The organism is Rothia sp. HMSC064D08, assembly GCF_001809525.1.
Taxonomy (GTDB): Bacteria; Actinomycetota; Actinomycetes; order Actinomycetales; family Micrococcaceae; genus Rothia; species Rothia dentocariosa.
This window is the reverse complement of the sequence record NZ_KV797900.1, coordinates 541,119-598,789: the sequence shown is the minus strand read 5'-3', so window position 1 is coordinate 598,789 and position 57,671 is coordinate 541,119. Positions and strand designations below refer to the sequence as shown.

At 53.1% G+C, this 57,671-nt stretch carries 48 protein-coding genes, 2 tRNA genes and 1 pseudogene (1 of these 51 only partly in view); 39 read left to right on the top strand and 12 right to left on the bottom strand.

What is annotated here, in order from left to right; translation table 11 throughout:
• The 6 genes from HMPREF2625_RS09350 to trmD form a co-directional block, all read left to right on the top strand.
• Positions 1-2,197: the 3' portion of a hypothetical protein gene (locus HMPREF2625_RS09350; protein ID WP_070524122.1), read on the top strand. It extends 215 nt beyond the left edge of the window; the window shows 2,197 of its 2,412 coding nt (coding positions 216-2,412); its start codon lies beyond the left edge, outside the window; the stop codon is at positions 2,195-2,197.
• 52 nt (positions 2,198-2,249) lie between these two features.
• The gene (locus tag HMPREF2625_RS09345) at positions 2,250-2,735 is read left to right on the top strand and encodes an NUDIX domain-containing protein (RefSeq protein ID WP_048751484.1); all 486 of its coding nucleotides are present in this window, start codon (positions 2,250-2,252) and stop codon (positions 2,733-2,735) included.
• A 203-nt stretch (positions 2,736-2,938) separates the two neighbouring features.
• Complete coding sequence (rpsP, locus tag HMPREF2625_RS09340; protein WP_013399230.1) at positions 2,939-3,370, top strand: 30S ribosomal protein S16; 432 nt, start codon at positions 2,939-2,941, stop codon at positions 3,368-3,370.
• A gap of 2 nt (positions 3,371-3,372) precedes the next feature.
• Entirely contained in the window at positions 3,373-3,615 is a 243-nt protein-coding gene (locus tag HMPREF2625_RS09335) for an RNA-binding protein (protein ID WP_004004867.1), read from the top strand.
• 190 nt (positions 3,616-3,805) lie between these two features.
• Entirely contained in the window at positions 3,806-4,444 is a 639-nt protein-coding gene (gene rimM / locus HMPREF2625_RS09330; protein ID WP_070524120.1) for a ribosome maturation factor RimM, read from the top strand.
• A gap of 3 nt (positions 4,445-4,447) precedes the next feature.
• The gene (gene trmD / locus HMPREF2625_RS09325; protein ID WP_070524118.1) at positions 4,448-5,320 is read left to right on the top strand and encodes a tRNA (guanosine(37)-N1)-methyltransferase TrmD; all 873 of its coding nucleotides are present in this window, start codon (positions 4,448-4,450) and stop codon (positions 5,318-5,320) included.
• A gap of 62 nt (positions 5,321-5,382) precedes the next feature.
• Here trmD and HMPREF2625_RS09320 read toward each other — a convergent pair whose 3' ends face one another.
• The 3 genes from HMPREF2625_RS09320 to HMPREF2625_RS09310 all read right to left on the bottom strand — a co-directional run bounded on the left by HMPREF2625_RS09320 (position 5,383) and on the right by HMPREF2625_RS09310 (position 7,301).
• Positions 5,383-6,021: a hypothetical protein gene (locus HMPREF2625_RS09320; protein WP_070524115.1), complete on the bottom strand. Its 639-nt coding sequence runs from the start codon at positions 6,019-6,021 to the stop codon at positions 5,383-5,385.
• A 15-nt stretch (positions 6,022-6,036) separates the two neighbouring features.
• Positions 6,037-6,450 (bottom strand): MmcQ/YjbR family DNA-binding protein, encoded by a 414-nt coding sequence (locus tag HMPREF2625_RS09315; RefSeq protein ID WP_070524113.1) that lies wholly within the window; start codon positions 6,448-6,450, stop codon positions 6,037-6,039.
• Between the two features lie 98 nt (positions 6,451-6,548).
• Positions 6,549-7,301 carry an MBL fold metallo-hydrolase gene (locus HMPREF2625_RS09310; RefSeq protein ID WP_048779201.1) on the bottom strand — a complete coding sequence of 251 codons (753 nt, stop codon included), beginning with the start codon at positions 7,299-7,301 and terminating at the stop codon, positions 6,549-6,551.
• Between the two features lie 90 nt (positions 7,302-7,391).
• Here HMPREF2625_RS09310 and HMPREF2625_RS09305 point away from each other — a divergent pair, with 90 nt between their 5' ends.
• The 3 genes from HMPREF2625_RS09305 (at position 7,392) to HMPREF2625_RS09295 (ending at position 10,549) form a co-directional block, all read left to right on the top strand.
• Positions 7,392-7,997: a CGNR zinc finger domain-containing protein gene (locus HMPREF2625_RS09305; RefSeq protein WP_065425815.1), complete on the top strand. Its 606-nt coding sequence runs from the start codon at positions 7,392-7,394 to the stop codon at positions 7,995-7,997.
• 43 nt (positions 7,998-8,040) lie between these two features.
• On the top strand, positions 8,041-9,720 hold the full coding sequence (gene ettA, locus HMPREF2625_RS09300; RefSeq protein WP_070524111.1) for an energy-dependent translational throttle protein EttA: 1,680 nt from the start codon (positions 8,041-8,043) through the stop codon (positions 9,718-9,720).
• Positions 9,721-9,973: 253 nt separating this feature from the next.
• Entirely contained in the window at positions 9,974-10,549 is a 576-nt protein-coding gene (locus tag HMPREF2625_RS09295) for an HdeD family acid-resistance protein (protein WP_006887992.1), read from the top strand.
• Between the two features lie 116 nt (positions 10,550-10,665).
• Here the strand turns inward: HMPREF2625_RS09295 and HMPREF2625_RS09290 are convergent, their stop codons facing one another.
• The gene (locus tag HMPREF2625_RS09290; protein WP_070524109.1) at positions 10,666-11,562 is read right to left on the bottom strand and encodes an acyl-CoA thioesterase; all 897 of its coding nucleotides are present in this window, start codon (positions 11,560-11,562) and stop codon (positions 10,666-10,668) included.
• Between the two features lie 34 nt (positions 11,563-11,596).
• Between HMPREF2625_RS09290 and HMPREF2625_RS09285 the strand changes: the two genes are divergently transcribed.
• From HMPREF2625_RS09285 to HMPREF2625_RS09275, 3 genes are read left to right on the top strand one after another with little or no spacing between them, the layout of a single operon-like run.
• Complete coding sequence (locus HMPREF2625_RS09285) at positions 11,597-12,472, top strand: DUF8185 domain-containing protein (RefSeq protein ID WP_070524108.1); 876 nt, start codon at positions 11,597-11,599, stop codon at positions 12,470-12,472.
• Complete coding sequence (locus HMPREF2625_RS09280; protein ID WP_070524106.1) at positions 12,469-12,936, top strand: globin domain-containing protein; 468 nt, start codon at positions 12,469-12,471, stop codon at positions 12,934-12,936. The genes HMPREF2625_RS09285 and HMPREF2625_RS09280 overlap by 4 nt, the downstream gene beginning before the upstream one ends.
• A gap of 47 nt (positions 12,937-12,983) precedes the next feature.
• On the top strand, positions 12,984-13,469 hold the full coding sequence (locus HMPREF2625_RS09275) for a GNAT family N-acetyltransferase (protein WP_070524104.1): 486 nt from the start codon (positions 12,984-12,986) through the stop codon (positions 13,467-13,469).
• 164 nt (positions 13,470-13,633) lie between these two features.
• On the opposite strand, the gene pepN is transcribed toward HMPREF2625_RS09275, so the two are convergent.
• Together pepN and HMPREF2625_RS09265 are read right to left on the bottom strand one after the other, a co-directional pair.
• On the bottom strand, positions 13,634-16,183 hold the full coding sequence (pepN, locus tag HMPREF2625_RS09270) for an aminopeptidase N (RefSeq protein WP_070524102.1): 2,550 nt from the start codon (positions 16,181-16,183) through the stop codon (positions 13,634-13,636).
• Between the two features lie 155 nt (positions 16,184-16,338).
• The gene (locus HMPREF2625_RS09265; protein WP_141745431.1) at positions 16,339-16,596 is read right to left on the bottom strand and encodes a hypothetical protein; all 258 of its coding nucleotides are present in this window, start codon (positions 16,594-16,596) and stop codon (positions 16,339-16,341) included.
• Positions 16,597-16,632: 36 nt separating this feature from the next.
• Here HMPREF2625_RS09265 and HMPREF2625_RS09260 point away from each other — a divergent pair, with 36 nt between their 5' ends.
• The 9 genes and pseudogenes from HMPREF2625_RS09260 (at position 16,633) to HMPREF2625_RS09220 (ending at position 24,317) form a co-directional block, all read left to right on the top strand.
• Positions 16,633-17,121, top strand: coding sequence for a ribose-5-phosphate isomerase (locus tag HMPREF2625_RS09260; RefSeq protein WP_070524099.1), 489 nt, complete (start codon positions 16,633-16,635; stop codon positions 17,119-17,121).
• Between the two features lie 245 nt (positions 17,122-17,366).
• Positions 17,367-18,251, top strand: coding sequence for an Fpg/Nei family DNA glycosylase (locus HMPREF2625_RS09255; protein ID WP_048779210.1), 885 nt, complete (start codon positions 17,367-17,369; stop codon positions 18,249-18,251).
• Between the two features lie 81 nt (positions 18,252-18,332).
• A tRNA-Gly gene (locus tag HMPREF2625_RS09250) sits at positions 18,333-18,403 on the top strand.
• A gap of 491 nt (positions 18,404-18,894) precedes the next feature.
• Positions 18,895-18,969: transfer RNA gene (locus HMPREF2625_RS09245), tRNA-Pro, on the top strand.
• 96 nt (positions 18,970-19,065) lie between these two features.
• Positions 19,066-20,367 carry a trigger factor gene (gene tig, locus HMPREF2625_RS09240; protein ID WP_048779211.1) on the top strand — a complete coding sequence of 434 codons (1,302 nt, stop codon included), beginning with the start codon at positions 19,066-19,068 and terminating at the stop codon, positions 20,365-20,367.
• Positions 20,368-20,643: 276 nt separating this feature from the next.
• The gene (locus HMPREF2625_RS09235; protein ID WP_048779213.1) at positions 20,644-21,282 is read left to right on the top strand and encodes an ATP-dependent Clp protease proteolytic subunit; all 639 of its coding nucleotides are present in this window, start codon (positions 20,644-20,646) and stop codon (positions 21,280-21,282) included.
• A 17-nt stretch (positions 21,283-21,299) separates the two neighbouring features.
• Entirely contained in the window at positions 21,300-21,974 is a 675-nt protein-coding gene (locus tag HMPREF2625_RS09230) for an ATP-dependent Clp protease proteolytic subunit (protein WP_048779215.1), read from the top strand.
• 330 nt (positions 21,975-22,304) lie between these two features.
• Positions 22,305-23,602 (top strand): annotated as a pseudogene (gene clpX, locus HMPREF2625_RS09225) (ATP-dependent Clp protease ATP-binding subunit ClpX).
• Between the two features lie 64 nt (positions 23,603-23,666).
• Entirely contained in the window at positions 23,667-24,317 is a 651-nt protein-coding gene (locus HMPREF2625_RS09220; protein ID WP_048779216.1) for a mycothiol-dependent nitroreductase Rv2466c family protein, read from the top strand.
• Positions 24,318-24,391: 74 nt separating this feature from the next.
• Here HMPREF2625_RS09220 and HMPREF2625_RS09215 read toward each other — a convergent pair whose 3' ends face one another.
• The gene (locus HMPREF2625_RS09215; protein WP_070524466.1) at positions 24,392-25,849 is read right to left on the bottom strand and encodes an LssY C-terminal domain-containing protein; all 1,458 of its coding nucleotides are present in this window, start codon (positions 25,847-25,849) and stop codon (positions 24,392-24,394) included.
• A gap of 278 nt (positions 25,850-26,127) precedes the next feature.
• Positions 26,128-28,860, bottom strand: coding sequence for a valine--tRNA ligase (valS, locus tag HMPREF2625_RS09210; protein WP_070524097.1), 2,733 nt, complete (start codon positions 28,858-28,860; stop codon positions 26,128-26,130).
• A gap of 538 nt (positions 28,861-29,398) precedes the next feature.
• Here valS and HMPREF2625_RS09200 point away from each other — a divergent pair.
• From HMPREF2625_RS09200 to HMPREF2625_RS09185, 4 genes are all read left to right on the top strand, one after another.
• Positions 29,399-29,695 carry a hypothetical protein gene (locus HMPREF2625_RS09200; RefSeq protein ID WP_037230985.1) on the top strand — a complete coding sequence of 99 codons (297 nt, stop codon included), beginning with the start codon at positions 29,399-29,401 and terminating at the stop codon, positions 29,693-29,695.
• A 199-nt stretch (positions 29,696-29,894) separates the two neighbouring features.
• A complete protein-coding gene (locus HMPREF2625_RS09195) occupies positions 29,895-30,692 on the top strand; it encodes an SDR family oxidoreductase (protein WP_070524464.1) in 798 nt (265 codons plus the stop codon).
• Between the two features lie 349 nt (positions 30,693-31,041).
• Complete coding sequence (locus HMPREF2625_RS09190; RefSeq protein ID WP_070524093.1) at positions 31,042-32,826, top strand: LPXTG cell wall anchor domain-containing protein; 1,785 nt, start codon at positions 31,042-31,044, stop codon at positions 32,824-32,826.
• Between the two features lie 177 nt (positions 32,827-33,003).
• Positions 33,004-33,765, top strand: a complete 762-nt coding sequence (locus HMPREF2625_RS09185; RefSeq protein WP_070524090.1) for a sirohydrochlorin chelatase — start codon at positions 33,004-33,006, stop codon at positions 33,763-33,765.
• Positions 33,766-33,902: 137 nt separating this feature from the next.
• Here the strand turns inward: HMPREF2625_RS09185 and cobA are convergent, their stop codons facing one another.
• Together cobA and nirB are read right to left on the bottom strand one after the other, a co-directional pair.
• Complete coding sequence (cobA, locus tag HMPREF2625_RS09180; RefSeq protein WP_070524088.1) at positions 33,903-34,796, bottom strand: uroporphyrinogen-III C-methyltransferase; 894 nt, start codon at positions 34,794-34,796, stop codon at positions 33,903-33,905.
• Positions 34,797-34,806: 10 nt separating this feature from the next.
• Entirely contained in the window at positions 34,807-37,494 is a 2,688-nt protein-coding gene (gene nirB / locus HMPREF2625_RS09175) for a nitrite reductase large subunit NirB (RefSeq protein ID WP_070524086.1), read from the bottom strand.
• A gap of 515 nt (positions 37,495-38,009) precedes the next feature.
• Between nirB and nirD the strand changes: the two genes are divergently transcribed.
• Both nirD and HMPREF2625_RS09165 read left to right on the top strand, forming a co-directional pair.
• Complete coding sequence (gene nirD, locus HMPREF2625_RS09170) at positions 38,010-38,351, top strand: nitrite reductase small subunit NirD (RefSeq protein ID WP_070524084.1); 342 nt, start codon at positions 38,010-38,012, stop codon at positions 38,349-38,351.
• Between the two features lie 135 nt (positions 38,352-38,486).
• On the top strand, positions 38,487-39,290 hold the full coding sequence (locus HMPREF2625_RS09165; RefSeq protein WP_141745430.1) for a DUF6318 family protein: 804 nt from the start codon (positions 38,487-38,489) through the stop codon (positions 39,288-39,290).
• A 261-nt stretch (positions 39,291-39,551) separates the two neighbouring features.
• Here the strand turns inward: HMPREF2625_RS09165 and HMPREF2625_RS09160 are convergent, their stop codons facing one another.
• Positions 39,552-40,064: a DUF3995 domain-containing protein gene (locus HMPREF2625_RS09160; protein ID WP_246826769.1), complete on the bottom strand. Its 513-nt coding sequence runs from the start codon at positions 40,062-40,064 to the stop codon at positions 39,552-39,554.
• Between the two features lie 1,057 nt (positions 40,065-41,121).
• Between HMPREF2625_RS09160 and ileS the strand changes: the two genes are divergently transcribed.
• The 4 genes from ileS (at position 41,122) to HMPREF2625_RS09140 (ending at position 47,541) form a co-directional block, all read left to right on the top strand.
• A complete protein-coding gene (gene ileS / locus HMPREF2625_RS09155) occupies positions 41,122-44,469 on the top strand; it encodes an isoleucine--tRNA ligase (protein WP_070524080.1) in 3,348 nt (1,115 codons plus the stop codon).
• 163 nt (positions 44,470-44,632) lie between these two features.
• On the top strand, positions 44,633-46,201 hold the full coding sequence (locus HMPREF2625_RS09150) for a bifunctional folylpolyglutamate synthase/dihydrofolate synthase (RefSeq protein ID WP_070524078.1): 1,569 nt from the start codon (positions 44,633-44,635) through the stop codon (positions 46,199-46,201).
• Between the two features lie 24 nt (positions 46,202-46,225).
• Positions 46,226-46,666 carry a DUF4233 domain-containing protein gene (locus tag HMPREF2625_RS09145; protein ID WP_246826768.1) on the top strand — a complete coding sequence of 147 codons (441 nt, stop codon included), beginning with the start codon at positions 46,226-46,228 and terminating at the stop codon, positions 46,664-46,666.
• 200 nt (positions 46,667-46,866) lie between these two features.
• Complete coding sequence (locus HMPREF2625_RS09140) at positions 46,867-47,541, top strand: vitamin K epoxide reductase family protein (protein WP_070524073.1); 675 nt, start codon at positions 46,867-46,869, stop codon at positions 47,539-47,541.
• Between the two features lie 78 nt (positions 47,542-47,619).
• Here the strand turns inward: HMPREF2625_RS09140 and ndk are convergent, their stop codons facing one another.
• Positions 47,620-48,033: a nucleoside-diphosphate kinase gene (ndk, locus tag HMPREF2625_RS09135; RefSeq protein ID WP_048755287.1), complete on the bottom strand. Its 414-nt coding sequence runs from the start codon at positions 48,031-48,033 to the stop codon at positions 47,620-47,622.
• A gap of 159 nt (positions 48,034-48,192) precedes the next feature.
• On the opposite strand from ndk, the gene HMPREF2625_RS09130 reads away from it, so the two are divergent.
• The 8 genes from HMPREF2625_RS09130 to HMPREF2625_RS11120 all read left to right on the top strand — a co-directional run.
• Entirely contained in the window at positions 48,193-48,432 is a 240-nt protein-coding gene (locus tag HMPREF2625_RS09130; RefSeq protein WP_238382412.1) for a nucleoside-diphosphate sugar epimerase, read from the top strand.
• Positions 48,433-48,902: 470 nt separating this feature from the next.
• Entirely contained in the window at positions 48,903-52,517 is a 3,615-nt protein-coding gene (locus tag HMPREF2625_RS09125) for an Rne/Rng family ribonuclease (protein ID WP_070524071.1), read from the top strand.
• 404 nt (positions 52,518-52,921) lie between these two features.
• The gene (gene rplU / locus HMPREF2625_RS09120; RefSeq protein WP_006887214.1) at positions 52,922-53,233 is read left to right on the top strand and encodes a 50S ribosomal protein L21; all 312 of its coding nucleotides are present in this window, start codon (positions 52,922-52,924) and stop codon (positions 53,231-53,233) included.
• A 40-nt stretch (positions 53,234-53,273) separates the two neighbouring features.
• Positions 53,274-53,531 (top strand): 50S ribosomal protein L27, encoded by a 258-nt coding sequence (gene rpmA, locus HMPREF2625_RS09115; RefSeq protein WP_004004819.1) that lies wholly within the window; start codon positions 53,274-53,276, stop codon positions 53,529-53,531.
• Between the two features lie 158 nt (positions 53,532-53,689).
• On the top strand, positions 53,690-55,288 hold the full coding sequence (obgE, locus tag HMPREF2625_RS09110) for a GTPase ObgE (RefSeq protein ID WP_070524069.1): 1,599 nt from the start codon (positions 53,690-53,692) through the stop codon (positions 55,286-55,288).
• Between the two features lie 143 nt (positions 55,289-55,431).
• On the top strand, positions 55,432-55,662 hold the full coding sequence (locus HMPREF2625_RS09105; protein ID WP_004004816.1) for a hypothetical protein: 231 nt from the start codon (positions 55,432-55,434) through the stop codon (positions 55,660-55,662).
• Positions 55,663-55,679: 17 nt separating this feature from the next.
• Positions 55,680-56,429, top strand: a complete 750-nt coding sequence (gene nadD, locus HMPREF2625_RS09100) for a nicotinate-nucleotide adenylyltransferase (RefSeq protein WP_037230975.1) — start codon at positions 55,680-55,682, stop codon at positions 56,427-56,429.
• A partial coding sequence (locus tag HMPREF2625_RS11120; protein ID WP_246826767.1) for a hypothetical protein occupies positions 56,422-57,671 on the top strand: 1,250 nt, incomplete at its 3' end. The genes nadD and HMPREF2625_RS11120, both read left to right, overlap by 8 nt.

Below are 57,671 nucleotides of genomic sequence, written 5' to 3'. Positions count from 1 at the left end.
CAGTGACTCTAGTGATGATGCTGATCCTGAAACTGCGGATGTTGCGAGCGCTATTATTGACCTGATCCGGCGGGCGAAACAACTTCATGAGGATAAAGAACACCGTATTGATCCGCGTGAAGTAGATGATGTTGCCGCCTCACTAGCCCATGATGATCTGACGGTCGAAGAACTTAACCAGATGTGGCAGGATACTCCGGCTCCCCAAGATCCGGATAACTCCGAGGAAAACGGCGAACATTATTCGGCTCCTCAGCATGACCATGCGGGTTCTCCCGAAGAAATCTTTGATGTGACTTTTTCTGACGTTGAGGATGAGAACCTGCACCGTCGCCGCATGTTGGCGCGCGCCGCCAGCGATCATGATGTGATTCAGGCTCTTATAGAGCTGACTCGGGAACGACCCGAACTTATCGCCTATGAGATGGGCGAGCGTGAAGTTCAGATATATGTTTTGTGTTCGCTTAATCCCGCAGGTTACCTGAACGTTTTGCATGTGGCACACGGACAGATTCGCAAGGGTGAACCCTTGGAAGAATACGTTGAGTGGCTTCTTGAACGAATGCCAGTAACCGGTATTGCTCTTGAAGAAGAACCAGGGATGTGGGTACCGGTACCGCATGATGTTTACCAGATCGAATTTTTAGTTGATGGCGATGCTGCGGCGCTTCTAGATATTAACCTGGACGCACTCACCAGCATGCTCCTCACCCAGCCGGAACGCCAGATTGTCGCAGCCCCGGCAGGAACATGGACGATTATTAGTGGCGATCCGCATGACATTTTGGCTGTTATCGCCGAAGCAAAGTGTCACGCCTTGATTGCGGAGGGGAATGCGCATCAACAGCATCTCATCTTTATGGAGGCCCCTCAAGAGCTAGAGCAGAACGAGAACGCACCTGCCTGGATGTTGGGCGAGCCGGAGGAGAAGGACTCGACCATTCTGGAGTTCTTCTGGCAGTCTGTTCCGAAGACCCTCACACGAACTATGACTCGTGAACATTGCGATTCTTATGAGGGTTCTTTGGAAGATATTCTGACGAGTCTGCCAGGTTTGCCGCCCGAGCCTTTTGGTCTGGACCAAGACGAGCTTACTCGCTCTATTGTTGAGCTTTCCCTGCTTTTCGGCGTTCCTTCTGGAACTTCTGCGGGAAGGCGCCTTGAAAGCTATCTGCGAGATACGAAGAACACTCTTGCTCTCGAATCGGTGCTTCAGCTATTGCATGTTCCCGTTGAGCTGGCAGCGGTACCGACGGAAGGTCTTGAGATCGGTGCGATTGGGACCGCTCGTGTGTTCGGCGAAGACCCTGCTGAACTGCTGGCGGCACCTCATGACGAAAGTTCGTCTCAAGCAGACATGGATCCGGCACAGAGTGACGATAACTCACTGTCTGCGCATTACCAGTCCGATAAACTTCCTGATATAGAGGCTTTAAAACGTAGCTATCGTCTGGTAGCTACAAACCGCCGTGTGACTCTTGCGGAGTGGCTTGCTGCGTCTCAAAGCGGCGAGATTCCTTACGAATATACTCATGTGGGTACCACCAAACAACGTGATAATCAGCAGAACGAGTCTTTGGTGAAAAAGCCTTCCTCAAGTCCGCGTGTGGATGCGTATAGTCCTAGCGGTGCATCAGGCAAAGCGGTCGTTGAGACGAACTCTTCAACGCATACAGTTCAGCCCGCACACTCGGAATCGCCTGGTGAGACTTCTGCTGGAAAAGATCCCAAAAATCGTTTGCTTACCCGTGTTTTTCGGGTGGACGGTACCGCGCAGTTGGGGCTGGCAACCGTGTTTTGGACTGTTGCGCGCCGCAAAAAAGCGCAGGGTAAGAGCGCCCCAATTTTGACAGCTCTGAGCACTGTTCTCGCGGCTGGCGGCACGAGTGAGATTCTCTTAGCGCCTCGTCTCGCTCGGCTTGCTGGCGAGAAACTTGATGAGCATCGCAGTAAAGAAGCTTCAGACGCTCCCGTAAACGCGGAGCTCGTGCGCCGGGGCGATAACCCGCAGGGCGCATCGTCGGAGGGGCTGCACCGGCGAACCTTGGTTGATGACCTGCGTGACGGCATCTACGTGGAAGCTCCGCGTAAGTCCCGCAAAGCCTGCTCGCAGGCCGCGAGTTCCACGTCAGATACTTCGTCCGCCACAGAGCTGGGGGAGAGGGTACGTCGTACCGTCCGTAAGTTCTTCTCTTAAAACCTTCAACGCTTGCAAGAACCATGCTTAAGTACAGACGAAAGCGGAATCTATGAAAGATACATATTTAAGCCATGAGGAACTGGTAGCTTTTATTGCAACACTTCCAACACGTCGACTTGCCGCCGGAGCGCTTATTCGCAATGAAGAAGGCGAACTACTTGTGGTGAAGCCGAACTACAAGGACGGCTGGATTCTTCCGGGCGGAACTGTAGAGGCGGGCGAGGCACCGAAAACAGGATGCTTCCGTGAGGTTCAGGAAGAGCTAGGGCTTACCCTGACTCCGGGTCGTTTGGTGGCTATTTTCCATGGGCTCGCATTAGGTGTCTGGGGCGACTCCACATATTACATGTACGATGCGGGCGTTATTCCGCGTGACACCCCCATTACTTTGCAGAATGATGAACTGGTGACCTATGAGTGGGTGGCCGGTGAAAACTTGGGCGATTATGTGCGCCCGGCGATGGTGAGGCGGCTGCAAGAAGCCTTGAAAGCCCTCGAAACCGGCGAAGTTCTTGAGATAAGCTCCGACGATTAACGCTATAACAGCGACATATGCCCGAAAACGCGAGGATCCGCTAGATTTAAATCGCCCTATTTGTTACCCTATCTGAGTACCCGACATTGCGTGACCCCTCTCTTCGCGCTTTGTTGTGTCCATAGAGACTTCGTGAACGGCCCGCCCCACGGGCGCTGAAGCGCGGTTTCGCACCAAGTATTGAAACAGGAGTAACCACTACAGTGGCTGTTAAAATTCGTCTCAAGCGTATGGGTAAGATCCGCGATCCTCGCTACCGTATTGTGATTGCGGATTCTCGCGTGAAGCGTGATGGTAAGACTATCGAAGAGATCGGTATCTACCACCCGACCGAGCAGCCCTCGCGTATCGAGATTAACTCTGAGCGTGCTCAGTACTGGCTGTCTGTTGGCGCACAGCCGACCGAACAGGTCTTGGCTCTGCTGAAGCTCTCAGGTGACTGGGCAACTTTCAAGGGCGAGAAGGCTGAGAACAGCATCAAGCCCGTTGAGCCTAAGGCTGAGTTCGTTGTCCCCCAGAAGGGTTCCGTTATTCTTCCTGAGGCCATCACCCCCAAGGCCGATAAGGCTGAGGAAGCAACCGAGGAGGCTCCTGCTGAAGCTGAAGCAGAGGCTGCCGAGGAAGCAGCTGAGTAATTATGTTGGCTGATGCACTCGAACACTTGGTTCGAGGGATTGTCGAGCATCCGGACGATGTGAAAGTGCGTTTGCGCCAGCAGCGCCATCGCGAGACGCTGGAGGTTCGGGTACATCCCGATGATTTGGGTCGAGTGATTGGTCGTTCGGGCCGAACCGCTAAGAGCATTCGCACCGTGATGGATGCGATTTCTGAGGGTGATCAGGTTCGGATTGATATTATCGACACCGACAGAAAGCGTTAGCTGATATAGCATCAAGAGCGTTCCACCACCGGCAAGGTGTTGGAACGTTCTGCTTTAAGCGTGAGAATTTTCATCAGGTAATCGCACAGCAGGTGGGCACTTCCAAAGCTTGTGAGAGTCTGCGCTTTTTCGGACCTGCCGGTAGAATATTAGGTGTCTACAAGCCCCAGTTTTCCCAGAGGTTTACAACATGCAGGTTTTGGTTGCGCGTATCGGCAAACCGCACGGTATTCGCGGTGAAGTTACGGTTCAACTCTTCACAGATATCCCCGAGGAGCGCTTTGCCCCCGGAGAAGTTCTCGACTTGGAAAACTTCACCCCGAAAAGCCCTGTGGCTACTGTTGCACCAACGGGAAGGCTTAAAGTGGTGGGGCATCGTTGGAATAAGAAGATTCTGGTGGTGCGTTTTGAGGAAGTCACTACCCGCAACCAAGCGGAAGAGCTGCGGGGCAGCCGCCTGATGTTTGAGGTTCCCGAGGACGAAGATGATGAAGGCTTCTACGAACAGGAACTCGTGAACCTGCCCGTATATCTTCTGATGAAGGTTCCTGAGGGGGAGAACCCCGTCAATAATCCTAAAGCGGGGAAGCCTCTGGGGAAGGTTACCGGTCTGCAGACCATGCCCGCGCAGGATATACTGCTCGTTAAACTTGCTGCCGAGCACGGCGGTGACGAGATTATGATTCCCTTCGTCGAAGAGATCGTTCCTGAAGTTGTGACCACCGCTGAGGACGAACCCGGTTTCGTGCTTCTGACCCCGCCACCCGGTCTTATCAACGTGGCTGAAGCAGAATCTGCTGCATCGAACCCAGAAAATACGGGGGAGTAGCCCGTGCGCTACGACGTTATCACTATTTTTCCCGAGTACCTGACTCCGTTAGACCTCTCGCTGGTAGGGAAAGCCCGCGAAAACGGTTTGGTCGATCTGCGTGTGCATAATCTGCGTGACTATACCTTCGACCGTCACCACACGGTTGATGATACTCCCTACGGCGGTGGTGCCGGTATGGTCATGAAACCGGAACCTTGGGGGCTTGCGCTTGATGAAGTGCTTGTGAATTCACCGCAGCGGGCGGGGGAGGAGCACCACGAAAATAATCGCGATGAGCCGGAAGAACAGCGAGAAAGAGCAGAGGAAAATTCGAGTCCTCAGAAACTCGTGCCTGCGCAGGATAATCGTCCTCTCCTGATTGTTCCTTCCCCGGCAGGCGCGGTTTTTAACCAACAAATGGCTTATGAACTCGCTGAAGAACAGCATATTGCCTTCGCACCCGCGCGCTATGAAGGTATTGACGAGCGTGTGCTCGACTGGGCACAAACCCGCTTCCGCGTGCTTCTCGTCTCGATGGGGGACTATGTGCTCTACGGCGGAGAGGTAGCGGTCATGGCGATGATCGAGGCTATTACTCGACTAATTCCTGGGGCATTGGGAAACCCAGAATCTCTTGCAGAAGAGTCGCACACCGGCGGGCTTTTGGAGTACCCGGTGTATACAAAACCGGCGCAGTGGCGCGACTACGAGGTTCCGCCTATCCTGCTTTCGGGCAATCACGGTGCTATTGCCAGGTGGCGGCGCGAGCAGCAGATTGAACGTACCATGAGCCGCCGCCCCGATCTTTTTGAGGCGTATCCTGAAGAAAATTGGGATAAGAAAGACCGACATTTTCTTGCCGAGCGCGGTGTACATTTCCCTAAATCTCGTTAAGCAAGCTAGACCGGAAGAGCTCTAACACGCAGCACCGTTGCATTCGTTGAAACCCCTTACAGTTAGGGGTTAAAACGTTCAAAGTCGAGAATATCGTAAACAACGGCGCGCCCCTGAATCCAATAAATCTTACTCGGGGCACCCGGATCCTCCGCAGGCTTATACCTACTGCCCAGAGCACGGGAGAGCGAGCCGCGCATCGACAATGATAACGGGCGGTGAGTACTCGTATGCTCGTAGCGGGCAAGATCTAGAGGTTCAGGGTCAGTAAATTCCTCTACCTGAGCGAGAGCAAGCATCCGATCTTCTAAACTACCGTGACGTTCCGCCGAAAAACCGGCATCCAACCAACTATCACGCAACTTGGAAGGCATCAGCTGAGGAACATCATCACGCCTCTCAAAACCGTGCGATTCGGGCGCCGGAATAACCGGCAGATCAGGCTCACGATAGATCATCAAAATTTCCAGCTCACCGCCTAGCTTACGGGCACGCAGAATTTCCTGGCGAATGTGCCGAACCGTTTTCTCAGGGCATGAAAAGCCCCACGGAACCGCAGGAATACCGAGAGCATGCGCCTTCTGAAACCTATCACAGGCGCGCAAGACCACCCCGCCGGTACGTCCATGCGCCATGTATGCATAGTTGTAATCAGCAGAAAGCTTCAGAAAAAGAACGGGATCGCTGGCAGGAATATACATGTGAGCCTGCAGTATCTAATGTTTTTCGGGAACCGGGCGCTCGCGGAATTCGATAGGGCGTTTTGCCTTGGGCAGGGCGTACATAATACGCAGGTAAGCATCTTCAATGAGCTCTTCAAGAAGCTGGCGCGTAACACCCTTGCCTGCGCCGACCGAAATCCAATGCCGTTTATTCATATGCCACCCTGGAATAATGCTTGGGTACATGCGCTGCAGAACCTCGGATTCTTCGGGGTCGGTCTTCAGATTCACGATCGGGTAGCCGATACCGTCCGTGTACATCGCAAAAATTTTGCCGCTAATGCGGTACACCGTATTACGTGGTCCGAAAGGCTGATCGGAGGTCGCCAACGGCATAGTAAGCGCAATCTGATCGACAACCTTATGGAGGTCTTCGGCGGTTATTTCGTGAGAATTCGGTGTACCCATACCTTCGAGTCTAACTGGTCATAAGTGAGCCTTAAAGTGTTCACACAAAAACTGGGGTGTATGCAATAGTCTGCACACACCCCAGAAATCTTAATGATCTACTTATTCATGAGCTTATTGCCAAGTCCCTCTTGGGTAAAGACTCGAATTGTATCTTGCAGATCTTCACCTAAGTGGCCCCAGGAATCAGTGTGAGCAATGTATACACGTTGAGCTCCTAAGAGCTTCGCGGTCTTTGCGGCATTCTCAGCGGTCATGGTCATATCAAACTCCGGACCAATGGGATGGGCTGCCCCTGCAAAAAGAACAGCATCGTCAACGGGGGCAATGCGCTTAGCGATTTCCTCTACAATGTGGAGCTCGGAGTTGTCGCCGGAAATGTATACGGTCGGTTCTCCTTCGGCTTGAAGGAGGAAGCCAATGACAGGACCGGCCTTCTCCTGAATTGCAGGGATATCCGGGCCGTGGAGTGCGGGCATTGCGGTGACAGTAACTTCGGCAGAATCCTTTGACACGATGAAAGTATTCCAAGGTGCCAGGCCGGTGACGTTAGTGAGGCCTTCTTCCTGAAGGTTCTTTTCGCCGTCTTTGGTGGTGATGACGTGACCAACCTCGGGGAGGAGGGCGCGACCACTTGTGTCGAGGTTGTCGGGGTGGGTGTCGTGCGAGAGTAGGACTGCATCGATGGGGAGAACCGACTCAGGGGTGATGGGTGCGCCGGCAGTCTTCTTGAGAACGGTAATGCCCATGTCGTAGTCCTGAGGGGCATCAAAGGTAGGGTCGGTCAGGAAGCGCAAACCCGCGTATTCGATCAGGACGGTAGGGCCGGTGATGACGTTAATCGTAGGCATAAAAATAGTCCTCTCATGGATAAAATATATTTTTGCCGTGATTAACAATAGGGTCATTCATGGAAAAAGGCAAGTGATACCATGAGAAATATGGAAAATTCTCACCGAACCTCCCACCTTCCGGCGGCACCCGGAAGTCAAGAACACCCCTGCATAGCGCTAGCTAATACCCTCCATAAAACACCCGGTGGCGAACAATACGATCTGCTCGCAACCCCAGAAATAGCTACCGAATGGGCGCACGAACACCACATCGTGAATGACTCATATGAATTGCAAGGCTATTGCACCAGCAGATTCATCAGCTTTCGGTACGTCATCAAAGAACTTCTTGACGCGTATCTAAACCAGCGTCCTCCCTACCCGGGTGCGCTTCACGCCGTCAATAAGACAGCACATGAAGCACTCACCATGAACGCTCTAGCTTGGGATACGGAAAACCAGCGGTACACCCGGCGAGTTGAAGACCCCCTCACCCAAGAGGTGGACTATGCAATCGCGCGCATCGCCTACGATGCCATCACATTACTGACTGGCGAAGAAGGAGATAAACTCTCTCAATGCGAAGCTCCTGACTGCGACCGCATAATGCTACGAACCCACGCACGACGTAGGTGGTGCAGCGTACGTTGTGGCGACCGCATCCGAGCTGCCCGCTCCTATGAACGTAAACGCGCACAAGCTGAAGGTGACTAAAAACCGCGTGCGCATCCCAAAAATAGCGGTAGAATAGAACACTATGGCTGAATTTATTTACACGATGACCAAAGCCCGCAAAACTGTGGGTGATAAGGTCATTCTTAACGACGTTTCCATGTCGTTCTTCCCGGGCGCCAAGATTGGTATGGTTGGTCCCAACGGCGCCGGTAAGTCGACCATCCTGAAAATCATGGCTGGCTTGGATCAGCCCTCGAACGGCGAGGCACGCCTCTCGCCCGAATACAGCGTAGGTATTCTGCTTCAGGAACCGCCGCTGAACGAAGAGAAAACCGTGCTCGGCAACGTCGAAGAAGGCGTGGGCGAGATCAAGACGAAGCTGGACCGTTTCAACGAAATTTCCGCGCTCATGGCTGAACCTGACGCCGATTTTGATGCCCTCATGGAAGAAATGGGTAAGCTGCAGGAAGCTATCGATGCCGCAAACGCCTGGGACCTAGACTCCCAGCTGGAACAGGCGATGGAGGCGCTGCGCTGCCCGCCCGCCGACGCCCCCGTCACTCACCTCTCCGGCGGTGAGCGCCGCCGCGTGGCGCTGTGCAAGCTCCTGCTGCAGAAACCAGACCTGCTGCTGCTGGATGAGCCCACCAACCACCTAGATGCTGAGTCGGTGCTGTGGCTTGAGCAGCATCTGCAGTCTTACGAAGGTGCGGTCATTGCGATTACTCACGACCGCTACTTCCTAGACCACGTTGCCGAATGGATCGCCGAGGTTGACCGCGGCAACCTCTACCCTTACGAAGGCAACTACTCCACCTACCTTGAGAAGAAGCGTGCCCGCCTTGAAGTTCAGGGCAAGAAGGACGCGAAACTCGCTAAACGCCTGAACGAAGAACTGGAGTGGGTGCGCTCAAACTCGAAGGGTCGTCAGGCGAAGTCGAAAGCACGTTTGGCGCGTTATGAAGAGATGGCGGCCGAAGCTGAGAAGACCCGCAAACTCGATTTTGAAGAGATTCAAATTCCGCCGGGACCGCGCCTGGGCAACCTGGTGATTGAGGCCGAGAACCTGCAGAAGGGTTTTGACGGGCGCTCGCTCATTAACGGTCTGTCGTTCTCTCTGCCGCGGAACGGCATTGTGGGCGTGATTGGCCCGAACGGTGTGGGTAAATCGACCCTGTTCAAGACCATCGTCGGTTTGGAAGAGCTTGACGGCGGCTCGCTCAAGGTCGGCGAAACCGTGAAGATTTCCTATGTCGATCAGAACCGCTCCAACATTGACCCCGAGAAGAGCCTGTGGGAGGTTGTCTCGGACGGTCTGGACTATATTCAGGTTGGCAATGTTGAGATGCCTTCGCGCGCCTATGTTTCGGCGTTCGGGTTCAAGGGACCGGATCAGCAGAAGAAAGCGGGTGTGCTCTCCGGCGGTGAGCGTAACCGCCTGAATTTGGCGCTGACCCTCAAACAGGGCGGTAACCTGCTGCTGTTGGACGAGCCTACCAACGACCTTGATGTGGAAACCCTGGCGTCGCTTGAGAACGCTCTGCTGGAATTCCCCGGCTGCGCCGTCGTCGTCTCTCACGACCGTTGGTTCCTCGATCGTGTGGCAACCCACATCCTCGCATGGGAAGGCACTGAAGAGAATCCGGATCAATGGTACTGGTTCGAGGGTAACTTCGAGTCCTACGAGAAGAACAAGATAGAACGCCTGGGACCGGAAGCTGCGAAACCGCACCGCGTGGTGCACCGCAAGCTGACCCGGTAGGGTTTTGCACGGTAATAAGCCCCGCCTCCTAACGCTGTTGAAGCGTGCGGAGGCGGGGCTTTGCTGTGCCTGCTGGGGGAGGGGGATATGGTTCCGCTATCTCACGTGTTGCTCCGCTACGTGTTGGCTGTTTGCCGGTAGAAATAGTTCGCCCAGTGGTGACCAATATGTTATGGCGGATTTCACATTCGTGGTTTATAATGGGTATGTGCATAAGTACAACTGACGTATTTGATACGAAGGGTAGAGTATCATGCTTTCAAAATATAACTGGATGTCCTTGGTCACCGGTCTGCTACTGGTTGCAACGGCGATCTACATGTTCGCCAACCCCGCTACTCCGCTGGTAGTTCTGGGTTTTGTATTCTCCATTTCGGTGTTGCTCGGTGGTGTGTTTGAGCTGGTGCGTTACTTCGGTGCCCCGAAGCCGGCACGTACCGGTTGGGACCTGATCAACGGCATCCTGACCGTGGTGGCTGGCCTGATTCTGCTGTCAGCCTCGGCGGGCGCACAGGCGACCTACATCCCAACCATTGTGGGTGTGTGGCTGATTACGTGGGCGCTGATTCGTATGATGACTGCCCAGAGCATGAAATACCTAGACTACGCCGCCGGACGCCAACTGCAGTTCTCTGCTATTGGTTCCCTGATCCTGGGCTTGCTCGTGCTGCTGTTCCCGATGTTCTTCGGTACGGTGGCAGTGTGGCTGATCGCTCTAGCGCTGTTGGTAGCGGGACTTGTATTCATGGGTGACTTCTTCGTTTCCCGCCACACCAAGCGCACCGTGCACATTTCCCCGGACGGTGTGGTTGACGTCGAAGCCCGATAAACACCCGTTAGCGGCGTTGAGCGCATAAACTAGATACAGAAAGACCGTGTGAGACAACCACCTCACACGGTCTTTCTGTATGCTCTGACGTTTTACGCTGTCGCAGCGCCGAAACTCTAGCGGTATTCGGGCAGGCGGAACATCATTTCCTGCGCCACGGTCGCCACCAGCTCACCGGAACGATTGAAAATCGAACCCTGCGCGAGCATCCTGCCACCCTGCGCGCTCGGAGAATCCAGCACGTACAGCAGCCACTCGTCGGCGCGTGCCGAACGGTGGAACCACATCGCGTGATCCAGCGAAGCGCTCTTCAGCCCCGGCTCCAGCCAGAACTTGCCGTGACGGCGCAGGGCCGGCTCCAGCGGCAGGTAATCCGAAGCGTACGCAATAGCGGCGCGGTGCTCCGCCTCCGAGGCCTCAGAACCATCAGCATGCACTAGGCGGTCAAAGGTCTTGAACCACACGCAGGCACGCGGCTGTGTCGAGGAGGCATCCGGCTGAGTGTACAGGGGCGCATCCACGTGGCGCATATCAATCGGGCGTTCCCATGCAACAGCCTGCGCTACCGGATGCGCCACCTCGCCAATGTAGTCGCTCACGCTTGGCAGCCCCTCGGGTTCGGGAACCTGCGGCATCTCAACAGCCGTATGCTCGGGGCCGCGACCGGGCTTCTGAAATGATGCAATCGCAGAGAAAATGGGAATATCGTCCTGAAGCGCCTGAACCCGGCGAGTCGCAAAAGAACGCCCATTATTGAGCTGTTGTGAGGTAAAAATAAGCTCTTTCGTAATATCACCGGGATGTAAAAAATATGCATGAATCGAATGAAGCACCTTATCGGTAACGGTATTATCAGCCGCCATAATAGCCTGAGCGAGCACCTGCCCGCCATAGGTGCGCGGGGTCTCACGGGTTAGCGTCACAGCGGTAAAAGCGTCGTCACCGCCCACCGGCTCAGCGGGGGTCAGGTTCAGCATGGTCATCAAGTTCTGGGTGGGGGTGGGCTTCGTCATTCTTTAATTCTGACACGAAGGGGTAAAGTTGAGGATGATTTATCGAAGAAAATATGCGAGCGAGAGGCAAAACATGACCGATGACCTGCACACATCCGACGCAGCACCTCTGCCAGAACCGGAACCGCAAGAACCTCCACGCTCAGCCACAACCAACACCCGGCGTATAGACCTCAAATACAATCCGCACGAAGGCATCGACGAACCCTACTTTATCTTCCCCAACAACCAGCAAGGTATAGCCGCCGCTGCCGACCTCAGCACCTATATTTCACGCGCACGTTCCCTCGATACCCAAGCGGCAATACGACTTACCGCCCGTGGGAGTGTGCTTGCCGTTTTCGCATGCTCTCTCGCCCCCGAAACCATGCTGGATAACACCCCCACCATTCTGGGGATGCGCGCCCTCAACCTCGCGAAGCCTTCAACCCTTGATATTGTGGTAGATTCAGCCGCCCTGCTCGAACGCCTGGCACGCATTGAAGAATCCGAGATGGTGCTGTATCTGCCGCCCGTTACCGTACACACCGAATGGGCTGGGAAAGCCGCACCCCTGCAAGGATGGGAAAAGCTAGGAACTATTGATGCTGATCAATTCCGCCGCGCCAGCCGTGACGGACTTACCGCCGTCGAAAAAGCACTCCCCGAAAACCCTGGTGCCGCAGTGCTCACCACCGTGCGAACCCGTATCTGGTCATCTCCCATGGTGCTTGAGCACCTGCCGGAGTTTGACCGAACCCCTATACCTACAGGCGCAGCTTTCGCCTTGCAGGTCTTCGGATTCCTCCCCGAAACCTTCACCGGTGAGCTCGCTATATATGCCGCCCGTACTGGTTCCGACGGCTGGGTGCGCATCGCTGCCCCCGGCGGGCATGTGCTAGTGCGTTCGGGCTCGGGAGCGCTCGCATGAGTTATTCTGCAAATCAGCCGGGCGAGCAGGTCAGCATTTACGACCAGGTGGGCGGCGAGGAAACCTTCGATAAGCTCACCCGCAGGTTCTATGCGCTCGTGAAAGCCGACCCCGAGTTTGCTGCCATGTACCCGGATTTTGACCCGTTTCCGCCCGAACACCTCACAGAGGAACAGACCGCCGAGATTGAAGCAAACGATACTGACCACTTCGATGCATCGGCGCGACGGCTGAAACTGTTCCTGATTCAGTACTTTGGCGGGCCCAGCATCTACCAGGAACAGCGAGGTCACCCGCGTTTGCGCATCCGGCATAACCCGTACCCGATCGGTGCGAAGGAACGCGATACCTGGCTGAAATATATGCGGCAGGCAATGGATACCCTCGATCTTCCCATGATGATTGATGCGACTATGTGGGACTATTTCGAGCGTGCGGCACGTGCCATGCAGAACCGGGCATAGTTCAAGACAGCATTGCATTTCAGACGTTGCTTTTATAGGTTGTAACAATGCGTATTGTTTCTTATAGCCCTATATATCGGGAAGCTCTTCTGGAGATTTCACTTCGCGCCTGGGGATCCGTTTTTCCGCGGATACACAACGACGTCCCCGAGTTCGTTTATGATGCTTTCTATCCTCAGGGATGGCAGCAGCGACAGCTTAGCGATTTAGAGGAAGTGCTCGATCAGGAGCCTCAGAATGTGTCTGTTGCGATTGAGGGTGAGCACCCGGTCGCTTGGGTTTGCACACGTATTCACCCCGAGGATCAGATGGGTGAGATTTATGTGATTGCTGTCGATCCCGAGTACCAGCGGCGCGGCGTGGGGCAGCAGCTCATGGAGCACGCCTATGCGCAGATTAAAGACGCCGGGATGCGCATGGTGATGGTCGAAACCGGCGGCGATTCAGGGCACGCACCGGTCCGGGCACTCTATGAATCCGAAGGATTTGTTCGCTGGCCCGTTGCTCGGTATTTCAAGGATCTTAGCGAATAGAACTGTTGCCCAAAACAATAGCTCTCAAGATCCACTTGGCCCAACATAACCCATGGGCGCTAAAAAAGGTTCTTGACGTGAAATAAGCGTAATTTTCGCGGTTTGTTTCACATCAAGAACCTTTTTATATAGGTTGGGGACAGCAAGCTTAGGGGATTATTGCCCTAAACGTCAGCCGCCTGAACCTTCAAGGCACGAGCCACGCCATCGCGCGCCTCCGCAATCTGTCGTCGCAGAGCCGCCGCATCCTCAGGCAAAGACGCTAAATAGGTTTCGGTGCGTTCCAGCAGTTCGGCGGTGGGTTCCGAAGGGTACATGCCGCCAATAATCTGCATCGAAATCTCGTGTGACCGCGAACGCCAAATGCCCTCAATTAGCTCAAAATACGGTTCAATGTACGGCGCAATGAGCTCGGGCTCGCCCGATTTGAAACCGAAAATGGCGTAGCGCTGAATCATATTAGACAGCTCGCCGGTTACCATAATCTTGTTCCAGTACTCGGCTTTCACCTGTTCACTCGGCTGAGACGCATATGCCTGGGCCGCATACTGTTGACCGGTTGCCGTGTTATCGTTCGCCGCCTCAGCATCGATCTGCGTGGCGCTCACACGGCCACCCGTCGCCAGGCGGCAGATTAGGGTCCACCGCAAATCGGTGTCAATCTCCAAGCCATCCAGCACAATATCGCCCTCAAAAAGCCGCTGCACAATCTCATACTGCGCCTCGGTTCGGGTCTGGTTCACAAACGCCTGAACCAGCTGCAGCTGCGAGTCTGAATCCGGCTGAGCGGCGCAAGCCAACGACCACAGGCGATCGGCGGCACGTTCACGAGTTTCATCCCTAAACTCAGGATTAACAAAGGAACGCAGAGCAATGGAGAGGTTACCCAGCTGGGTTCGCAATGCAGTTGAATTGGTCTCTTTGCCAATATTGTTGAGCACAAATTCTACATACTGCCGCGCGGGCATCTGGGCGTCACGCACAGTATCCCAGAGGGAACCCCAGACCACGCCGCGAGCCACCGACGAATCGATGTCGCCCAGATGCTTCACCGCAGTATCAATAGAACGCTCATCCAGGCGAACCTTGGCAAACGCCAAATCTTCATCATTGAGCAGAATCAGGTCGGGGCGTTTCTTGCCTACGGCCTCGGCAACCTCGGTCAGCTCGCCGTCAATATCCAGCTCAATGCGGTCGGTGCGAGTAAGCTTTCCGTCTGTCAGATTGTAGAAACCGATAACTGCGCGATGCGGGCGCAGCGTCTCATAACCGGCAGCATAGGATTGGCGGATACCAAGAGAAGTAATAGTGCCCTCGGCATCATCGGCGACCTCGACCGTAAGCGTGTTTACCCCTGCGGTTTCAAGCCACTTGGCGCTCCACGCGCGTACATCACGGCCGGAAGTCTCTTCCAGCTCGACCAGCAGGTCGTCAAGAACCGTGTTACCCCAAGCGTGCTTGTCAAAATACTTCTTCAAGGCCGCCATGAAGTTTTCCTGACCAACCCACGCAACCATCTGCCGCAGTACCGATGCGCCCTTCGCGTAGGTAATGCCGTCAAAGTTCACCTGAACATCATGAAGGTCACGAATCTCAGCCACAATTGGGTGGGTTGAGGAGAGCTGATCCTGCCTATACGCCCAGGTTTTTTCGGAAGCCGAGAACGTAGCCCATGCTTCCTGTGCGTATCGGGTATTCTCAGCCGCAGCCAGTGTAGACATAAACTCGGCAAATGACTCGTTCAGCCACAGGTCATTCCACCACTTCATGGTGACCAAATCACCAAACCACATATGCGCAAGCTCGTGAAGTATCGTAATGGCGCGGCGCTCACGCAGCGCCTCTGCAACCTTGGAACGGAACACATAGGTTTCAAGATAGGTTACGCACCCTGCGTTTTCCATAGCACCCGCATTGAATTCGGGGACGAAGAGCTGATCGTACTTCTCGAAAGGATACGGCGTCTTGAACTGCTCCTCATAAAACTCGAAACCCTGGCGAGTCAGCTCAAAAATATCGTCCGCATCTACATAGGGCATCAGCGATTTACGCGCGTAAACACCCAGCGGAATAACACGCCCCTCAGAATTCGTCAGTTCGCTCGTAACCTTCTCATATGGGCCCGCCACGACGGCTGTAATGTACGAAGACATACGCGGGGTAGGCTTGAAATACCATGTTTGCGCCCGACCGCAGCCGCAGTCCTTGGGTTCAATCTTCACCTCGGGCTGGTTAGAAACCACAACCCAGTGCGAAGGAACACGCACGCTGAACTCAAACTCGGCCTTCAAATCTGGCTGCTCAAATACAGGGAAAACACGGCGAGAATCCGGAACCTCGAACTGTGAGTACAGATAAATTTCACCGTCTGCCGGGTCCACAAAACGATGCAAACCTTCACCGGTATTTGTATAGAACATCTCTGCATCGATCTTCAGAACATTCTGCGCTGCAAGATTTGGCAGAGTAATGCGCTCCCCATCGGCAAGAGCAGGATCAAGCCGCTCGCCGTTTAATTCAATCGAATTTACCTGAGAGGTAATAGCGTCAATAAACGTGGATGCGCCAGGCTCAGCATCGAACCGAATCTCAACAATCGACGAGAAAACATCTTTGTCTGTGCGAAGGTCGAGATCAACACGGTAGGTGTGAACCCGCTTAATAATTCCCGCACGCTCAATCGCCTCATCGCGGGTTAAATTTAGACCGGGCATGATTCCCTTTCTCGATATGTGTTTATAAATCTTCCTGTAGTGTTTTGCAGCGGACCTACCAGGAGAAACAGCGCAAAACTAAGTTCAAGAATATGGGCATCAAACAAACTCAGATATGTGTATGTGCCCCGACAAAAAGTGCCTAGTACCACAGTCTAACGCATCCCGTCAGAGAGCACATTATTACTCATCACATGCGCAAAATACGTGTCGATGGTAAGGGCAGGTGTGGGCAGAAAAATATGTGCCGAAATAATACCTGCCATTGCCCCGATACCGGTTACAGGAATAAGTTTAAATTCGCTACAGTTATAGAGACACAACAGCTGAGGGCGCCCAGAATAGAGACGACTATCGCCGTGCACATTTCGGGAAGCCAGTCCACCACTCACTGCAAAGATATAAATATCCACGCTGTGAGCGCCACGGAACACCATCAGGAGAACCCCTTGCGCGTACATATCGCCACCGACCATGCAGGTCTTGAGACGAGTCAATACCTGATCGAACAGCTCACCGCCGCAGGATACGACATGATTGATCACGGGCCCCAAGAGTACGACCCGCTGGACGACTACCCAAGTTTCTGCATTAACGCTGCTCTTGCCGTTAAACGAGACCGTGAGCAGGGGCTTGACTCACTGGGCATCGTGCTAGGCGGTTCTGGCAATGGTGAGCAGATTGCCGCTAATAAAGTAGAAGGAATTCGCGCCGCACTGGCCTGGAATAACGATACTGCCGCCCTTGCCCGCCAACACAATAATGCCCAGGTCATTGCGGTCGGTGGTCGTCAGCACAGCAACGAAGAGGCGCTAGAGATTATCAAGGTTTTCCTCTCTACCCCGTGGACGAACGAAGAACGTCACGCCCGCCGCATCGGTCAGGTTGCCGAATACGAGCGAACCGGTCGTATTGAAGGTAAGCATATCGACGCATAGCAACGTAGATCAGTAAGCCACAGATTTTTTATTTTTATACGGATGCGGCAGCAGCGTACCCCGAAACATCGGGGAATAACAAATGTCGCTGCATTCGCCGTTTAGTTTATAGGTGTATGAAACACCCCCAAGGCGCCGTCCGAATGATATGCGGTGTACCGTATTAAAGGTGCGGCTTCTAAAGTTTAGACCCCAGATGCATGCACCAAAATACAACCACAGACACGCGTTCGCAGGAGAATCCCATGCCCGAAGGACACTCAATACATCGTATCGCCCGCCAATTCAACGATGTTTTCACGGGGGAGAGCGTGCGAGTCTCAAGTCCACAGGGGCGTTATACGGATGGCGCAGCCCTTCTTGACGGAGCCAGCGTTCTCAACGCATATGCGCACGGTAAGCATCTCTTCGTGCCCTTCAACAATGAGCTGACCCTCAACGTGCACCTTGGCATTTATGGCAACTGGAGCTTTGGAGGGGACGAAACCTTTACGGGTGCATCCAGCATAGGCGCACCCCGGAAGATCGGCGAAAAAGAATATACGGCGGGGGAGGCCGAAGAATATACCGGACCGCCCGCGCCGAAAGGCACTACCCGGTGCCGCATCGTTTCAGAACACGGTTGGGCTGACCTCGTTGGTCCCACTATCTGCCGAACCTTAAATCCAGACGAAGTTGCTCAGGTACGCTCCAAACTTGGGCCAGATCCTCTCAACACCGATGCAAATCCCGAACGTTTCTATGCAGCAGCCCGCAAAAGCTCAAGGCCTATCGGCGTGATCCTCATGGATCAGGCCGCTATCTCAGGCGTGGGCAATATTTTCCGTGCCGAATCGCTTTACCGCCAAGAAATAGATCCTCTTCGCCCCGGTAAAACTCTCACCGATGATGAGCTGAGTAGACTCTGGGAAGATAACAAACATCTGCTCACCATCGGCGTGCGTGTCGGCCGCATCATCACCACCGAACAAAAGGACCGCCCGGGAATCCATGAAACCGAAGCCTGGCCTGAGCATGCTAACTACGTTTACCAGCACCACGGAGAACCCTGCCCCCGATGCGGCACCACCATTCGTATGGAGGAAATCGCGGGCCGTAAACTCTATTGGTGCCCTGGATGCCAGAAATAGCGTTAGCTACGGTCCCTGCAAACGATGCGCGCCGAACTTGACAGTCTCCAGCACAGGCAGGTAATCTTATCTAGTTCTTGCGGGGATGTAGCTTAATGGTAAAGCCTCAGTCTTCCAAACTGATGACGCGGGTTCGATTCCCGTCATCCCCTCGGTATACATAAAACGCCTTGGTGCTTCGCACTGGGGCGTTTTCCTTATGCCGAGGATCTGAGGCGGGAATCGCTGACGGGCACGGATTTGGTGCCTCGTTTGCTCAGAATACGTACCCTTCAGCTCGTCACCCCCTCTCGGGAATAAAAATATCTTAGTGTTTTCGCGCTGGGTTGTTTTACTGAAAGGACAAAACAGGGATCTCTTACAGGTTTTTTAATCTCTCGCCAAAGAGCCGATTGTATCCATCCTGGTATTGAATTAGAAAAATTTCTGAATACAAGGAGCCTATTTAACGCGGCAATCCGATGAGACTAGGACGTGCAGAAGCGTCTGAATAAGCCAGCATGCATGATAGATGGGCGTACTCAGATAATTCCTCAGAAAGACTTAAGGTTTTCGTGTTCTAAATTAGACATTCGAATGTTAGGCATTTATCCTTGTACACGGTAAACTTAAAAACCGAATGCCTAAAAGCATTCGCGTTTCACGGGGCGTGGCGTAGCTTGGCTAACGCGCCTGCTTTGGGAGCAGGAGATCGCAGGTTCGAATCCTGTCGCCCCGACGTGAAGCGGGCGTCGCATATGCGGCGCCCTTTTCCAGTAACCAACTGCGGTTCACAGGCTTGTGCCGCATTCGACTATATGAGGAGAACACGGACGTGAAGACCGCCGTCGAGAAGCTCAACCCGACCCTCGCGAAGATCGAGGTCGAGGTTCCCTTCGCAGAGTTCAAGTCCTACCTGGACCGCACCTATAAGAACCTGGCTCAGCAGATTAACGTTCCTGGGTTCCGTAAGGGCAAGCTGCCTAAGCAGCTCATTGAGCAGCGCACAGGTTACGACTACATTGTCGAAGCATCTCTGAACGACGCCTTGAATGACTTCTACTCACAGGCATTGGGCGAGAACGAGCTCTCCCCGCTGGCACAGCCCGAACTTGATGTGCAGAGCCAGCCCACGGTGAACGACCGTGAAGCAGACGTGAAGCTGAACATCACCGTGACCGTTCGTCCTGAAATTGAGCTTCCCAACTATGAGGGTATCGAGGTTGAGGTTGACGAAATCAAGGTTACTGCAGAAGACGAAGAGCAGGCTCTCGAAGCTCTGCGTGAGCGTTTTGGTACCTTGAAGAACGTTGAGCGTCCCGCAGCTAAGAATGATTTTGTCACCATTGACATCACCGCTGAAATCGATGGTCAGGAAATTGACGCAGCAAACGACCTGTCTTACCAGATCGGTTCCGGCACCATGGTGGACGGTATTGATGAGGCCCTGATCGGCCTGTCTGCAGGCGAAGATGCAACTTTCGAGACCACGCTTTCCGGCGGCGATCACGCGGGGGAGGATGCAACCATTAAGGTGAAGCTCTCCGCCGTTAAGGAGCGTGAGCTTCCTGAGGTTGACGACGAGTTCGCGCAGCTTGCCTCTGAGTTCGATACTGTTGATGAGCTCAAAGCAGACATGAAGAACCAGGTTGCCGAGGCCAAGGTCTCCGAGCAGGGTGCGCAGGCACGCGATAAGGTGCTGGCTAAGCTCATCGAAATGGTTGAGGTTCCCGTACCTGAAAAGGTCATTGAAGAACAGCTGGAGCAGCACTTCAACAACCCCGAAGCCGGTGAAGACCACGACACCGAAGAGCACCGTCAGGAAGTTCGTGAGAACACCGAAAGCGCCTTTAAGAATGAGATGGTGCTTGATGCTATTGCTGATGCTGAAGAAGTTGAAGTAAACCAGAATGAGATGATCAACTACATCATCACCATGAGCTCGCAGTACGGCATGGATCCGAACCAGTTCGCACAGATGCTTGACGGTTCCGGCCAGGCTGGAATGCTTGTGGGCGAGGTACGCCGCTCCAAGGCTCTAGGCGAAGTTCTTAAGAAGGCTGTCGTCAAAGATACTAAGGGTAAGGCTGTAGACCTTTCCAAGTTCCTCTCTGAAGGTGAAGAAGACGAGAAGTAGTCCTTCTCGCCGCAGATACCTATAACAGATGCGGGCGTGCATGCGCAGGAAAGAATCCTGCGGTGCACGCCCGCATTGTTGTGTTAAGTTTTGGCACACGCTCCAACAGCGGAAATGGATATGATGTGCTGAGGGCTGAGTGACGTTCGCCCTTTGGCGAACTACGGCGAAACTCCGCCCGAATACAGTCATGACCCGGTATTGTAGTAGCAATGAATATTTTCACGGGCCCGCATGGTAGGGAGCGCGTGAAACCCATCGAGAAGAAGAGGGAAGATGTCTAGCTACATGCCTCTGCCTATTGGATCTGGGAATAACACCCCGACTATGGCTGCTAACCCCGTCACAGGGCAGGAAGATTACGTCTATAATCGCCTGCTTAAGGAACGTATTATTTGGCTGGGGTCTGAAGTAAGGGACTCAAACGCAAACTTAATTTGTTCACAGATGTTGTTGCTATCGGCTGAAGATCCCGAGGCAGATATTTACCTGTACATTAACTCTCCCGGTGGCTCGGTGACCGCTGGCATGGCTATTTACGACACAATGCAGCTTATCCCGAATGACGTGGTGACCGTAGTAACCGGTATGGCTGCATCTATGGGGCAGTTCCTTCTGACAGCAGGTGCCATGGGCAAACGCTATGCGACCCCCAACGCCCGAATCCTGATGCACCAGCCGCTTGGTGGTATTGGTGGTACCGCATCCGACATCCGTACTCAAGCAGAACTCATCTTAGATATGAAAAAACGTCTGGCAGAGATCACGGCTGAACGTACCGGTAAAAGCCTTGAGACCATTCTGAAAGATAATGACCGTGATAACTGGTTTACTGCTGAAGAAGGCTTGGAATACGGCTTCTTCGATCACATCGCACTATCCACTGGCGGTAATCTGACCGCCGAGGGTAAGTAAAGAGGGGAAATACACATATGAACTACCTACCTCAAGATTCTGCACCGCAGATGCCCTCGAACCGTTACGTGCTCCCCAGCTTTGAGGAACGTACCCCCTACGGTTATAAGCGTCAAGATCCGTACGCCAAGCTATTTGAGGATCGCATTATTTTCTTGGGAACCCAAGTCGATGACGCTTCGGCAGATGATATTATGGCCCAGCTTCTCGTACTTGAGGCCCAAGACCCCGACCGCGATATTACCCTGTACATCAACTCTCCCGGTGGTTCTTTTACGGCAATGACCGCCATCTATGACACTATGCAGTTTATTCGCCCTGAGATTCAGACCGTATGCTTAGGTCAGGCGGCATCGGCTGCGGCAGTGCTTTTGGCTGCTGGAACCCCGGGTAAGCGTTTGGCTCTTCCGAATGCTCGCGTGCTTATTCACCAACCCGCCCTGAGCGGTCAGCAAGGCGGACAGGCCTCTGACCTTGAGATTCACGCGAACGAAGTTATGCGTATGCGTGAGTGGACTGCACAAACCCTGGCTCTGCACTCCGGCAAGACCTATGAGGAAGTTGACCGTTCGATCGAGCGCGATAATATCCTGACTGCTGCCGAAGCTCAGGAGTACGGCTTGGTAGATAAGGTACTGGATTCGCGTAAACTTAACAAGCCTGCTACCAATACTGCTACGTCGCACGATTAGAAATATGAGTGTAGTCCTTTCTGTTGTCTAAACGTATATACGATTATTAGGTGCCGCATACTCAAAATTAAGGATGCGGCACCTATACGTTATACCCCAAAAAGTACATAAAACCTCAAGTTACACAGCGTCATAATTGTCAAATTACATCGAATACGACACGCCGCATCGCAGTGACAGCCTGTCTTCACACCTCAGCGAAAAACTAGGGTAGCCTGGTAACAAGCACCTTGTGATAGCTTGCAAACACTCGTAGAAAGGAGAGAGCGCGTGGCTAACACCGACAACACCGGTGGTACGGAAGAAAACAAGAAAACTGTTGCTCCGGGTATGCGTTGCTCATTCTGTTCTAAGACGCGTACCCAGGTTTTCAAGATTGTGATCGGTCCGCATGTCTCCATTTGCGATGAATGTATTGCACTATGCAACGAGATTTTGCATGAGGAACGGCAAAAAACAAAGAAGCCGCAGACCAAAAAGATCAAGAAACTCGCTACTCCTCGCGAGATTTACAGCTATCTGCATGATTATGTGATCGGTCAAGATTCTGCAAAACGCACCTTGGCGGTGGCGGTCTATAACCACTACAAGCGCATCCATGACTTAAACAATCCGGTACTTCACTCCCGAACCCTTTCGGCAACTGCGGGTGAATCCGTAGACCTGGGAAAATCTAATATTCTAATGATTGGTCCTACCGGCAGCGGAAAAACTTATCTTGCGCAGTCTCTTGCAAAGAAGCTTGATGTTCCTTTCGCCATTGTCGATGCTACTACGCTCACCGAAGCTGGGTACGTTGGCGACGATGTCGAGAATATTCTGCTTCGACTCATTAATGCTGCCGACGGTGATGTCGAGAAGGCGCAGAACGGCATTATCTATATTGACGAAATCGATAAGATTGCCCGCAAAGGCGGAGAAAACCTATCTATTACCCGCGATGTCTCGGGGGAAGGCGTGCAGCAAGCGCTTTTGAAGATTATTGAAGGTACTCTGGCAACGGTTCCTCCAGAGGGTGGGCGTAAACATCCGGCACATACCAATCTTGAGATTGAAACCTCAAATATATTCTCTTCATTGTCGCTGGTGCTTTCGATGGGCTGGAAGACAGGATCCTAGCCCGCACCGATCGAACCAGCATAGGCTTTGGGGCCGAGCTGACCGCCGCACCGGATACTGATCAGACGCTTTCGCAGATCATGCCCGAAGATCTGACCCACTACGGTATCATCCCTGAGCTAATCGGTCGTTTGCCTGTGATCTCTACGTTGAAAGAACTCACCACCGAAGAGCTTGAACAGATTCTTACGAAGCCTAAAAATGCTTTGCTGAAGCAGTATAAGCATCTCTTTGCGCTTGATGGCGTTGAGCTTATCTTTGAAGATGATGCTTTGCACGCGGTCGCCGAGCTCGCAGAAACCCGTAAGACCGGGGCACGCGGGCTACGCTCCATGATGGAGGGTATTCTGCAGCCAATTATGTTTGAGGTTCCTGACCGTCAGGACGTTACCACCGTGGTAATCACAGAAGATACCGTGCGCACCGGTGCTGAGCCCGTATACGTTCTTGAAGCTGATGAAAAGTCCTCTAAGAGTGCTCGTACTCGTGCCAAGAAGAAGGCTGCGTAGGTTATTCGTGCAGGTGAGAACCTGGCGGAATATTGGAGGTCTCGATGAGGTTTGAACTTATACAATGATGAAAGGAAATACCCTCGTGACAACAACCGTTGATTTTTGGTTCGACCCTACCTGCCCGTGGTGTTGGATTACCTCGCGCTGGATTGGCGAGGTGCAGAAGGTGCGTGATATTCAGGTGCATTGGCGCCCATTCTCACTCGCTGTTCTGAATGAAGGACGCGAGCTTGATCCTGGATACCGCGCTATGATCGACAACACCTGGGGCCCCGCCCGTGTAGTGGCTGCCGCCCGCGAACTCCACGGTGACGACGTTTTGAAGGCTCTCTACGATGCTCTGGGCGAGCAGATCCACCATCAGAAGAACATCTCTGAAGGAGACAAATTTTTGCCTGCTATTGAGGAAGCTCTCAAAGAAGCGAATTTGCCTGCGGACCTGATTCAGTACGCTACCACCGACGAATACGATACGCAGTTACGCGCCTCGACAGCAGAGGCGCTTGATAAGGTCGGCGATGATGTTGGCGTGCCGCTTCTTGCGATTAACGATGTAGCTTTCTTCGGTCCCGTGCTCTCGCCCTCACCGCATGGTGAAGAAGCCGGCAAGGTCTTTGACGGTGCCGTAGCAATGGCATCGTATCCTGGGTTCTTTGAGCTCAAGCGCAGTCGTACCGTGGGACCTATCTTCCACGGTGAAGATGGGCAGTAGATTTACCATGTACTATAGCTGAGCCGTTACGCTTTCTCTGGAGGAGCGTAACGGCTCAGCTATGCGTATTTGAATTAGCTACTCGTTTGCTTTCGCCGAGAACCCCGATGCCGCAAGCGAATATCGCGCATATGGAATGTGCGTGCAGCTGTATAGCTGACCGCCGCATCCGAGGTGAAACCTAGCATGGCAAAAACACTGACTCCAAGCTGGAAGAAAAGCGCGCTCAATGGCATATGCTGGTGCCCCCAGATAACACCGCCAGCGGTTACTGTAAAACTCACCGCAAGGAGTAAGAGAACCAGACGACGAGCCTTCGACGAACCCCGGAGCGTACTCCAGAGTAGAAATAGGTGTACGAGAGAGAAGACAAGAGTTACCGCAAGAAGCACACCGCTCAGCACCGTCAAAAATGTCTGCCCTTGTTCCCCGGCAAGCAAGGCCGTAATTTCTTCACTCGCTTCGCTTCTGAGTACCGTGCTGCGTAATTCCTGATGATTAACCACAGTCAGAACAGCGTTAGCAAGCTCTAAGAGAGTTGAAATAATCATCATCACAGAGGCTATCAGCAGACCCGCAGGCATCTCATAAGCTAGGTCATGAGCGCTCGCCAAGTTTAGGTCTTTAACCTGGCGCGGGTCTTTCACGCCCCCATTGCTTAACGTGATAATAGGTAGCGCGCCGTCCGTACGAATTGTATCTCCACCACCGTTTCGGGAGTGGTAGCCGGTCGAAAAATCTTCGAGAATATCTACCCGTGTGCTCGGATGCGCATACTGAATAGACTCGACAATATAATCACGCTCAAAATCCGTATCGGCATCGATCCGATGCGTCACCTGCAGGGTGAAAAAGCTAAAGCCGACCCCCGAATCGTAGGTTCCTGCCGCCAGCCAATCGACGCGGTGACCACCGGGAAGCAGCCAGCCATCTGGAGTTCGCCAAAACCGCACATGGTGGCGTTTCCCCGGGTTCCCTTCAACCTCCTGCTGGTATGCAAAAGACTGTACGCGCCCAAAAATCTTGAGAGGAGATACCGGTGCTTCACTATAGGATTTTCGGGTAATTGTCGAAACAATAATCTTCCAGCTGGAACCCAAAGTGACTTCATCCGCGCGAGTCCAGCCAGCATCCTGCATCACCTGGTGAATTTGCTCTTCTGAGCCGATAATACCGATATTGACGGGGTCGCCTAATAATCCATCCGGGGTGCGGGTGCGCCCAATAAAATAGTCGGGAACATAGATGCGCGTCATGATCGCGTGAAATCGGGGGAGCGTCAAATAAGCGGTGACTGCCCAGAACGAAAGTGCAATCGGAATGCCCCACCAAGAATGTCCCACGGTATTAAGCAGGATCAGAACGGTAAGCACCACAGAGGCTATACCCGCCAGCGTGAAAAAAGCCGTATCCCAAATACCAACCCAGAAGGTTCTCGGAATAATATCCTTGTGCTCGCCGCGCGACTCAAAGTCGCCCCGATACACTGGAGGAGATGTTGGAGGCGCGACCGTTACAGGTTTGCTCGCCATAACATGTTCTTCTGCTACACCCTCATTAATAATGTCAGAAGGTTTATGTGACATGGGGATTCCTTCTGCCTGCATAATCTGTGCGTTTGCGCGTTCGGCGCTTATGTGAATTCTACAGGCTACCATGGGGCGGTGCGCAATAGGGCGTCGTTTCGCTGAACCGTTCCCCACCGTATAAAAAATGCTGGAGCGAAGAACCTAATTCTTCGCTCCAGCACGGAGTCTATGCCATGCGGCATATCCAGAAACAACGTGAGAACGTGGCTGTTCTAGAGAGACTACTCGGCAGCTTCTTCTACAACAAGCACTACATCACGAACTTCAAGTTCGCCTTCCGAAGGCACCAGAGAAACCTCGCGAGCGTTGCCTGCCGCCCGCAAATCCTCAAGACCAGACTGGATGCGCTCCAGCTGCTCCTGAGAGGCGGCAATCGTAGCAGACTCAACCTCGGTGCGCTGCTTAACCTTTGCATCGCTCTTCGCCTTACGCAGACCGCCGAGTGCTTCTGCGACATCGGGAAGGACCTGCTTGAGGTTCTCAATCTGGGCGGGATTCACATCAGCAAGTACCCACTGTGCCGAAATACCGGCAGTTGGGTTGTTTGCTGCATACTCCGCCAATAATGCACCTTCAAGAACCGGCAGAGCCTGTGGCCAGGATGCGCGGTGCACGCTGCCTGCACGCCACCACGACCATATCTCTTCGGTCACAAACGGCAGGAAAGGCGCGAAGAGCCGCAGAAGCGCATCCAGGGTGGTGGCGAGAGCCGCCAGCACGGAAGCCTGCTCGGTCTCGCCACGAGCGCCGTAAGCGCGGTCTTTAATGAGTTCCACGAAATCGTCGGTGAAAGACCAGAAGAAACTCTCTGCAATCTGGAGGGCACGAGCGTATTCGTATTTCTCGAAAGCTGCAGTTGCTTCCTCAATGAGGTACGCCAAACGCACAAGCAAGGAGCGATCCAGCGCGTTGGTAAGCACCTGCCCCTGAGACTGCGAGGTAATCACCGATTTCTCGGTAGCACCCAAATTCAGCACGAACTTTGAGGCGTTGAGAAGTTTAATTGCCAGGCGGCGGCCGATCTTCATCTGACCTTCGTCATAGGCGGTATCGGCACCTAATCGGGCCGAGGCCGCCCAGTAGCGTACCGCATCCGAACCGTATTTATCGAGTACATCGTGCGGGACAACAACATTGCCCTTGGACTTCGACATTTTCTTGCGGTCGGGGTCAAGAATCCATCCCGACAGTGCGGTGTTATACCAAGGTACAGAGGATGCAAGGGTCTCGGCGCGCACAGCGGTGGAGAAGAGCCAGGTACGAATAATATCGTGTCCCTGCGGGCGAAGATCCATCGGGAAGGTTTTCGCATGCAGCTCAGGATCTGTAGCCCAGCCGGTTGCAATTTGCGGGGTGAGTGAAGAAGTAGCCCAGGTATCGAGAACATCTGGATCGGCAATAAATCCGCCAGGTACACCACGCTGGTCTTCCGAATATCCGGGGGCAGCCTGCGAGGCCGGATCCACCGGAAGCATATCCTCAGCCGGCAGAATCGGGTTTTCATAATCCGGCTCACCCTCGGCATCAAGCGGGTACCAGAGCGGGAACGGAACGCCGAAGAAACGCTGGCGGGAAATCAGCCAGTCGCCGTTAAGGCCTTCCACCCAGTTTTCGTAGCGGCTGCGCATAAAGGAGGGAACCCAGTTGATTTCGCGTCCGCGCTCAATAAGCTTTTCGCGGCGCTCGGCGTCGCGACCACCGTTGCGAATATACCACTGGCGTGAAGCCACGATCTCAAGGGGCTTATCGCCCTTCTCATAGAACTTGACGGGGTGTTTAATCTTTTTCGGCTCACCCTCCATCTCGCCAGTTTCAACAAGCATTTCGACTACGGTCTTCTGACCGGTAAAGACGGTGGTGCCCGCCATGCGCTCGTAGCGTTCGCGGCCTTCGGCAGAGGTAATCCATTCGGGAGTCTCGCGGGAGAAACGGCCGTCACGCCCGATGAGGGCTCGGGTTGGAAGCTGCAATTCGCGCCACCAGGTAACGTCGGTGGTATCACCGAAGGTACAGATCATGGCGATGCCAGCCCCTTTATCGGGCTGAGCCAGCGGATGCGCCATCACCTCGACCTCAACGCCGAATAGAGGAGAAGTCACTTTCGTTCCGAAGAGCGGCTGATACCGTTCATCATCGGGATGCGCCACCAGCGCCACGCAGGAGGGCAGCAGCTCGGGGCGGGTAGTCTCAATCCAGACTTTTTCGCCATTTTCGCGGTGGAAACTAATACGGTGGTAGGCGCCGTCGCGTTCTTTATCTTCAAGTTCGGCCTGCGCTACAGCGGTTCGGAAGGTAACGTCCCACATGGTCGGTGCCTCCGCCATGTAGGCGTTGCCTGCCTCAAGATCTTTGAGGAATGCAAGCTGCGAGACTTTGCGTGAATGCGCGTCAATGGTGCGGTAGGTGTGGGACCAGTCGACGGAAAGCCCCAGGGCTGTGAAAAGATGCTCGAAAACTTTCTCGTCTTCAACAGCGAGTTCTTCACATAGCTCAATGAAGTTATTGCGTGAAATACGTGGCCACTTTGCTTGGCTGCGGTCGGGTTTGGGCGAGCCATCGGCCTTGAGCGGAATCAGCTGGCGAAAATCTGGGTTATCGGGAACGGAGGGGTCGCACAGCACACCGTAGTAGTTTTGTACGCGACGTTCGGTGGGCAGACCGTTATCATCCCAGCCCAAAGGATAGAAAACATTCTTACCGCTCATACGCTGGTAGCGGGCAATAACGTCGGTTTGAGTATAGGAGAACATATGCCCCACATGGAGCGAGCCGGATGCGGTCGGCGGTGGGGTATCAATCGAATAAACCTGTTCGCGCGTCGTGTTCTCGTCGAAGGCATAGGTTTTCTGCTGTGCCCAGCGTTCGGAGAGTTTCTCTTCGAGGCCTTCAAGCGCGGGACGATCAGGAACGTTAATCTGTGCGGGCGAGTCTGAGCCCTGAGTATTTTCAGCCATAGGGGCTATTTTCTCATACTTTATGGGCTGTGGCGGTGTATCGCATAGCGTAGGTTAGCGCCTTTACGCTAAGTGCGTTTCTAGATGTCCTATATAGCGCGGAAACGTATCATCACGCAGCATATGCCCGTACTTCATACTCTGCCAACGCACGCTCAACTCGTGCAATAAGCTCGCGTTGCGAGGAGAGAAAACGGCGCTGTTCCCGGCGTGGAAGATGCGAAAAATAATGATAGAACTTTGGGTCCCGATAGGTCTGTCCAAAGAGGAAATGTAGATCGGAGCTCCAGGGGCGACGCGTTCTTGCACGGATTTGCTCGGCCCGAGCACGAAGCTGCTCGCGGCGGGTATAGAGAGCATTGCATCGTGCGCTGCGAGAGCGAAATGCTAAAAGATCCATAGGTATATCTGTAGTTTCCGTGCCTTATGTGATGTATTTATCTATTCACCGTGTGTTATCTCTCGAATCCCTATCACAAGATACCGCATAAGAGTAGACTGGTGAGTATCACACAGGAAAACTTTTCAAGGGACTTCCATGTTTGAGATATCAGCTCCTGTTATGACGGTACTTGCTCTTCATCTCGCGATCGTTGCGGTTTGCGTTTGGCATTTAACAACGCGAACCGGATACAACGAAGAGCGTCTGCACATGATACTTCCGCTTGTGCTTTTCTTGCCGGGAGCGGGGATTTTATACCTCATGTCAGCAAAAGCAGGAACCGTTCCTCCCGATACTACGAAGACGGGCAGCAGCTCTCGCCATTTTGAGCATCGTCTGGGTTTCCGTGACGGTAAACGTTCTAAATGGGGTTTTCCCCAGCGGAAACGCTAAAAGTACTGCGTTATGCACCTTTAAAGGTGAGCGTTCATGAGAGTGGGAAGAATCGATAATGCTGTCTGCTATCCCGCAGATGTACGATGCGCGTGTGACTCTGTTAGCGCGCATTGCCTATCTTTCTATACGATAATTTTGTGTATGGCATCATAGATGAATAAGACTTTCACCACCGACGTGGAAAGGTAAGTTCATGATGCTAGACAATACTCGTATTCCTGCCAATCCATTTGCCCCCAACGCTTGTGAGGGTAAAGTTGCCGTCGTAACAGGAGCCTCCAGTGGCATCGGTCGCGCAACCGTTGAACAGCTAACGGCTACCGGATGGACGGTTTATGCGCTTGCTCGCCGTACCGAACGTCTTCGCACGCTTGAAGCAGAGACCGGAGCGCATCCTATAACCTGTGACGTTACTGATGAATCGGCAGTAAACGCAGCTGCAAAGCAGATCATAACGGAGCACTCACAGCTTGATGCGCTGGTTAATATCGCTGGGGGAGCGATTGGTCTCGATCCTGTTGCTGATGGAGGTCCGGAAGACTACCTTGCGATGTACCGCCTGAATGTGCTTGGAATTCTACATACGGTGCGTGCCTTTGCTCCCGCACTGAGGGTTCACGGTCAGGGGAGTATTCTGAACCTGACCTCCACAGCAGCCGAAGGCGGTTATGAAGGAGGTGCAGGGTATAACGCCGCGAAATTCGGTGCTCGGGGACTTACCGAGGCTCTGCGCCTTGAGGAAGCTGATCACAATGTGCGCGTCATTGAGATTCGCCCGGGTATGGTGCATACAGAAGAATTTTCATTGAATCGCTTGGGGTCTGTGGAAGCTGCTGAAAAGGTATATGCCGGGGTACAGAACCCTTTGGTGGCAGAAGACGTTGCTCAGACAGTAGTCTTTGCATTGAATATCCCTCACCATATCAATCTTGATCATGTGACTTTGCGCCCGCTTGCTCAGGCAAGCCAGTTCAAGGTCATCCGGTCCTCGTAGATATTTAAAGAGGTATTTAGGACAAGTACAGACACGGCGTGCAAAACTAAGGTTTCGCACGCGGTATCTGGCGTTCTTATTACTCCTTCAAGAGAAACCTGAGGTTTACTCCCAATATTCGTAATATATGCGCTATTGGTCTGATTTTAACGTGGATTAAGTAATGGTAAAAATAAATATTTGGTAACACTTTTGGGGTGGTGGTACAGTTTCTCATTGCAAGCCCCTCACGAATGCTAGTGTTAGGGCGTCACCGATAAATTGAGATGGGTCAATGAGTAACTGAATCTGGCACTCACATCACAGAAATATGCAGTAGCTCAACTCACATAACTTCAAAGAGGGAAACATGGCTCCAAAGAAGTCAACCCGTGTCTACGCACTCGCCGCCGCGACCGTTATTACAGCAGGAACGTTAAGCTATGTTCCTGCTACTTTTGCATCTGAAGCAGGTAGTTCGACCGGTTCAGATACCTCCGCTACTGAATCGACGCATGAGAATTCCTCATTGCCGCTTCAGACTATCCCTTGGGCAAAATCCAGCGCATCTGCTCAACCGGCAGGTGCTCAGGAAACCGCTTCTGCGGCCTCTACACAGGTGCCTGAACAGGAAAAACCGGTAAAATCCGAATCTCCGACCGCCTCTGAGACTGCTTCAGCCTCAACCCCTGAAGCTAAACCATCTGAAACCTCTGCCGTTCCAGACCAGACCGAGAAAACCTCAAAGGCTACTCCCGGCACAAAGGTTATCGGGGTTGAGAATGAGGGTGATGAAACCTCAGAGGGGCGCCAGAACGCTCCTAAGGTTTCTGTTGATTCCGCCACTATCTACACCGATAACGAATTTAGCCCTTTCACCGTGCGTGTCAGTGGTTTCTACGGTCCGCGCGTTGGTAGCTCTATAGAGGTTCGCATTCAGGAAGTAAATGCTCAAGGCCGCCCTGTAGGCTCCCCTCTTGCAACCGGTCGTGTCTCTGCCCAAGAACTCATTGATGGTACTGCTACCGCCACTGTGAACGTCAGCTCAAGCAGACTGAAAGGCAATAAGAGCTATGCAATTGTTGCTGTCAGTAACCCCGGCGGTAAAGATCACCTTGTAGCAGGTACCATCGTTGAACTCAAGCAGCGCCGCGTTGCTCATACTGTAGCGAGTGAGGCTCCGGCTCCTCAGGAATCTAGTAACAAAAAAGCCCCGACTGCCGCACCGGCGCAGCCCGAGAATACCCAGGCGCCTAAACCTACAGAGACAGTAACTCCCAAACCCCAAGAGTCGTCCGCGGCTCCCGCACCGAGCGTATCCGCTGATACAGGGAAGAGCGAGGCTTCCAGCGCGTCTGAATCAGCTAGTGCAACCCCCTCCAGTGCATCTGCTGAAGCTTCAGAGACCGCATCTGCTAACCCCTCCGCAACTTCTTCAGCTCCCGCCCCTGCATCGCCTGCAGAAGAAACCACGATGGATGTAGCGAATAAGGCTTCTCTGCGTGTCGATAGCGCACATTTCTCTGGTGATGCAGCAACTAACGTCGTTGTAGTCCGGGGCGCTGGTTTTAGCGGCGAACACGTCTCAGAAGGCGTTGAAGTTACTATCTTCGAATTGGATAGCGAAGGTAAAGCACAAGGCGAAGCCATCAAGAGCGTCTTTGTGAAACCCTCAGAAATTGTTGATGGTTCGTTCACTGCACAGCTGGAAGTCGAAGCTGCAAAGCTGCGTCCAGGGTACTCATACGGTATCGTCGCGATTAGCAATCCCAAGGGTGAAGAACACGTACAGGCATACACAGTAGCGATGGTTTCTGATGACTCGCACCCGGCACCCGGTGGCGAGGATAACAATGCCAACGTCGCCGCAACCCGTCCCGGCGCTAAGAAGGCTGGACACAACAACGGCGGACAAGGCGGTGCAGCTGCTCTGAACGGATCTGCAGAAGGCGATGCAGTACAAGCTGAACCGGACGCCAATACTGGTAATGCGCACAGTAACTCGAGCTCTGCAGCTACGACCTCAGCCAATAAGCGTAACCTGGCTCGTACCGGTGCTGACGGCGTTGTACTCTTCACGACTCTTGGCGGCTCAACGCTGGCGGCAGGTACCGCTCTCGTTGCGGCTCGTCGTCGTAAAAAAGACAACGCATAAGAGCCTCTGCGGTAGTCCGCAGGTTATCACATAGGGAAGCACACGAATTCCGTGTGTTGTGAATAGGTACAAGGATGGGTATCCGCATCGTACGGGTACCCATTCTTTATGCCCTTCTATAAGGTGGTAATTACCTTTATAGGTGAGTCGGGTTCTTCAGACGCGTACACTTGAGCTATGTCTGTTCTCAATATTCTTGCGACCTCTCACGGTACTGACTCTTCAGAAGGGCGCCAAGCGATTGCCCTCGTGCGCGCTGAGCTTCAAAAGCTACTTCATGAACGAAGCACATCTGATGGGCGAGAATATAAAGTTCACGAAGCTTATGTAGACGTGCAGACACCGAGTGTAGATGAAGCCGCTCAAGCCTTACCGGATGGCGAGCCTTGTGCTATTGTGCCGGTTCTACTGTCCACAGGATTTCACACCCAGGTTGATCTAAGGCGTGCTGCACGTACCAGCGGAGTTAAAGATATTCATATTGCTGCCTCTCTGGGGCCGGATGCGCGGCTTGCCCATCTTCAGCGAACTCGGCTTGAGGAAGTTGGATGGCATGAAAAAATAGCTACCGGTTCTGCCGCACCACCGATTGTTCAAGGGGCTGCGGGCTCATCCCGCCAAGATGGGCGAGCAGATATGCAGCGTGCCGCCGATTTGCTCGCAGAAGTTCTTCACACACCTACCAGAAACGCTTTTATCGCAGCAATTGAGCCGACAATAATTGATATAGCTCGTCAAGAGCAACCAAGGTTCGCGTCCCCGTACCTGCTTGCAGATGGATTTTTTGCCAAAAAGATGAGACGTGATATCGAGGCGGTTAGCGCTTCAACTATAGTGGCTGCACCGTTGGTATCCTCTCACGATATTGCCTCCGCACGTATTATTGCTCAGTGCGCTCTATCTCGTCTTGACGAGGCGTTGGTCGCCGCTACCGAATAATACTCAAATACGGTAAAGCATATAAAATGGCTTCCGCCTTCGACAACTAGGAAAACGAAGACGGAAGCCACGTTGTATGCGCCAGAATTAGCGGATAATCAATCCGCTATGGAGCAAGTTTCTGAGCGGCAGAGAACTCAAGACGTGGATTGCTCACGCAGCCGTTCATGTACATGACTGATGAACTGATGCCGATCGTCGCGTGCATAATAGACGACCTCACCAATGACTGTAATAGCAGGTGATTTAACGTCTCGGCAGTCTTGAAGAGCTTGCTGCAAGGTCGTGACGATAACGCGCTCTTGGTCCGTGAACCCCTTCTCAATAGTGGCCAACGGCATATCGCTTTCAACACCGCGCAACATTATCTGCTCGATAGTATCCGGCAGAGTACGCACGCCCATCAAAAGCACCACGGTACCATGAGCGCGCAGCGTTGAAACAACAGCTTGTATATCGGTTTCATCAAGCCCCGAATGGCCCGAAACTACAGTAAAGATCGACGATACTTTACGCAGAGTCACGGGGATAGAAGCTTGGGCGGGCACCGCAATAGCGCTAGTAATGCCCGGAATAACCTCAGCATCCAGTCCGGCTGCAAAACAAGCATCTAGCTCCTCAGCACCGCGACCGTATACATATGGATCGCCGCCTTTGAGCCGCACCACGGTTTTGCCTGCGAGTGCATAGTCAATCATGAGTTGCTGGATGCGTGACTGCGGCACCGCATGCTTACCGGGTACTTTGCCTACGTCAATGATCAGGGCGTTTGGAGCGTATTCGGCAAGCTCTTGTGGAGCTAAATGATCTAGCAGCACGACATCGGCTTCACCGAGCGCTCGAACGGCACGTAGAGTCAGCAAATCGAGAGCACCGGGACCGCCCCCGGCGATGTACACCTTACCGGGTACATCTACCCGGGAGCTTGGAACTAAGGGCGCGTCTTGAGCAACACCCGCCGGAATATTGGCTAGAACCTCATCTATCGTCGCAAATTCACGCGGTGGAAACGGCGGAATTTTAGGTGACATGGGCGGGTCCTTATGCGTTCGCTGGAACAGGATTATGCGCGCTGGGTGGGCCGACTGGGATTTTCGCTCCCGTCACCAGCACGGTATTGCCTTCACCCTTCTCTGCGGCAGCAATTTCCTCGGGCGTTGCTGGGCGAATCTGCTCACGTTCAAGAACAAACAGGTGCGCTGCTTCATCGCTGCCATCGGGCTCGTTGATGAAGGCGCGGAAGCGGCGCAGACGGCGTTCGTCTTTGAGGGTGGCAGCCCATTCGTCCTGGTAAGAATCCACGTGGCGCTGCATATCTCGTTCCAGGTCCTCGCAGACTCCCAAAGAATCTTCGATGAGTACGGATTGCAGATGAGCCAAACCATCACCGTGCTCTTCGTCAAGGTCTTCAAGCCATCGGGCAGTGCGTTGTAGCTTATCCGCTGTGCGGATGTAGTACATGAGGTAGCGGTCGATGTAACGAACAACTTCTTCGCTGGAGGCATCCTTGACGAACAAGCGCCCATGCGCGGGGTTCGCGCCGCCGTTACCACCAAGGTATAGGTTCCAGCCGTTGGTGGTGGCGATCAGGCCCACGTCTTTGCCCTGTGCTTCAGCACATTCACGGTTACAGCCGGAGACACCAAACTTGAACTTGTGGGGTGAACGCAGACCACGGTAGCGATTCTCCAGCTCGACGGCCATACCCACCGAGTCTTGAACACCGTAGCGGCACCAGGTTGAGCCGAGGCAGGATTTAACGTTACGCAGCGACTTGCCGTATGCCTGACCGGACTCGAATCCGGCATCGACAAGGCGTTCCCAAATGTAGGGCAGCTGCTCCAGTCGGGCGCCAAACATACCGATACGTTGCGCACCGGTGATCTTGACGTAGAGGTTGAACTCATCCGCAACGGCAGCGATGACGGCTAGTTTCTTAGCGGGAATTTCGCCTGCGGGAATGCGCGGCACAACCGAATAGGTACCATTCTTCTGCATGTTTGCCAGAGCACGATCGTTGGTTTCCTGTAGGCCGCCGCGACCGGCATCGAGCACGTAGGAGTTGCGGAAAGATGAAAGAATGGATGCGACCGTTGGTTTGCAGATAGCACAGCCGTCGCCGCCGTGCCCAAAGCGTGCAATGACCGAATCGAAGTCGTCGAGGTTGGTCAGGCGTACCGCTTCCGCAAGCTCTGCGCGGGAGAAGTCGAAGTGCTCGCACAGCGCCTTGGAGACGGTCATACCCATCTTCTTCATCTGCTGTTCGAGGGTTTTCTGTAGCATGGGCACACAGGAGCCGCACTGGGTGCCAGCCGTGGTGCATGCCTTTAGAGCGGGTACGTCGTGGTTGCCGTCAACCACTGCCTGACGGACTTCGCCGAAGCTAATGTTGTTGCACGAGCAGAGAATGGCATCGTCGGGCAGCTCCGTATCGGGAATACCGTCGCCGCCACCTGCCGCCGTGAGATACACATTGGGCTCTGCCGGGAGTTCTCGTCCCAGCAGCGGCTTGAGGGAATCGAAAGGAGCGGTGTCTCCCACGAAAACGCCGCCGAGGAGAGTCTTGGCGTCGCCGCTGGTCACGATCTTCTGGTACATGCCGCGCGCGGGGTCTGCGAAGAGAATTTCGAGGCAGCCTTCCGTGGCGCCGCGGCGGTCACCGAAGCCTGCAACCTGTACGCCTGAGAATTTGAGTTTCGTGGCGATATCGAATTCTTCGACCTGAGCATCTTCGTTGCCGTTGAGCAGATTCTTGGCGACCGCATCCGCCATCGCGTTGGCGGGGGCAACCAGACCCCAAGTTCGTCCAAGTACGCAGGCTACTTCGCCGATAGCCCAGATATGCTCGTCGCTTGTGTGGCATGCATTATTGACGAGAATACCACCGCGTTCGCCAGTCTCTAGTCCAGCGGCGCGTGCCAGCTCATCGTTGGGGCGAATACCTGCAGCGAAGACCACGAGGTCTGCATCAATCTGGTGAATAACGGCTTCGTCCGAGGTGGAATCTGCTACGGAGACCGAAATAACCTCGCCTGAGGCATCTTTGTTGATAGCGGATATGAACGCACCGGTTTCGATGTCGATCCCGGTTGCTTTGATCTGGGCGTTAACCGCGTAACCGCCGCCCTGATCGACCTCCACGGAGAGAAGCCATGGGGCAACATCGAGGATGGTGGGTTCGGCACCAAGGTCTTTGAGACCTTCTGCGGCTTCCAGTCCGAGAAGGCCTCCGCCGACAACAATACCGCGCGGTGCGCGCCCAAGTTTAGTCTGCAACCGTTCAACTTCGGAGACCATGTTTTTAACATCGTCTGCGGTGCGGAATACATGGGCGCAATCTGCGTTAGGAATCGGAATGCGCACCGCACTTGAACCGGTAGCGAATACAAGCACATCGTAGGGGTAGTCTACGCCGTCTGAACCTTTAACAACGCGCGAGTCACGGTTGAGTGATTCGCCACGGGTATTGTTAACCAGGTTGATCGTGGACTCGTCCCAGAGCGTTGGGTCGCCAAGGGTAAGGTCTTTGTCGGTATCTTTAAAAAGCTGTTCGATAGCAACGCGGTCGTACGGAATATACGGTTCATCATTGAGAACGGTAATGGTGTCAGAGGCGCGTCCAGCGTCTTGGGCACCTTCATGATAAGCGCGTACAAAACGCCATGCTGCGGGTCCTGCACCGACGACCAGAATATTACGGGCGGTGTTCCCAGGGCCGTTCTGAGACATATTTGTCCTTCCTAGTTGTGTGTATACCGACTTCAGCAAAGAATGACCTGCCTCTAGAAACCGGCAATGCAGGAAAGCCGGGAACAAACCTTGAGCCAGAACAACAAGAGTGTGGGATTATGTTGTTTTATACGCAGATTCTTGCTTGTAAAAAGTCGCTGTGTTTATCTTACACAGAGGCTATACGACGAAAGTGCCAAAATCGGTATTTTTGAGAAAAATTTTAAGGAAATTCCTTGAAATATCTAGGGATTAATGGGTGTTTTTGACCCTAAGGATTGTTGTTTTAGGTAAGCCTAAACTCCCTAAAGCGCTGTGTTTTTAAGGGTTTTTCAGACCTTTAGTAGCTTAGGTATGTCATATTTTTATCTGTGGTTTTTATAGGGTAGACTCCAAGCAGAACACACAAGAAATACTTGTGCTTTCGTATGCCGCCTTCTGTCTATGCTGATTTGATATGTAGCTCTTGACTGTGACCGGTTGCATAGATAGCACCTGTCGAAAGGTAGAGCCGTATGACTGAAAATGCCGCCGTAGCATCTTCCTGGGTTCGCATCTGTCCCGAAAGCGAACTCGAAGAAAATTGGGGCGAAGTTGCCCTCGTTGACGGACAGCAGTATGCAATTTTTAAGACTAAGTATGGGTACTATGCATGCGATCATCGTGACCCTAATAGTCAGTCTCTTGTGATTGCTCGCGGCATTGTTGGAGAGAAAGACGGGCACTCAACTATCGCCTCGCCTCTTTATAAAGAGGTATACGATCTCACTACGGGTGAGTGTGTCTCAGGCGCTGACTATACGATCGGTGTGTACCCTCTAGAAGTGCGAGACGGCGATATTTACCTACAGGTCTAATTCTTAGAATTTTGTTCTGTAACTTTTAGGCTACTCTCAGGTTGTGGGTACGAAAGTTCAGGGTCTTTTCAGACGCGGTTGTTACGGTGCAGAGTAATCACTCAAAAACATACGCATACTGAAAAGAGAAAACCAATGAATTCGCCATACACCACTTTCACCTCTACTCCTTCACGTCGCGCTACTCTTATTGGTTTTGGGGCTTTTGGGATTGCAGCCCTCGCCGGATGCGCCCCCTCCGTCAAGAGTGTTCAAAACTCGCCGAGCAACAGCTCATCCTCTTCAAGCTCTAGCGCTTCGTCAACAAGTTCACCTAGCGACTCGACCTCACCGGAAGAGTACGCAAAGTTCGTTGCTGACTGGAATAAATATGTGGGAGACATAAAACTTCCGACTAAAGATAAAGGCGGTTATACTCCCGCAACCAACACCGAGCCTGCAAAGAACGTTCCCGAACCTGATATTGACGAGAATGCCATACGCCAGAAGACCCTGGAAGGCTCATATAAGGCTCTTGCCGCTTATGAGGCATCATTCCTTTATGCGGTTCTTACCGGAAATTCTGAATATGCGAAGAAACTTAGCCATGAAGATGATCCGAATCTTCGACCACAATTTGACTTGTATCGCGATATTTATAACGGCGGTGGCTGGATGGAAGGGTACGACCTCAAGTGCTGGATTCGTGATAAAAGGCCTACGGTAGTGTTCGAATCCGATATCGTGGCTGTTGCTTGGAATTATGGTGAAAAATTTGAAGCCTATAAAGCCCACCTTAGTAAGGAAGAAGTGGCAGACCAGCCAGCGGATACAGCAGATAATATCTACATGGTGACTATCTACGATGGTGGGTCGTGGACGTACGTCACCAATACCTATCTGAAGCAAAAATATCCTCAGCTTGTTGAAAGCGGCAACAGCTCTTCCTCCGCTACCTAGCTACATTACTCTTACGGTTTTATCCACAGAACTTTCTAAAGTAATTTTCAAAAATTTTTCTGGCTCCCCAAATACTTTCGGGGAGCCAGAAGATAATAATTATGTAAAAATCCTCGACTGTACATTCCTTGAACTAACCGGATACATTAAGAAGCTTTCTGCCGAGGGAATTTAATCCTCCATTTCTACCCAAAACGTTATATGTAGTAGCGATGTGGCAGATGCCTTTAACATCTCTTAACGTCATATGCCAAGTGGTCTTTAGCCTGTTGACGGCACTTTCTGGCGGCGCGCGCGCGAGACGAATAACGCCCCACACAGCAGCAGTCCCCAAATGAGGAAAAGGGGACTCCATAGGTAGGTATGCCCGGCTATGAGCGGGTTGCTTAGGGAAGCTTGACCAGTTACTACACGCTGCCACCCCGCAAAAGTTCCACGGCCGCCCCAGCCTATAAGCACTAAAACGCCAACCCAAGAAACAATGCGAACCCATGCGTGCGCAGGTGGTCGTAGATGGTCTATAAGCGGCACAAGTGCGCCCGTAACTTTGGCGATAAACACGGCAGCCAGTAAAAACCGCACCGGAACGTTACCCTCTTGCTGTAGTTTGACAGCCATCGGCCCCACGGTATCTAACAGCCACATCCCACCGCACATCCAGTAAAAGCTGGGTGCAGCGTGCAATAAACCTGCGATAGCGGCTCCAATAAACAGCGGTGTTCCGGCGGATCGCGTACGGGTTTTCTTCATGTAATCCAGTCTAAAATCCGTCACCTCTTCCTATCTAGAGGGAAGTGTAAATATTGTGCAAAGATGTTTTCTGTTTCATAACCCCAAAAGTTATATTGCTAATAGAACATAACGGATTGCTTTCTATGGAGAATTCCGAGATTCTGGGGCTTCCCGAATTAGCAACCGAGACGACTCTGTTTGCCGTGCACATGAAGAACGCGAGCTACACTTACCCGAGCAGAGCCTTCAGGGGCTAGGGACTTCTGTTAAAAAATCTATGTTTTTCAGACTCAATAACCCCTTATTTCAGAGGGGGTGCCGAACTGGTGCGGAAGGTCAGAAGTGCATCATTGAGGAAGGAAGTCGATGTGGGGAGACCCGTGAACTTTCCCACAGCATTCTGGGCGTGTTCTTCAGAGAAACAGGATGTCCCATGTGCTGTATAAACGCTAGATAAACGAAAATTTTTTCGTTGACAGAGCACGTAAAAATGCATATTTAGTGGATGCTGGCAAGAATGACCCCAATATCTAGTGTCGAGGGTTAATATTCAACTGAAAGTGTATGAAAACATTGAGTATATCTGTAAAAACATGCATTTACGACACGCCCGAGATGCGTCACAGAGAGTCTGAAGGCGGGTAAAAATTGGGTTTTTTGTAGCTTGCACCCGTAGCTGCAAACCCCATAGAATGTAGATGTTTGCAAAGACCCGGCGATCACCGGCGAGCAATTCGGAAGAACAGACCGCACCTGCGGGACCCCACCTTTTCGCTGCGGCGAGGGGCGCCTTAGCGGAACAGATGCAGTCTTAGTAGACCCGGACGGTTAAGCCCGATACAGCTGTTAATAAGCGACTGATACTCGCTCAACGCGCCGCTCTCCGGGGGCGTAAGGACGTTCCTGATGAACAGTTCATAGCCCCGGGGGAGGTCGGTGCGTTTGTCTGTATCAGTAAGCAAGGTGGTACCGCGCCAGCATATACGCTCCATGAGGGGCGCACGATGAAGGCGTCCTTGCACCCGTTTGTCCATCCTCGGCAAAGGGTGCGGTTCACGTACCTAATGGCGGGAATCTGAACAGAAATAGGGCGCACTGCATGTCAGAAAATATCTACCCCAAGGTGAGCGCGTTTGAAACCTCAGGCTACGGTGTAAGCGCATCACCTAAATTTCCCAAGCTCGAAGAAGCTGTACTCGACTATTGGAAGAAAGACGGAACCTTCCAAGCATCTATCGATAACCGCGAAGCCGGGCCCCACGGCGATAACGAATTCGTCTTCTACGATGGCCCTCCATTTGCAAATGGTCTGCCGCACTACGGGCACCTGCTCACTGGTTACGCGAAAGACCTTGTAGCACGTTACCAAACTCAGCGCGGGCATAAAGTAGAACGCCGCTTCGGCTGGGATACTCATGGTCTGCCTGCCGAGCTTGAAGCTATGAAACAGCTCGGCATGACCGATAAACAAGAAATCCTAGAGATGGGCATCGATAATTTCAACGATGCCGCACGCGCCTCCGTGCTCAAATACACCAACGAATGGGAACAATACGTTACCAGGCAGGCGCGTTGGGTGGACTTCGAGAACGACTATAAGACCCTCAACGTTGAGTACATGGAATCCGTGATCTGGGCGTTCAAGCGTCTCTACGATCAAGGACTCACGTACCAAGGGTTCCGTGTTCTGCCGTACTGCTGGAAAGACGAAACCCCGTTATCGAACCACGAGCTACGCATGGATGATGACGTCTATCAGGATCGCCAAGATCAGACCGTCACAGTAGCTTTCACCCTCACCGCAGACGACTCGCTCGCTACCAATAAAAATATTGTCGCTGAACTGGCAGGCGTTGAGGCGCTTGCCTGGACCACCACCCCCTGGACCTTACCCACCAACCAGGCGCTCGCCGTCGGACCCGACATTGAATACGTCGTAGTTCCCGGTGCCAGGGAGTTTAGCGGGCGGCGCTTCCTGATTGCCGCTGATCTGCTGGGAACCTATGCGAAAGACCTCGGGTATGCAGGGGAGAGCCCCGCCGAGGATGCGGCAGCCGCCATCACAGCGCGCTACACCGGCTCCCAACTAGAAGGTGTGCGTTACACTCCACTGTGGGATTACTTCGCCGATGCCGAGAAATGGGGCACAGGAACCTCATGGCAGATTCTCGTTGCCGATTACGTAAGTACCACCGATGGTACCGGTATCGTTCATCAGGCACCCGCCTATGGTGAAGACGACCAGAAAGTTTGTGAATCCTACGATATTCCCGTGGTGCTTTCGGTAGATGAAGGCGCCAAATTCCTTCCCCTGTTCGGACAGCCTAGCCCCTCAGGGTCTACTGCGCTTGCGGGTATCGCCGGAGTTCAGGTTTTCGAGGCAAACCGCACCATTATTAATGCTCTTAAGGCAGATGGGGCGCTCATCGTGGAGAAATCCTATGTGCACTCCTACCCACACTGTTGGCGCTGTCGTAATCCTCTTATTTACCGCGCCATTACCTCTTGGTATGTGAAGGTGACCGAGTTCAAAGACCGCATGTCTGAGCTGAACGAGCAGATCAACTGGATTCCCGAAAATGTCAAGTACGGGCAGTTTGGTAAGTGGGTTGAGAACGCTCGCGACTGGTCAATTTCGCGCAACCGTTTCTGGGGTTCTCCTATTCCCGTTTGGGTTTCGGACGATCCAAATTATCCCCGTGTTGATGTTTACGGATCGCTCGAAGAACTCAAGGCTGACTTCGGTCGCCTGCCGCTGAACAAGGAGGGGAAGCCAGATCTACACCGTCCCTATATTGATGAGCTGACGCGTCCAAACCCTGATGATCCAACGGGTAAATCTACGATGCGTCGCGTCGAAGACGTGCTGGACGTATGGTTTGACTCCGGGTCGATGCCGTATGCGCAGGTTCACTATCCCTTCGAGAATAAGGACTGGTTCGAGAACCACTATCCGGCGGATTTCATCGTTGAGTATATTGGTCAGACCCGCGGCTGGTTCTACACCCTGCATATTTTAGCGACCGCACTATTTGACCGTCCTGCCTTCAAGAATGTTGTCAGCCACGGCATCGTGCTTGGTTCTGACGGGCAGAAAATGTCAAAGTCGCTGCGCAACTACCCGGATGTCTCTGAAGTTCTTGACCGCGACGGTTCGGACGCTATGCGCTGGTTCCTCATGTCATCGCCGATTCTGCGCGGCGGCAACCTGATTGTGACCGAGCAGGGGATTCGTGAAGGGGTACGACAGGTGATGCTTCCGCTCTGGAACGTCTATTACTTCTTCGCTCTCTATGCGAATGCTGCCAACAAAGGCGCGGGATATACGGCACAGGTGAAGTACGATTCGCAGCATGTGATGGACCGCTTTATCTTGGGCAAAACCCGGGAGCTAATACAGCAGGTTACCGCGGACATGGACTCTTACGATATCTGGAGTGCCTGCGAGCATCTGCGTCTTTATGCTGATGCTCTTACCAACTGGTATGTGCGCCGTTCACGTGAACGCTTCTTTGACGAAGACCCCGATGCCTTCGATACCCTGTACACTGCTTTGGTGACGGTATCAAAGGTAGCGGCATCACTTCTGCCGCTCACGACCGAAGAAATCTATCGTGGCCTGACCGGCGAGCGTTCGGTACATCTTGCCGACTGGCCTATCGCTGAAGACTTTGCTGATGAATCTGAGCTGCTTTCGCTCATGGAAACCGTACGGGCGGTATGCTCTGTAGGGTCTTCTCTGCGTAAAGAGAAGAAGATCCGTGTGCGTCAGCCTCTGCAATCGCTCACGGCGGCCATTGCCAACGAGCAGTTCGCACAGCTGGAAACCGCATTCGGTGCTAAGGGCGCCGATTACTTCGCCAAGATTGTGAAGGACGAGCTGAACCTGCGTGAGGTTATCCTCGTGAATGCACAAGACACTAACCCTGCCGACTACGGTATCTCGCAACAGCTGAAGGTGAATGCCCGTGCCGCAGGTCCCCGCCTTGGTAAACAGGTTCAGACAGCCATTAAGGCATCGAAATCTGGCGATTGGACAATCGCCGAAGACGGTACTGTGACCGTTGCTTTCAACACCATCGACGGCGGACTTGCACTAGTTGACGGCGAATATGAGCTGGCAACCGTAGTAGCTTCCTCGGACGACGGTACCGAGCGTGAAGCGGCAGCCGTGCTACCCGGCGGTTTCCTAGTGCTGAACATCGAATTAACCGATGAACTTGTAGCAGAAGGTATTGCCCGCGATACTATTCGCGCTATTCAGCAGGCCCGTAAAGATGCCGGACTGAATGTCTCTGACCGCATCAACCTAACAGTTAGTGCGCCGCAGGAGACCTTGGAGGCTCTGCGCACCCACGAGGAACTGGTCACTGGCGAGACCCTAGCGGTTTCCCTGGACCTCACGGAGGGCGAGAGCCTGACCATTACGGTCGCAAAGGCAGCATAGAATAGGGGCAATATAGCCTCTAAGCCGCCCCAGCACATATAACACACTGCGGTATGTACCGTGCTGGGGTGGCTATACACCCAAATATATATCTGTACATAAGGCAGAATCCTGGTAAAGACGCTGTGCCGCACAGCTTAATACCATCCAAAGAAAGAACACTATGAGCGAGATGAGCTACCCGGCAATCCCAGACCCCGAAGGGGTTGAACGCGTCTACGGTGAATTGCTGGCACGTGCCCCCGAAAATAAGATGGCTCCCCGGCTGGATGCGGTTCGCCGGGCCGTTGAAATCCTCGGGGATGTGCACCGCGCCGCCCCGGTCATCCACATCACTGGAACTAACGGTAAAACCAGTACCGCCCGCATGATTGAATCGCTTTTGTTGGCTCATGATCTGCGCACCGGGCGTTTTACGAGCCCGCATCTCGAAAGCGTTACTGAACGCATCAGCATTAACGGTGAACCGGTGCCTGATGCCACGTTCGTGCGCGTTTGGGATGAAATTTTGCCATACCTCACTCTTGTGGACGAAGAATTTGCTGCACGCGGAGAACCAAAACTTACGTTCTTTGAGTCCATCACTGTGCTTGCTTTCGCTATTTTTGCCGATGAACCCGTGGACGTGGTGATTCTAGAAGTCGGGATCGGTGGTTCGTGGGATTCTACGAATGTAGCCGACGGTATTGTCTCCGTCGTGGCACCCGTTGGCCTTGATCATACCGATGTGCTGGGGGATACCCAGGCTGAGATTGCAACGGAAAAAGCCGGGATTATTAAACCCGACGGATACCTTATTTCTGCGGCGCAAGACCCTGAAGTAGCGACCATACTTCTTGATACTGCTCGTAAGCAAAACGCCAAGTACGCCTTCGAAGGTGTTGAATTTGGTGTGGTTGAGCGTGACCGCGCGGTCGGTGGGCAGCTTTTGACTCTCCGAGGTTTAGCAGGAGAATACCCTGATATTGAGCTCCCCCTACACGGTGAGCACCAGGGGCAGAACGCATCATTAGCTCTTGCCGCAGTCGAGGCATTTTTCGGTGGGGATCGTGCCCTTGCGCGAGATGTAGTACTCGCCGGATTTGCTCAGGTACGTTCGCCAGGGCGACTTGAGATGATTCGTAGCGAGCCTTTGGTGGTGCTTGATGCCGCTCATAACCCGCATGGGGTGCGCGCCGCATCTACGGCTTTTAAAGAGGCATTTGAACTGTCCCATGTGCATGCAGTCGTCGGTATTCTAGGCGAAAAAGACGCTCTCGGTATTTTTGAAGTGCTTCGTGAAGAATACGTAGACTCAACCGATGCTACCTTCCGGTTGTATCTTTCTGCCTCAGATTCTTCCCGAGCCATTGCCCCGGAAGAACTTCAAGAGATCGCCCTCGACGCCGGGTTCGACGAAAACATTATTACGGTATGTGACCACTTGGATGAGGCGCTTGCCACCGCTATGGAAAACGCCCTCTTTGAGCAGGAATCTGCTGGTGTGTTGGTAACAGGATCGGTCACGGTCATTGGGGAGGCGCGTACCCTGCTGGCACAACCCGCCCAAGAATCCACTGCACAGCATAACGCCGAGCCTGAAGAACTCGCTGAGGCTGCAGAAACCGATTCCGATGAACTATTCGGCGAGATTATGGCTGAGCTGGCGGGGGAGGAACCTCGTGAAATCCCGTTAGAAGACTCATTGGGGCTGCCTCTGGCAGACGGCACCGATAATCCTGAGGAAAGCTAAGACCATATGGCAAAAAAGCAGTTTATGACACGCGCTCAACGGGAATGGAAGCCCGGGACGGTTAAGAAACCACGTTCTACGAAAGTCATGTTTGCTTCCACCATTTTGGTACTCGAAGCATTCACGATTTTCTTCGGCACACTAGCCGTTTTCGGACTACATTTCAACGATCCGAGCACTGTAAAAATTATAATCTGGGTTGCAGGTTTGGTTCTTGCCGGTGCGTGTATATTCCTACCCGCTAAGCTGGCAAAACCGTGGGGATACTCTGCTGGTTGGATGCTTCAAGGCACCATGCTTCTTGCCTCAGTCATTGCGTTACCCTTCTCGCTCGTAGTAACAATCCCGTTTGTTGCCTGCTGGTGGTATGCGCTACACGCCGGTACCCGCATCGACGCCGAAAACGAAATACGCGCCGCCGAACAAGAAGAATGGGAGCGTGAAAACTTACATGAGAGTGAGTAAGCAACGATACAGGCGATTACGCTATGATCGCGGGCAACACCAAGATATAGGTATAAAAATCCCTGTCTTTATGACGAGAAACTTAACCCTAGGCGCCGAACACGTTAGGATAGCTACAAAGGGTTTAACGCATCATACTGCGGCTGCGGTATGATGCGTCACTTATCACCGATAAACAGGTATATGTAAAGGAGCAGCACATGGGTGCCGTTGAGCAAACATCGGAAACCGACGATCTACTATCTGAAGATGTTATAGACTCCCAGGTTTCCTCTCGTGAGCGAGATACGGCTGAAGGGTCGGAGCGTTCCTTAGCGATCTGGCTCTTTATGACGGGAGCTATAGCCCTGGCTTCATCGGCAACCCTTGTTTTTGAGCGTCTTCAGATTTTCGTGGATGCGGGGCATACCTCGGTCTGCGACATCAACGCCCTTCTTAACTGCGGCACCGTGATGCGTACCCCGCAAGCTGAAGCCTTTGGATTCCCCAACCCCTTCATCGGACTCATAGGGTTCTCCATCGTTATGACGATAGCCGCCGCCATGCTTGCAGGAGCTACCTTCAAAAAATGGTTCTGGGTAGCCACCAACATCGGCTTAGCGCTCGCGACAGCGTTTGTCTTCTGGCTCTGGTTTGAGACTACCTTCCACATTAACGCACTATGTCTTTTCTGCATGATCGTATGGGTTATGACGATTACTATGTTTGTAAAAGTGACGGTACGCAATATTTCTCATAACGTTATTCCTGCCCCTGAGAACATTCGTGAGAGTATCGGTACGTGGAGCTGGTTTACTATCACCTTGGTGCTCATTCTCATCTTTGGGATTATTGTGATCCGCTTCTTTGACGTGATCATGAATATGATGCGCTAATTTTTATGTAAACACAGTGAGGGTGGGTCTTCTAGAAGATTATGGAAAGACCCACCCTCACTGTTATATGGTTCAACTCTAAGACAACCAAAGAGCAATCTCACGAGCTGCAGATTCGGGGGAGTCTGAGGCATGCACCAGGTTCTTTTGCACACCCTCACCCCAATCACGTCCGTAATCTCCACGAATTGTTCCCGGTGCTGCCGTTGTCGGGTCTGAGGTTCCCAGCATTGTACGTACACCCTCGATTACACGATCTCCGCTGAGAACAGCGGCGACCACGGGACCAGAAACCATGAAATCTACGAGAGAACGATAGAAAGGCTTGCCTGCGTGCTCAGCATAGTGCTGGGCGAGAAGTTCTTCGGTGGGCTGAAGCATTTTCAGTCCTTCAATCACGTAACCCTTAGTCTCAAAGCGGCTCAAAATCTCGCCAATAAGCCCGCGTTCAACACCGTCAGGCTTTACCAGAATTAGGGTCTTTTCGGTCATAATTTTCCTCTATCTTGTTTGCGTTCATTCTGTGGCGGTTGTTCAATATCATAGGGGAAAGAGGCACCGACATGTGTGCTTCTGCCAAGCTACGCCATCGAAATTTTTAAGAAGAGGCGTATAATCGTAGCGTTATTGTTCAATCACCGAGGAGAATCCGTGAAAGGCTTTGGCACAACATTGATGCTGGCGTCAGCAGTAATTTTTTTGGCGGCGCTACTCTTTCTGACCGCAGGAAAGTTCTCGATGGTGTGGGTTATTTTACTGATCGCAGCTCCTTTCGCTTTCATCCTCGGTATTCCCTTTGCCACAGGTTCCGGGCCAGAGTATCTGCCTAGTAACCCAAAACTGGCGCAGAAAGCACGCGAAAAACGTGATGCTGAACTAGGTCTCGGCTAGGTTTTTACTCTCGTGATAAGCGCAATGTTGGTCACACCAACGTTGCGCTTTTTATGCATGTATAGGGTGTTCTGGATTGCACACGGTATAATGATGAGCGGTACGTTTTTATGCCCCGCACGCATAAAAGATACCCAGTATATTGATCGAGAGAACGTGCACGCGCATCCGTCATAGCAAAAGTTCAGATAAGACGTTAGCGGATGATGACCCCAGGCATTGGCATCTTAGTGACATCTCGGTTAAACATACTGGCCGAGAACATCATGAAGAAACGCATCCGCCGTATTTGCGGAGTAAGCCGACTTCGTGCTCGCCGTCTTGTACGCCCGGAAGCAAACGAAGGCAGACACAAAGAGCAGGCTTGAGCCACGTATTTCTTGGTAATTAGGCTTATGACACGCTAACGCGTTGATGCAGAGAGTTTTACGATGCGGCGTAAAATTCTTGAAGGAAGAAGAAAGAAAAGAATGGCTGACGAAAAGAACGCCCATCAATCTAGCATGAATATGGATGTTCTTGCTGACATGATCTCTCTCGCTGATAAACAGGATGTCTCCGGCGAGACGATGAGAACTCATCAGGAAAAAAATAATACCCGGGTTGAAAAACAGGCAGATTCCCTAAAGGATAGTGAATCTGCAGTATCAGCAGCACCGCGTCGTAAAAACTCATCGCGCGCTAAGAAAGTTGCTGAACCCACGCCCGAAGACGCTGTTGCGGCTGGGTTAACGGATTTACGCAATCAGAAGGCTAAGCATGCCCCTGCACCAAGGAAGACTGTGGCTGCGGCCTCTGCCGAAGAAGTAGCGAACACTCTTGATACTCTTTTTACCCAAGCCGCCGAGTCTGCAGCATCAGCTGATGAAACTATGCCTCAACCCAAATCTCAGAAAACTGAAACCCGCGATTCTTCTGCCGAAAACCTTGCCTCTCCCGAAGTGGACACTGAGGTGTCCGAACTTGCCGAACAGGCTGAGGTAGCAGAGCCTGTCTCTGATAGCCGTGAAGAAGCCCAGACTGAAGAAGCTGCTCAAGAAGATAAGACAGCCATTATATCTTCGGAAGAAAACACCGAAGAAGCTGAAGAACCTCATACCATCCAGTCAGAGGAATTAGTGGCAGAGAACGATGAAGACTCTGAGCCTCAAGCGACCTACGACGCTGAAGAGGATGAAGCTGAGACTTCTGAGCCGACAGACGAAGAGAGCACTGCCAGCACATTCGAAGATGAAAAGTCAGACGAAGAGGAAGCGGTGGAGCCAGCAAAAACTTTGCGTGACGTACAGAATGAGAAGATTGCGCAGTTGCGCGAATCGGTGCGCCCGGGCGCTATGCCTCTATTCTATTCGCCCGAACCCACTGAGCTTTCTGAGCTTGCTTCTGCGGTTGCTGTGGAGCGTGAGCGTTTGCGTGCCGAGCGTTTGGAACAAGAGCGCCGCGACCGTATGGAGCGCCGTCGTGAAGAGGCAGCAGCTGAAGCTGAGGTGACGAGTCACCGCCGTCGCCGTCGCCGTCGTGGAACCGAAGATATAGAAATTGAAGGTAACGCCGATGATGAGGTCGAGACCGTTACCAAGGTCCGCACTCCTCGCCTTGCAGATTCTCATGCTTCTGACACCGTGACTGGCGTGCGTGGTTCTACCCGTCTTGAAGCTAAACGTGCGCGCCGCCGCGAGTCCCGGTCGCTGGGTCGCCGTCGTCACATCGTGACCGAGGCAGAGTTTTTGGCGCGTCGCGAGTCAGTAGATCGTCAGATGCTTGTGCGCCAAAAAGAGGGGCGCATTCAGATTGGAGTTCTCGAAGACGGCGTGCTGGCAGAGCACTTTGTCTCTAAAACCCAGCAGGATTCCTTGATTGGGAACGTCTACCTTGGCAAAGTGCAGAATGTTCTTCCGTCCATGGAGGCAGCATTCGTCGATATTGGGCGTGGTCGTAACGCTGTTCTCTATGCGGGTGAAGTGAACTGGGATGTTACCGGTCTTGACGGTGCACCCCGCAAGATCGAGAATGCACTTAAACCGGGCGATTCCGTGCTGGTGCAGGTGACCAAAGACCCAATCGGTCATAAGGGCGCGCGTTTGACGAGTCAGGTTTCGCTTCCCGGGCGCTTCCTGGTGTATGTGCCCGGTGGCTCAATGACCGGTATTTCACGTAAGCTCCCCGATACTGAGCGTGCGCGTCTCAAAAAGATTTTGAAGGATAAGCTGCCCGATGGCGCAGGCGTGATTGTGCGTACTGCAGCGGAAGGCGCATCCGAAGAAGAGCTGACCCACGATATTAATCGCTTGCGCGCGCAGTGGGAAGAGATTCAGGAAAAAGCGAATTCCCGCAAGGTGCTTGCCCCCGAAATGCTCTATCAGGAACCTGACCTGATGATTAAGACCGTGCGCGATGTCTTCAACGAGGATTTCACCTCTATGATCGTGCAGGGCCAGAGCGCATGGGACTCTATTGAGGCCTACGTGACCTATGTTGCCCCTGATCTGCTCTCACGCCTGCAGAAGTGGGAGGACGAAGATGATCTTTTCGACCATTACCGCATTAATGAGCAGCTGGCGAAGGCACTAGACCGCAAGGTATATCTTCCTTCGGGGGGTTCCTTGGTGATCGACCGTACCGAAGCTATGACCGTGGTAGATGTTAACACCGGTAAATTTACCGGTAGCGGCGGTAACCTTGAAGAGACCGTCACTAAGAATAACTTGGAGGCGGCAGAGGAGATCGTGCGTCAGCTGCGTCTGCGTGATATTGGCGGCATTATTGTTATCGATTTTATTGATATGGTGCTTGAATCAAACCGTGATCTTGTGCTGCGTCGTCTGATCGAGTGCCTGGGGCGTGACCGCACTAAGCACCAGGTTGCTGAAGTAACCTCACTGGGCCTTGTGCAGATGACCCGTAAACGTTTGGGAACAGGTCTTCTTGAGGTCTTCTCTGAGCAATGTGACTCATGCGGTGGCCGTGGTTTGTTGGTGCACGATCAGCCGTTAAGCGGACGTTCCGGCGGTGCCTCCGATTTCATTCACCGTCAAGAGCGCACCGAACGTAAGCGTTCACGAGCGGCTTCGCGCAATAATACCCGTGATGCTGCTGAGGGCGTGGACTCAGAGAAGGACGAGAAGAAGGCAGAGCGCCGCAACGCTATGGCCTCTATTGCTGCAGCCTCGCACTCGGCTGATGAGCTTGAAGCTGAGGACCAAGCAAACCGTAAGAAGCGTAAACGTCGTAAGCGCTCTCGTCGTACCGAAACTGCCGAGCTTTCGCTGGAGCAGGAGATTCAAGGCATCAAAGCGGGGGCGAAGGCACACCGCGAAGTCTCATCCCGCGAGGACAAGGTTGCTGAGGTAACCGAGACCGATTGGATTGGTGAGCAGGGTGACTTCACACTGGAACAGCTTGCTGGGGCATTCGATCGTGATTTGAATCCAGAACATGATGCTCGGTTTACCCGTGAGTCTTCCCGTTCGGAGGCTATTCGTGCTGGAGAAGCGAAGGCTCGTGCCTCCCAGAAGGCTGGCCGCATTACCCGCAGCGAGAGCGGTGGGTTTAAATCAAACCAGGACGCCGAGTCTTCTGCAGAGCAGAAGTCACCTCGCGCCGAGCGTGAGAATCTGCAGGTTGAAGATGTGCACGAGAGCCCGCGTAAGCGCCGCCGTTCGCGCCGTTCCTCTGAGAAGGAGCGTTCAGGTCGAGGGCAGGAGCAACGTGCGGAAGAGTCAGCTTCGACCCCCCGTGTAAGCGGTGTTATTGGCGGTGCGCCGCGTGTGTCCGGTGTGATTACCCCCGGCGGGTCTGCCTCTAACTCGGTTGAGACTCAGAATGATAAAGATGGTTCTCAGCAGAAGATAGCTGTGCCAGCTGCTTCATCTGCACCGCGTAAACGTCGCTCCCGTCGAGCCGCTTCGTCGGCGGGCGCGCAGTCGAAGGTCGTGACGGTGGACGCCACCGAGTCGGCTCACGGTTCGGTCGTGGCTTCGGCTTCTGTGGCAGATGCGAAAGCACCCGTCGAATCTGAGGGTCCGACTCTCTTCGGCATCGGTGTTTCTGCTGCAGATATTAAGCGGGTCGGTAAGGAAGACTAACCGTATATGATTCCTTGTCGCAGATGATGAATATAACGTTGGCAATGCAGGACTAGAGGCTGTATTGCCAACGTTATTTTATAGTTTAGGGATATAATTGCGCATGACCCCGCGCATACAGTATCCTTAACGATTGGTATTTATCTCAGTGAAGCCCTATCGACGCAGGGTCAGCGGGAGATACCGCTTCTGGTTTTCCCCATAGTGAGGACTTCCGGAAGACACCACCGGCAGACCGAGCGCGCATCCAACTGGGCAATCCCACAAGGAGCGCGGGTCGCATCCACTCCTTATTACTCACCAAGAGAGATAAGATACCTGTGGAGCGCACAGCAATGAAAGCGCAGGCTGTCTGCACGTGTGAGATACGAAGAAGCAAGATGTCGAGAAAAGTGAGTCCCAAAGTGGCATACGCGATTGTACGCGCTGGCGGCCGCCAGGAAAAAGTCTCTGTCGGAGACAAAATTACCCTTGACCGTGTTGCAGGTGAGCCCGGTAGCACCATCGAGCTGCCCGTACTGCTGCTCGTTGACGGTGACAAGATCACCGCTGACGCAAAGTCCCTGGCTTCCGCCAAGGTAACTGCTGAAAAGATTGAAGACCTGCGCGGTCCGAAGATCGTTATTCAGAAGTACAAGAACAAGACCGGTTACAAGAAGCGTCAGGGCTTCCGCGCTGAGCTGACCACCGTTAAGATTACCGCAATCAACGCGTAATCTTAACCACCGGATACAAACCTTAAGGTAGGAAAACAGAATGGCACATAAGAAGGGCGCAAGCTCCACCCGCAACGGTCGTGACTCGAACCCCCAGTACCTCGGTGTTAAGCGCTTCGGCGGTCAGACCGTCAATGCAGGCGAGATCCTTGTTCGTCAGCGCGGCACCCATTTCCACCCCGGCCTGAATGTTGGTCGCGGTGGCGACGATACTCTGTTCGCTTTGGCAGCAGGCACCGTCGAATTCGGTACCCGCAAGGGCCGCAAGGTCGTTAACATCCTGGCAGCAGCTGAGTAAAACTCGCTCACGCTAGGAAGAGGGGGTAGGCGAAAGTCTACCCCCTCTTACCATAAGATTTTCCGCATCTACTTGAGGATGCGCCCCTCGCCAAGCTCAAGCAATCTCGTGTATTTCAGGCTTGTGCGAACCAGGAATTTACCAGAAGGAGAACACCCGTGGCAGAATTCGTGGACCGCGTGGTCCTGCATATATCCGGTGGTCACGGAGGCAACGGATGTGTCTCTGTACGTCGAGAAAAATTCAAGCCTCTCGGCGGCCCCAACGGCGGTAACGGCGGTAACGGCGGGGACGTGATTTTGCGTGTTGATAACCAAACCACCACACTATTGGAGTATCATCACAGCCCGCACCAACACGCTCCCAATGGAGATATCGGCCGCGGCGATATGCACCACGGCTACAACGGCGAAGACCTAGTGCTTACCGTACCTCAGGGAACCGTCGTCAAAGATCGTGACGGCAACGTGCTTGCCGATCTGCTGCATGTGGGTGACGAATATACTGCTGCACGAGGCGGCCAGGGCGGTCTTGGAAACGCTGCGTTAGCATCCACCAAACGTAAAGCACCTGGCTTCGCACTCCTCGGTATTCCGGGGGAAGAAACCGATATTGTCCTAGAACTCAAATCTATTGCAGATATTGCGCTTGTTGGGTACCCATCAGCCGGTAAATCTTCGCTGATTGCTGCTATCTCTGCGGCTCGGCCTAAAATCGCTGACTATCCTTTTACCACTCTTATCCCAAACTTGGGTGTTGTGCAGGCAGGTGATGTTCGGTACACCGTTGCGGATGTTCCTGGTTTGATTGAGGGGGCTTCCGAGGGTAAAGGGCTTGGCCACCGTTTCTTACGTCACGTTGAACGTTCCTCCGCACTAGTGCATGTGATTGACTGTGCCACTTTAGAACCCGGGCGTGACCCCATCAGCGACTTTGAAGTTATTCGTGGTGAGCTTGAAAACTATGCGGTAGACCCCACTGCTGGGGTAACTGTGCCGCTCAATGATCGTCCCCAGATTATTGTTCTCAATAAAATTGATGTGCCTGAAGCGCGTGAACTTGCCGATTTCGTGCGACCTGAATTTGAGAACATGGGGTACAAAGTTTTTGAAATTTCGACGGCGTCCCATGAAGGGCTTAAACCGCTCATCTTTGCAATGGCAAACCTTGTGGAAGAAGACCGTCAGAAGCGTGTTACTCAAGAAGATAATTCTACGATTGAAGCCCCAGTTATTCGCCCCCAGGGCTTCCGTTCCAAGAAAAAACAAGAATTTATTATTCGCCGTGAAGAACGTAATTTGGAGCCGCTCTTTCGGGTTATTGGGGAGAAACCGGAACGTTGGATTCAGCAGACCGATTTCAATAATGATGAAGCTGTTGGTTACCTGGCGGATCGCCTGGCAAAACTGGGGGTTGAGGACGAACTCTTTAAATCCGGTGCCCGTGCCGGAGATGCCGTGGTTATCGGTGAAAATGATAACTCCGTGGTCTTTGACTGGGAACCCACTATGGTAGGCGGCGCTGAACTTCTGTCTTCCCCTCGTGGTACTGACTCTCGCCTCGAAGAGATTATTCGCCCCACCCGAGCCCAAAAACGTGAGGAATATAAGGAACGCATGGATGCAAAAGCAGAGGCTCGCGCCGAGCTTGAGCAAGAGCGCGTTGCGGGTGTGTGGACTGAATCGGTGGAATATCGCCGTAAGCTCAAGGAAAAAGGTAAAGCTGAAGGTATTAATATGCCTGAGGCCAAGCAATAGCCCGGTAAGCCGGGGAATTAGGCGGCCTGACGACGTGGAAGATGTCTCAACTATCACGCATTAAATAGGCCCGTCGTTTCGCGTATTTTCGCCCCTAACCGGTAGCATAGAGAGTAGCTTAACCATCGAAAGGAAGCACACACATGAACTCGGTTGTCCTAGCAGCTCACGGTGCTGAGCACACTGCGGGAATGCTTAACGGCATCCCGACCTATGTTTACGGCATCGTTGCTGCCGTCGTATTTACCGTTCTGCTGCTTGTTACTCTCTCGTACAGCGGACGCGGTATTGTACGGCCCGATCACACACCGGAGCTCATGGAGGGTGACGAAGCACAGGCACTGCGTAGCTATAGCGAGAAGCATAACCGCTAGTCGCTAAGGAAAGTATCGTGACTTTTCAAGCTCTGCGGCCCAGCCTTGAGTCGATTCCGTCGCGAACTCCTGGGCGTGTACGTCTAGGAGTTATGGGCGGCACCTTTGACCCTATTCACCACGGGCATTTAGTAGCCGCCAGCGAGGTTGCGGCGGTGTTTGATCTTGACGAAGTAGTATTCGTACCGACTGGTCAGCCGTGGCAAAAGACGGGGGAGAGGCACGTGAGCGATCCCGAGCATCGTTATCTTATGACGGTGATTGCGACTGCATCTAATCCACGATTTACGGTAAGCCGGATAGATATAGATCGTGGCGGCGCAACGTATACCTTTGATACCCTTAATGAACTACGTGCTCTGCGACCCGATGCAGATCTTTTCTTCATCACCGGTGCAGACGCGATTAGCCAGATCATGACGTGGCGTAATGCTCATAAGCTGTGGGAGTTGGCTAACTTTGTGGGAGTGACCCGTCCGGGACACGAGCTTGATCCTCCGTTAGGCGAAGGACGGCAGATTACCACACTTGAAATTCCCGCGATGGCAATATCGTCAACCGATATTCGCCAACGCGCCTCTAAGGGTGCCCCTATCTGGTATTTGGTTCCTGATGGCGTGGTGCAGTACATCAATAAGTATCGGTTGTATTCTCCTGAGGATGCTGCCACGCACTACGGCGGCGGGCTGCCTCGCCAGAAAGACTCAACAGATATTCAACCAACTAGTGAAGACAAAGTAATGGAACAAGAGGTTTTACATGGCTGAAGCTAAGGGCAAAGAAGAGAAGCCCTACAGCGAGGGAGACGCGTACCTCTACGAAACATACGTGACTGAGGACGGCATTGAGGTGCCGCCTCCCACGCGTGTGATGGGTCCGCGCCGTCTAGCACGTTATCGCGAAGACGTGGCGAACTATCTGCGCGCTATGGGTCGTGGCGAGCGTCCTAACCCTGTTGAGAATATGGGGTCTTTGGCAAATACCCACGATATAGATCCGCGCGTTCTTGCAGTACAGCGTCGTTTTGCTGCACTCGCTACTCAGGGGTCTATTAAGCTGAATGCGAATGATGAAGAGAAACTGCATGAACCTGAGCCGCTAACCAGCACTATGCGTGCTCTTCGCCCGGAAGAGGTTAAAGCTAATAAGCCTGCGCCAGCTGCTGCACCTGCCGCGCCTCCGACGCCTGCTCCTCAGCCACAGCCGGAAGATTCCCTGCTTCAGGATTCCCTCCATGTGGAGGCAGACGATTTGACGTTCACCTCGTCAATCCCGATTATTTCTCCTGATACTTCCCCGAAGATGCACCAGTACATGGTGCGCGATGAGCCTGTTGTCGAGGGTGAAGATACTGAGATCGTTGAGACCGAGGATCAAACTGTTTCCTCGCAGGCTCGCCCGGCAACTGCACCGCAGCCTACAGTAAAATCCAGTAACGCTAAAGCTCAGCAAAGCCGTCATACAGCTGATGCGCAGAGTGAAGCCGATGAGAACCGCATCAATGTTGCTCCTGTGCCGTTGAACCTTCCTTCACCCATCCGCGCGATGGATGCTCAGGGACTTGACCTGTCGGTTCTGGACGAGAAATCTCAGCAAGATAGCGCATCCGCTCAAGCTGGCTCTGAGGCTAAGGAACAAAACGATACCGTCGCAGCAAAGAGCTCGGCGCAGCATGCTCAGACTGGTGCTCTTCCTGCGCAGAAAGCGGCAAAGAACGGTTCTGCTAAACGGCAGCCGTCGGCAACCGGTACCGTTCCTAAGATTCCTGCCCGTACTGGATCTATGCCGAAGGTCTCGGATCGTACCGGATCAACCCCCAAGGTTTCTGAGCAGAAAGACGCAGCTCCGAAGGTTGTAAACCCCTGGAATACTGTCCGTTTACAGAATCCGATGGGCGCAGATTCACCATCGCAGGCGTCCGATCGTACCGGATCAACCCCCAAGGTCTCACCGCGTACCGGGTCTGTATCGCGGGTGTCTTCTTCGCGTACTGGGTCTGTGCCTAAGGT

Coding starts and splice junctions, on each gene's coding strand:
- HMPREF2625_RS09345 (WP_048751484.1), top strand. CDS start 2,250: ATGAAAGATACATATTTAAGCCATGAGGAACTGGTAGCTTTTATTGCA.
- HMPREF2625_RS09335 (WP_004004867.1), top strand. CDS start 3,373: ATGTTGGCTGATGCACTCGAACACTTGGTTCGAGGGATTGTCGAGCAT.
- rimM (WP_070524120.1), top strand. CDS start 3,806: ATGCAGGTTTTGGTTGCGCGTATCGGCAAACCGCACGGTATTCGCGGT.
- HMPREF2625_RS09320 (WP_070524115.1), bottom strand. CDS start 6,021: ATGTATATTCCTGCCAGCGATCCCGTTCTTTTTCTGAAGCTTTCTGCT.
- HMPREF2625_RS09315 (WP_070524113.1), bottom strand. CDS start 6,450: ATGGGTACACCGAATTCTCACGAAATAACCGCCGAAGACCTCCATAAG.
- HMPREF2625_RS09310 (WP_048779201.1), bottom strand. CDS start 7,301: ATGCCTACGATTAACGTCATCACCGGCCCTACCGTCCTGATCGAATAC.
- HMPREF2625_RS09305 (WP_065425815.1), top strand. CDS start 7,392: ATGGAAAATTCTCACCGAACCTCCCACCTTCCGGCGGCACCCGGAAGT.
- ettA (WP_070524111.1), top strand. CDS start 8,041: ATGGCTGAATTTATTTACACGATGACCAAAGCCCGCAAAACTGTGGGT.
- HMPREF2625_RS09295 (WP_006887992.1), top strand. CDS start 9,974: ATGCTTTCAAAATATAACTGGATGTCCTTGGTCACCGGTCTGCTACTG.
- HMPREF2625_RS09290 (WP_070524109.1), bottom strand. CDS start 11,562: ATGACGAAGCCCACCCCCACCCAGAACTTGATGACCATGCTGAACCTG.
- HMPREF2625_RS09285 (WP_070524108.1), top strand. CDS start 11,597: ATGATTTATCGAAGAAAATATGCGAGCGAGAGGCAAAACATGACCGAT.
- HMPREF2625_RS09280 (WP_070524106.1), top strand. CDS start 12,469: ATGAGTTATTCTGCAAATCAGCCGGGCGAGCAGGTCAGCATTTACGAC.
- HMPREF2625_RS09275 (WP_070524104.1), top strand. CDS start 12,984: ATGCGTATTGTTTCTTATAGCCCTATATATCGGGAAGCTCTTCTGGAG.
- pepN (WP_070524102.1), bottom strand. CDS start 16,183: ATGCCCGGTCTAAATTTAACCCGCGATGAGGCGATTGAGCGTGCGGGA.
- HMPREF2625_RS09255 (WP_048779210.1), top strand. CDS start 17,367: ATGCCCGAAGGACACTCAATACATCGTATCGCCCGCCAATTCAACGAT.
- HMPREF2625_RS09235 (WP_048779213.1), top strand. CDS start 20,644: ATGTCTAGCTACATGCCTCTGCCTATTGGATCTGGGAATAACACCCCG.
- HMPREF2625_RS09230 (WP_048779215.1), top strand. CDS start 21,300: ATGAACTACCTACCTCAAGATTCTGCACCGCAGATGCCCTCGAACCGT.
- HMPREF2625_RS09220 (WP_048779216.1), top strand. CDS start 23,667: ATGATGAAAGGAAATACCCTCGTGACAACAACCGTTGATTTTTGGTTC.
- HMPREF2625_RS09215 (WP_070524466.1), bottom strand. CDS start 25,849: ATGGCGAGCAAACCTGTAACGGTCGCGCCTCCAACATCTCCTCCAGTG.
- valS (WP_070524097.1), bottom strand. CDS start 28,860: ATGGCTGAAAATACTCAGGGCTCAGACTCGCCCGCACAGATTAACGTT.
- HMPREF2625_RS09200 (WP_037230985.1), top strand. CDS start 29,399: ATGTTTGAGATATCAGCTCCTGTTATGACGGTACTTGCTCTTCATCTC.
- HMPREF2625_RS09195 (WP_070524464.1), top strand. CDS start 29,895: ATGCTAGACAATACTCGTATTCCTGCCAATCCATTTGCCCCCAACGCT.
- HMPREF2625_RS09190 (WP_070524093.1), top strand. CDS start 31,042: ATGGCTCCAAAGAAGTCAACCCGTGTCTACGCACTCGCCGCCGCGACC.
- HMPREF2625_RS09185 (WP_070524090.1), top strand. CDS start 33,004: ATGTCTGTTCTCAATATTCTTGCGACCTCTCACGGTACTGACTCTTCA.
- cobA (WP_070524088.1), bottom strand. CDS start 34,796: ATGTCACCTAAAATTCCGCCGTTTCCACCGCGTGAATTTGCGACGATA.
- nirB (WP_070524086.1), bottom strand. CDS start 37,494: ATGTCTCAGAACGGCCCTGGGAACACCGCCCGTAATATTCTGGTCGTC.
- nirD (WP_070524084.1), top strand. CDS start 38,010: ATGACTGAAAATGCCGCCGTAGCATCTTCCTGGGTTCGCATCTGTCCC.
- HMPREF2625_RS09165 (WP_141745430.1), top strand. CDS start 38,487: ATGAATTCGCCATACACCACTTTCACCTCTACTCCTTCACGTCGCGCT.
- ileS (WP_070524080.1), top strand. CDS start 41,122: ATGTCAGAAAATATCTACCCCAAGGTGAGCGCGTTTGAAACCTCAGGC.
- HMPREF2625_RS09150 (WP_070524078.1), top strand. CDS start 44,633: ATGAGCGAGATGAGCTACCCGGCAATCCCAGACCCCGAAGGGGTTGAA.
- HMPREF2625_RS09145 (WP_246826768.1), top strand. CDS start 46,226: ATGACACGCGCTCAACGGGAATGGAAGCCCGGGACGGTTAAGAAACCA.
- HMPREF2625_RS09140 (WP_070524073.1), top strand. CDS start 46,867: ATGGGTGCCGTTGAGCAAACATCGGAAACCGACGATCTACTATCTGAA.
- ndk (WP_048755287.1), bottom strand. CDS start 48,033: ATGACCGAAAAGACCCTAATTCTGGTAAAGCCTGACGGTGTTGAACGC.
- HMPREF2625_RS09125 (WP_070524071.1), top strand. CDS start 48,903: ATGGCTGACGAAAAGAACGCCCATCAATCTAGCATGAATATGGATGTT.
- rpmA (WP_004004819.1), top strand. CDS start 53,274: ATGGCACATAAGAAGGGCGCAAGCTCCACCCGCAACGGTCGTGACTCG.
- HMPREF2625_RS09105 (WP_004004816.1), top strand. CDS start 55,432: ATGAACTCGGTTGTCCTAGCAGCTCACGGTGCTGAGCACACTGCGGGA.